Origin of the sequence: Rathayibacter sp. VKM Ac-2759, from assembly GCF_009834225.1 — a bacterium.
In the GTDB taxonomy this organism is placed as follows: Bacteria; Actinomycetota; Actinomycetes; order Actinomycetales; family Microbacteriaceae; genus Rathayibacter.
The window spans coordinates 339047-395983 of sequence record NZ_CP047176.1; the positions used below are offsets into that span (position 1 = coordinate 339047).

The window sequence follows — 56937 nt, forward strand, 5'->3', positions numbered from 1 at the left end:
GACGAGCTGCGGGAACAGGTGTTCGGGCGCTGATCCCGCTCGACGGTGTGCTCAGAACGGTGGCGGCGCCTCGGTGAATCTCGGTGACGGGGAGCTGCCGGGGAGCGCGGCCGGCCGCGTGGTGACGTGGCGTCCGGTGGGGGTGGTCCAGTCGGCGGTGCCGTCGGGGTGGAGGGCGTAGGTCCACCGGTCGCCGTGTCGGACGTGGTGGTGGGCGGTGCAGAGCGAGGCCAGGTTCTCGAGCGCGGTCTCACCACCGTTGCGCCATTCGATCGTGTGGTCGGCCTCGCTGGTGGACGCGGGCCGGGTGCAGCCGGGGAAGCGGCAGGTCTGGTCCCGCAGCTGCAGGTGCAGGCGCATCTGCGGCGGTGGGACACGCTGGGTGCGGCCGACCGAGGTGACGGTGCCGGTGTCGGGGTCGGTGAGCACTCGGGTGAAGGACGCTCCGGCGCCGGCCAGTGCGCGCGCGAGGTCGGCGGGGACGGGTCCGTAGCCGTCGAGGTCGGCGGAGGCGTCGTCGAGTCCGGCCGCGGTCGTCGCAGGGAGGGTCAGTCGCACCTCGGCGCGGATGCCGGGGACGAACGTCGGCGAAGGCGTCTCGCTGTCGGAGAGGGGAGTGGTGCCGCTGATGTCCCCGTCGCAGAGCAGGTCGGCGAAGGCGTCGGCGCGCAACTGCGAGAGGGAGCGGGGGTCGCCGTCGGAGCCTTCGCGGAGGGCGCGGGCGATCCGGTCGAGGCGGTGGTAGGCGCCGACCGTCACCTGCGCCGGAAGGTAGGCGCGCAGGGTCGCCATCCCGTCGATCTCGGGAGTGACCCACACCGCGCGGTCGTCTCGCGCGCGGGCGTGCCGGACGGTGAGGGGCTGGTCGTGCAGCTGCTCCCGCCACAGGGCCAGGGAGCGCCGCAGTTGCGTCGGGGTCATGGCGAGTGCTGCTTCGGCTGCGCGTTCATCGAGCGCGGCGCGCGACTCGGTGGGGAGGGTGGCGGCGGTCGCGCAGATCAGCTCGCCGGACTCCCAGAGGATCAGCGCGTCCGCGAGCGCTGCGCGGGTGCGGGGGAGGTCCTCGACGAGCAGTTGCGCGTGCTCGATCCGCCGTGCCACGGCCCGTTCGGAGGTGCCCATGGCGACAGCGAGCTCGGCACGGATCGAGCGCTCCGCGAGATCGTTCGCCTCGCTCCGCGACAGTCGCAGCCCGCGCGCGAACGACTCCGGCGACTCGAGCGCCCGACGGTGCCCCGCGTACAGCCGCTCGGCCGTGGCGAGGCGGCGCGGCGCGATCGAGCGGTCCTCGCCCGCGACCTCGTCGCCGCACTCGCGCACCTCCGCGAGCACCGCCTCCGCCGTTCCGATCGTCTCCATGCCCGAAGTCAACCAGCGGCTATCGACGTTCGCTCACGTCAGCGCACCCCTCGGGGGCGACCCGCCGGAGAACTCGCCCTGTGGAGGACGACCGGGCGGTTCTCGGCCGCGGCTCGCGGCGGCCGGGCAACGGCCGGCACCGCAGCCGCCGAACGCGCCCTCACACCCGCGGGAATCCCCGGTGCGAGCGCCGCAGCGTCAGCTGGGTCGGCAGCACGATCTGCTCGAGGCCGCCGTCGAGGGAGTCGATGCGGCGCAGCGCCAGCGTCGCCGCCATCCGGCCCATCTCCTGCGGGCTGTGCGAGACGACCGAGACGCCGAGGGGCTCGGCGAGCTCGAAGTCGTCGAAGCCGATCAGGGCGGTCGTGCCGCCCTCGCGCTGGATCGCGCGGAAGGCTCCGAAGGTGGCGCGGTTGTTGCCGGCGAGGATCGAGTCGGGCGGGGAGGCGAGGCGGAGGAGGGCGGTCGTGGCCGCGTCGGCCGCCTCGATCGTGGCGGCGTCGTCGCTGACGAGGGCCGCGTCCTGCTCGAGGCCGCGGATCACGAGGGCGTCGTGGTAGCCGAGGCGGCGCTCGCGGTGGGTGTACAGGTGGCTCGAGCTGCCGACGAAGCCGATGCGGGTGTAGCCGGCGTCCGCGAGGGCCAGGGTCGCCGAGCGGGCGCCTCCGCGGTTGTCGAAGACGACGGAGTCGCTGGCCGCGTTGGAGAGCGGGCGGTCGACCGCGACGATGGGCGTGCCGAGCTGGCGCTCGCCCTCGAGGTAGGAGTGGTCGTCGGCGATGGGGACGAGCAGCAGTGCCGAGACGCGGCGCTCGAGCATGCTGTCGACGGTGGGGCGCTCGCGGCTCTCCTCGTCTCCGGAGGCGGCCATCACCAGGGTGAAGCCGCGCTCGGCGGTCGCCGCGCTCACGCCCATCGCGACCTGCGAGTAGAAGGGGTTCGTCAGATCGCCCATCACGAAGGCGACGGCGGTGGCGGGGCGGCCCTGTCGCAGCTCGCGCGCCATCGCATTGGGGCGGAAGCGCAGGGCGCCGGAGGCCTGCAGCACGCGCGCGCGGGTGCTCGCCTTGACGTTCGGCGAGTTGTTGAGCGCGCGGGACGCGGTCTTGATGCTGACGCCGGCGAGGCGGGCGACATCGGCCACCGTGGCCCGGCCCGCAGCGCCGACCGGATCGGGGATGTCCACGTCAGTCATAGGGAGATCGTACGGCCGCGGGGTGCCCCTCCGCGGCCCGGAGTGACGCGCCGAGCGCGCCGCGTCCAATCTTGACAACGTGGGACATGAGCCCTTTACTGAGGGAGCCCGCGCAGCTTCGAGGACGTCCGTCCGGGGTCGACTCGTCTGCGCACGGGGCGTCCGAGAAGGGGAGAGCTGATGCTCGCTGGCATCGAGACCGGTGGCACGAAGGTCGTCTGCGGTGTCGTGGACGAGTCCGCGCCGACCGAGCTGGTCATGACCCGCCGCTTCCCGACGACGACTCCGAGCGAGACCATCGCGCGGATCGTCGAGTTCGTGCAGGACGCCGACCGCGAGCTCGGCGTCGACGCCGTGGGCATCGCCTCCTTCGGCCCGGTCAACGTCGACCCGGCGCGCCCGCGCTACGGCTGGATCACCGGCACCTCGAAGCCGGGCTGGGCCAACACGAAGCTGCTCGAGCGCCTCGCCGCGCACGTGAGCCAGCCGCTCGCCCTCGTCAGCGACGTCTCCGGGGCGGCGCTCGGCGAGCAGCGCTGGGGCGCGGGCCGCGATGTCGGCTCGCTCGCCTACGCCACCTTCGGCACCGGAGTCGGCATCGGCGTGGTCATCGACGGCCGCGTCCTGCACAGCAACGGCGCTCCGGAGGTGGGGCACCTCCTCGTCCGCCGCCACCCGGCCGACGACTTCCCGGGCAGCTGCCCGTTCCACGGCGACTGCCTCGAGGGGCTCGCGGCCGGCCCGTCGGTGCTCGCGCGCTGGGGCGCCGACTCGTCGCACCTGCCCTCGCGCGTCGAGCGGGAGGCGTTCGAGATCCTCGGCTACTACGTCGCGCAGGCGGTCGCCGCCATCTCGTACAGCACGGGCGTCGAGCGGGTCGCCGTCGGCGGCGGGGTCGTCAAGGCCCCGGGGCTGCTCGACGAGGCGCGCCGCCAGCTCACGGTCGTCACCGGCGGACCGCTGGCGGGGCACCCGATCGCGGCCGACCCGTGGGACTTCATGGTGCCTCCGGAGCTCGGCGACCGCTCGGGAGTGCTCGGCGCGGTCGCTGCCGCCCAGCTCCTCGCCGCCCCCACCGCGCTGGCCTGATGGATCCGGCGGAGGCGCTCCTCGCCCACCCCGCGCTCCGCGCCTTCGTCGAGAGCGTCGTCCCCGCCGACGAGCACCCGTCGGCCTGGGAGGTCGGGGCGCCGGAGTTCCTGCGGGCGATGCTCACGGGCGAGCGCCGGGATCTCGCGGAGCCGGCGCTCGCCGCACTCGAGGCCGGCTCGGACGACGAGGCCCTCGCCCAGCTCGCCGACCTCGTGATCCAGGGCTACTACGGCGACCCCGGCAACGGCGGCAACCGCGACGGCGCCTCGTGGTCGATGATCGGCTACCGCCCGCGGCCCGAGGGAACGCAGTGGCCCCGGCTGACCGAGTCGGCCGCGCCCGTGACGGCGTGGAGCGACGTGCGGCCGCACTACGACGCGGTGGTCGTCGGCGCGGGAGCGGGCGGCGGAGTCGCGGCCTGCGTCCTCGCCGAGGCGGGCCTGCGCGTGCTGCTGGTCGAGCGGGGGAGCTGGCTCGCCGCCTCCGCTCTGCCGGTCGACCACCTCCGCAGCCAGCGCCTCTCGCTCGGCTACGAGACCCGCGTCGACCCGCCGTCGGCGGGGCACCCGCGCGTGGTGCCGACGCCGGGAGGCGCCGCGACGACGCTGCTCGCGACCGACCCGCGCTGGGGCAACAACGCGCTGACCGTCGGCGGAGGCACGCGCGTCTACGGTGCGCAGGCCTGGCGCTTCTGCCCCGAGGACTTCGCCATGGCGTCGACCTACGGGGTGCCGGAGGGCAGCTCGCTGGCCGACTGGCCCCTCGCCTACGACGATCTCGAGGCCGACTACGACCGGGCCGAGTGGGAGCTCGGGGTGTCGGGCGACGCCGCCGGAGACGCGACAGCCGGCCCGCGGCGGCGCGGCTACCCGATGCCGCCGTTCCCGCACGCGCTCGACTCCGCGCGCCTGGCCGCGGGTGCCGCGGCGCTCGGGCTCGGCACCACGGACGTGCCGCTGCTGATCAACACGACCCCCTACAACGGGCGCGGGGCGTGCATCCGCTGCGCGAGCTGCGTCGGCTTCGCGTGCCCGGGTGAGTTCAAGACCGACACCCGCAACACGGTGATCCCGCGCGCCGTCGCGACCGGGCGGTGCGATGTGCTGACCGGCGCGCAGGTGGCGCGGGTGCTGACGGACGCCGACGGCCGGGTCGCCGGGGTGCGCATCGTGGGGGAGCGGACGCTCGAGGTGTCGGCCGACGACGTGGTGCTCGCGGCCGGTGCCGTCGAGACCGCGCGGCTGCTCCTGAACAGCGCGAGCGCCTCCGAGCCCGCGGGCCTGGGGAACCGGCACGACCAGGTCGGCCGGCATCTGCAGTCGCACGTGTACGCGGGCGCCTGGGGGCTCTTCGACGAGCCCGTGCGGGACAGCGTGGGCCCCGGCCCCGGCATCGCCACGACGGATCACCGCCACGCGAACCCCGGGATCATCGGCGGCGCGATGCTCGCGAACGACTTCGTGCCCACTCCTCTGTCTCTGTACTACTCGGCGGTCGGCCTCGGCCTGGTCCCCCGGCACGGCGCGGAGTCGAAGCGGGCGATGCGCGAGCTGTTCCCGCGGCTGCTGGTCGTGATGGGCCCGGTCCAGGAGGTGCCGTCGCCGGAGTCGCGGGTCACGGTCGACCCGTCGGTGCTCGACCGCTGGGGCCTTCCCGCCGCGCGCCTGTCGGGAGGCGTCCACCCCGAGGACCTGCGCACCGCGGACTTCGCGGCCGACCGCGCCGTCGACTGGCTGCGCGCGAGCGGCGCCGCGTCGACCTACCGCCTCCGCCACCTGCCCGACGCCGGCCCGAGCCGCGGCCAGCACCAGGCGGGCACCTGCCGGATGGGCCTCGATCCGGCGACCTCGGTCACCGACCGCTGGGGCCGCGTCTGGGGCCACGACAACCTCACGATCGCCGACGCCTCGCTGCACGTCACGAACGGTGGCGTGAATCCGGTGCTGACGGTGCTGGCGCTGGCCTACCGCGTGGCGGGGCGGCTGGCGGAGGAGCGGGGCGGGGTGCGCTGAGGCTCGCGCCTCTACGGACGCTGCTCGGTGGCGGCCCTGGCGGTCTGCGTGGCGAGCTTGCCTCCGCTCACCTCGAGCAGGGTGCCGGTGATGTAGCCCGCGAAGTCGCTGGCCACGAACCGCAGCAGATCGGCGATGTCCTGGGCCTCGCCCCAGCGGCGCACCGCCAGCATGTCCAGCTTCTCGGCCTGGCCCTCCTCCGACAGCTCGGCGAACCCGTTCATCGCGGTGGGGACCATGCCGGGGGCGTAGGAGTTGGCGGTGATGTTCCAGGGGCCCGCTTCGCCGGCGAGGGTCCGAGTGAACTGGACCACCGCCGCCTTGGAGGCGGCGTAGGCCGCGCCGCCGACGCTGGGGACGATCGCCGCGAAGGACGCGGCGTTGATGATCCGCCCCCGCCGCTGCCGCTTCATCACGGGGAGCACCGCCTTGCAGGTGGTGAAGGTGCCGCGCACGTTGACCTCGAAGCACCGGTCCCACGAGTCGACGTCGAGGTCCTCGATCAGGCCCACGACGTTCACCCCGGCGTTGTTGATCAGCGTGTCGATACGGCCGAAGCGGGAGACGACGTCGTCCATCACGCGCTCGACCGCGGCCGCGTCGCGCACGTCGCAGACGTACTGAGCGCTCGCGAGGCCGCGAGCGTCGAGGTGGGCGCCGACGTCCCGGAGGAGCGGCTCGGCGACGTCGAGCAGGACGACCGTCGCCCCGTCCTCGGCGAACGACTCGGCGATGACGCGGCCGATGCCCTGGCCCGCGCCCGTGACGACCACCACGTGGCCGGTGAAATCGATCAGCACTGGATCCTCTTCTCGTCGGGTTCAAAACATACTTGATGGCAGAATCGAGTCGACAAGTCATTCTCGTGAACGGAGCACCATGCCACTCCCCGACTCTCGTCCCGTTCTGTGGGTGACCGGCGCCGGCAGCGGAATGGGCCGTGCGATCGCCGTCTCGGCGGCGCGGCACGGACATCGCGTGGCGCTGAGCGGTCGCCGCCCCGAGATGCTCCGGGAGACCGCGGACGCCGTGGAGTCCGTCGGCGGCGAGTTCCTGATCGCGCCGATGGATGTGGCCGAGCCCTCCGAGCCCCGGGCGGTGCACCGGGACATCGTCCGGGCCTGGGGGCCCGTGACGAGGCTGGTCGCCTCCGCCGGCCTCAATCGTCCCGACCGCTACTGGCGCGACCAGTCGATGACGGAGTTCGCCTCCGTCGTCGAGACGAACCTGACCGGCTGCGCCCGCGTCGTCGACGCCGTCCTCCCGGGGATGCGCGAGGCCGGCGACGGCGTCATCGTCCTCGTCTCCTCGGTCGCCGGATGGCAGTTCTCCCCGGACGCCGGCGTCGCCTACAGCGCCAGCAAGACCGCGCTGTCGTCGCTGACGCGCACGCTGAACGCGCAGGAGAAGCGCCACGGCATCCGCGCGTGCTGCCTCTGCCCCGGCGACGTGGACACCGCGTTCCTCGCGCAGCGCCCGATCGTCCCCGATGACGAGGCTCGCGGATCGATGCTGACTCCCGACGACATCGCGGCCGCGGCTCAGTTCGTCCTCGACAGCCCTCCGCACGTCTGCATCGACGAGCTCGTGATCACGCCCGTGACATCGTGACGGCACGCACGCTCGGAGGGTCCGCGTGACGCGCCTGCTCGCACTCGCGCCCGTCGTCAAGGGTGGCAGCAGCTCCTCGCAGCTGAACGATCAGCTCGGCTCCGCCATCTGCGACGGACGGCTCCCCGAGGGCACGGTCATGACGGTGGACGAGATCGAGGTGGCGACGGCGACATCGCGCAGCGTGGTCCGCGAGGTCGCTCGAGGGCTCGCCTCGATGGGCCTGCTCGAGGCGCGCCGGCGGGTCGGCCTCCGGGTCCTCCCCGAGACGTCCTGGAACCTCTTCGACTCGCAGATCATCCGCTGGCGTCTGCGGTCGCCGCAGCGCGAGACCCACCTCCGGACCCTCGGCGAGATGCGCCTCGCCGTCGAGCCCGAGGCCGCTCGTCTCGCGGCCTCCCGGCGTACGCCGCACGAGGCGGCGGCCGTCGTGAGCGCCTCGGCCCGGCTGTGGAGCGCCGGATCGACGGCCGACGCCGATCCCGAGGCTCTCCTGCGCGAGGACGTGGCGCTGCACGGACTCATCCTCCGGGCGTCCGGCAACCCGATGTTCGCGCAGATCTCCTCCGTCATCCACGAGACGCTGCACGAGCGCACCCTGCACGGACTCGGCCTGCACGGGTTCGACGCCCAGGACCTCCAGCTGCACATGGACCTCGCGACTCACATCCAGAGGAGCGATGCGCGCGCGGCGAGCGACGCGATGCGCGCGATCATCGAGCGGACCCAGTAGCGACGCGCCTCACACCGGGAAGCGGCTGCCGACCAGGGCCTCCGAGACCTCCCAGAGGCGGCGGGCGTCGTCGGGGCGGCGCATCGGTGCCCAGAGCGGGCGGAGTGCCGCCGGGCCGGCGATCAGGCGGGTCGGTCCCGAGAAGCTCCCGCCCTCCGGGGTGATCGCGGCGAGGAGGGCGGGCTGCGCGGCGCTCTGGACCGTGCCGGTGATCCCGACCCGCGAGAGCAGCTCGATCAGGCCGCGGCCGCTCACCTGCTGCGGGCGGCCGAGTCCGGGCTGCGCCGCGAGGAGGTTCGTCGGCGAGATACCGGGGTGCGCGAGGGTGCTCGTGACGCCCCAGCCGGCCGCCCTGCTCCGGCTGTCGAGCTCGAGGGCGAAGAGGGCGACGGCGATCTTCGACTGCACGTACGACCTCATCACGTCGTAGCGGCGCTCGCCGTTCAGGTCGTCCCAGTCGATCGAGCCGCCGTGGGCGGCGATGCTCGTCTGGTGCACGACGCGGGCGTGCTCGAGGAGCGGCATCAGACCCAGCGTCAGTGCGAAGTGGCCGACGTGGTTGGTGCCGAACTGCAGCTCGAAGCCGTCCTCGGTGACCTGGCGCTGGGGCGGCTGCATCACTCCCGCGTTGTTGACGAGGAGATCGAGCGGGCGCCCCTCCTCTACGAGGCTCTCGGCGAGCGCGGTGACCGAGCGGAGGGAGGAGAGGTCGAGCGGGCGCGTGCTCACCGCGGCGCCGGGGATCGCACGGCGGATCGACTCCACCGCGGCCTCGCCCTTGGCGGCGGAGCGGACGGGCAGGACGATCTCGGCTCCTGCGGCGGCGAGGCGGGTGGCGATCACCCGGCCGATGCCGTCGCTGGCGCCGGTGACGACGGCGAGCCGTCCGGTGAGATCGGGGAGGGGGGTGCTGCGTGCCATGGGGGCTCCTCTGGTCGGTGTGCTCTCCATGCTCGGGCGGCGCGCGAGGCGGAGGCAGGGCCTCCCGATCCACGGCTGCGCGATCCACGGCTGCGCGATCCACGGCTGCGCGATCCGCGCCTCAGACCAGCGAGCCGACCACCGCGAGCAGCTCAAGCTTCTCGGCGCTCTCACTGCCGGGGACCGCCGTGTAGACGAGGAGCCGGTGCGACTGCTCCGGGTCGAGGAGGGTCTGGCACTCGAGCTCGAGCAGGCCGACGGACGGATGCACGAAGCGTTTGGTCGCCGGCGGCCGCAGCCCCGCCTCGTGCTCGGCCCACAGCGCGCGGAACTCGCCGCTTCGCGACGCGACGAGATCGACGAGACCCGCCGCACGGGAGCCCGGACCGCGGAGGGTCGCGATCTCGCGCAGTCCCGCGACGAACACCCGCGAGAGCTGCGGGCGGTCCTCCTCCGGATACGCCTCCCTCGCCGCCGGATCGGTGAACCAGCGGTAGCCGATGCTGCGCGACGGGCCGGTGCGCAGGGACGCGTCGCCCAGGAGCGTCGCGCCGAGCGGGCTCTGCCGCAGCGTCTCGCCGAGCTCGGTGATGATCTCGGCCGGAGTGTCGTGCAGGCGGTCGAGGATGCGGAGCAGTCCCGGCGCGATGTGGTCGCCGGCGACCCCGCGCGCGGGCGGGGTGTGGCCGGCGAGCCGGAAGACGTGGTCGCGCTCGCCGAGCGAGAGGTGCAGGCCCTGCGCGATGGACGCGATCATCTGCTCCGACGGCTGCGGCCCCGTGCCCCGTTCGAGCCGGGCGTAGTAGTCGGTCGACATGTGGGAGAGGGCGGCAGCCTCCTCGCGGCGCAGGCCCGCGGTGCGGCGGCGCGGGCCGCGGGTGAGCCCGACGTCCTCGGGCTGCAGCGCCTCCCGGCGGCGCCGGAGGAACGTCGCCAGTCCGTCGCGATCGATCACGGGGCCGCCTCTCGTCGGAGACTCCGTTCTACCGCTCCGGCGGCCCGGGTGCCACGGATCGACGATCCACCCCTCGCACCGCGCCGCCCTCGAGGTGCACCACGCGGTCGGCCGCGCCGAGCACCGCGGGGTCGTGCGAGACGCAGAGCACGGCGGCTCCGCGCTCGGCCTCGGCGCGCAGGACGGCGAGGATGCGCTCGCCGCTCGCGCTGTCGAGCCCGGTCGTCGGCTCGTCGAGGAGGAGGAGGTCGGCCCCGCGGGCCAGGCCCTGGGCGAGCAGGGCGCGCTGCCGCTGGCCGCCGGACAGGGCGCCGAAGGGCTCGGCCGCGAGGCCCGTGATCCCGAGCCGCTCCATCGCCTCGAGGACGGCGGTGCGGGCACGGCGGTCGAGAGGCCGGAGGCGGCCGACGCGCCCCCAGGAGCCGACCGTGACGACATCGCGGACGGTGACCGGCAGCCGGTCGGAGACGGCGGTGCGCTGCGGGACGAAGGCGAGCGACGCCGTGGCCGAGCGGGTGCCGGAGGAGGGTGCCCGGGTGCCCGCGACGACCTCGAGGAGCGTGGTCTTGCCGGCGCCGTTCGGCCCGGCGAGGGCGGTGACGCTCGACGGCGCGAGGTCGAGGTCGACTCCGTCGAGGGCGCGGCGGCCGGCGAAAGTGACGCGGATCCCGCGGAGGGAGGCGAGGGCGGAGGAAGGGGGCATGCCTCGATCCTAGCTATTTGATAATCATTCTCATTCTCGATACGGTCGGGCCCCATGTCCTTCCCCGCCTCCGGAGTCCTCGAGCCGTTCGCCCTCGACTTCCTGCAGCGCGCCCTCGTCGGCGGCAGCCTCGTGGCCGTCCTCTGCGGCGTGGTCGGCACCTGGGTGGTGATCCGCGGGATGGCGTTCCTGGGCGAGGCGCTGGCGCACGGGATGCTCCCCGGGGTCGCCCTCGCGACGGTGCTCGGGCTGCCGGTGCTGCTCGGGGGAGCGGCCAGCGCGGTCGTGATGAGCCTCGGCATCGCGGCCCTCCAGCGCCGCGGCCGGCTCTCGTACGACACGAGCATCGGCCTGCTCTTCGTCTCGACGCTCGCCGTCGGGGTCGTGATCATCTCGCACTCGGGGAGCTTCGCGACGGACGCGACGGCGATCCTGTTCGGCGACATCCTCGCGATCACCCCGGTCGACATCGTCCTCCTCGGCATCGCCGTGGTCGTGGGGCTGGGGGTGGCCGCGGCCTTCCACCGGCCGCTCGTCGCACTGGCCCTCGATGCGCGGATCGCGGCGGTCCTCGGCCTCGGCCCACGGTCGGCGCAGGCGGCGCTCGTCGGCCTGGTGACCTTGGCGGTCGTCGCGTCGTACCAGGCGGTCGGCTCGCTGCTGGTCGTCGGACTGCTGCTGGCGCCCGCCGTCGCGGCGGGGCAGTGGACGACTCGGATCCCGACGCGGATCGTGCTGGCGGCGGCCTTCGGCGTCGCCTCCGTGTTCGCCGGGCTGCTGGTCTCGTGGCACGCGGCGACCGCGGCCGGTGCCTCGGTGGCCGTGACCGCGGTCGCCCTGGCGGCGCTGTCGGGGGCGCTGCGGGCGCTGGGAGCCCGCCTCGCTCCTCCGGTGGCCGTCGCATGACCTCCTCCTCCCGCTCTCCTCGAAAGGCCCCCGTGCGTCTCCGTCTCGTGTCCCCGGCTCTGCTCAGCGCTCTCGCCCTCGGCCTGGTCGCCTGCTCGACCACTCCCGCCGATCCCGCTCCTCCCTCCGCGGGTGCGGGTGCGGGTGAGGGTGAGGGTGAGGGGCACGGCGCGGTCGCGGGCGCGGCCGAGCTCGCCGAACCGCCGCTCGCCCTCGTGACGATCGATCCCGCCGGGGGAGTCGCGCAGCTCGACCTGCTCGACGAGACGACCGCCGCTCTCGGCGCGATCGGAGCGCCCGCGGCGGTGACCACCGACGGCCGCTACCTCTTCGCCCGGACGAGCGAGGGCGTCGAGATCGTCGACAGCGGCCGGTGGACCTGGGACCACGTCGACCACTTCCACTACTACCGCGCCGAGCCGCGACTCCTCGGCACGGTCGAGGGCGACGGCGCGGCGACCGTCGCCACGACGAACCTCTCGACCTCGGGAGGGACGGGCCTCTACTTCGAGGGCTCCGAGGGCTCCGGCGAGGCCGTGCTCCTCGACACGGAGGCGCTCTCGCGCGGCGAGATCGTCGAGCGGTTCCGCCTCCCCGCGGCGGCCGGGCCGGGGCTCGTCGTCCCGGTCGGGTCCTCGGCCCTCGTGACCGAGGGCACCGGCGCGGGGACGACCGTCGCCGAGTACACCTCCGAGGGCGAGCGCACCGGACTCGTCGAGCCGTGCCCGGACGCGGCCGGCACGATCACGACGCGCGTCGGCGCGGTCATCGGCTGCAGCGACGGGGCGCTGCTCGCCTCCGCGGGCGACGACGGACTCGCCGTCGAGCGCCTCCCGTACCCCGAGGGCTCGACGGCGCCCGCCGCCACCGCGTTCGGCAACCGCGAGGGCCGCCCGACCGTCGCCGGGCTCGCCGGCCGCGAGGGCGTCTGGCTGCTGGACACCCGCGAGCGGTCGTGGACCCTGCTCCCCGCTCCCGCACCGCTGGTGCAGGTGACCGCGGTCGACGACGCCGACGGGCACGTGCTCGCCCTCGCCGAGGACGGCCGGATGCTCGTCCTCGACGGCGCCGACGGAGCGGTGCTGGCCGAGACCGCGCCGCTGGTCGCCGAGTCCCTCGCCACGGGCCGCGCGCCCGTCCTCGTCGCCGACCAGCAGCGCGCCTACCTCAGCGCGCCCGCCGAGCGGCGGCTGCACGAGATCGACTACGCCGACGGGGCCCGGGTCGCGCGGACCTTCGAGACTCCCGCCGAGCCGGCGTTCACCGCCGAGACGGGACGCTGACCGTGCGCGCGAGACGTCTCTCCGCCGCCGTCGCCATCACCGCCCTGCTGCTCGCGGGCTGCGCGACCCCCGAGGACGACCGGCCGCTCGTGATGGTCTCGACCACCATCCTCGGCGACGTCGTGGGCGAGCTCGTCGGCGACGAGGCGGAGGTCGTGACGCTGATGGAGCCGGACGCCGATCCGCACTCCTTCGAGATCTCGGCGCAGCAGGCGGCGCGCCTCCGCTCGGCCGACCTCGTCGTCTCGAACGGCCTCGGCCTCGAGGAGGGCGTGCAGCAGCACCTCGACGCCGCGGCGGAGGCGGGCGCCCCGGCGTTCGTCGCCGGAGACGTGATCGACGCCCTCGCCTACAGCGACGGTGACGCCGAGGGGCGGCCCGACCCGCACTTCTGGACCGACCCCGCGCGGATGATCGACGTCGTCGACGCGCTCGAGCCGGCCCTCGCGCGGATCGGCGGCGTGGATCCCGAGGCCCTCGCCGCGAGCACCGCCGTCTACCGCGACGAGCTCGAGCGGCTCGACGCCGAGATGACGGCCGCCTTCGCCGCCCTCCCCGAGCGCAGGCGCGCGCTCGTCACGAACCACCACGTCTTCGGCTACCTCGCCGAGCGGTTCGACTTCGAGGTCGTCGGCGCCGTCATCCCCGGCGGCACGACCCTCGCCGCTCCGTCCGCCTCCGACCTGGCCGACCTCGTCGACGCGGTCGAGCGCGCCGGAGTCCCCACGATCTTCGCGGAGTCCTCCTCGCCCGACCGGCTCGTCCAGGCGCTGGCGAGCGAGGCCGACGTCCGCGTGGAGGTGGTCGAGCTGTTCACCGAGTCCCTCACCGGACCGGAGGGCGGCGCTCCCGACTACCTCGCCATGATGCGCGCGAACACGCAGCGCATCGCCACCGGGCTCTCCCCCTGAGCGCCCTCCCGAAGGAAGAGGAACCACCATGCGAATCCCCCACCTCCGACGAGCCGGCGCCGCCCTGCTCGCCCTCGGCACCGCCGTGGGTCTCGCCGCCTGCTCGTCGAGTGCCACCGGCAGCGCGGCCACCGACACCGCGGCCACCGACACCTCGGCCGCCGACACCTCGGCCGCCGGCTCCCGGATCGCCGTCTCGTACGCCGGCGGGATCCTCGTCCTCGACGGGACGACCCTCGAGACCCTCGCGGACCTCGATGCGGAGGAGTTCACCCGCCTGAACCCCGCCGGCGACGGACGCCACGTGCTGGTCACGACGAGCGGCGGCTTCCAGGTGCTCGACACCGCCGGCGAGCCGGAGCTCACCGACCTCGTCTTCGCCGCTGACGCCCCCGGCCACGTCGTCCGTCACGCCGGGCGCACGATCCTCTACGCCGACGGCACGAGCGACACGACCGTCTTCGACACCGCCGACCTCGGCGACTCCGATGCTCTCCCCGAGGTCGAGACGATCCCCGGCGTCCAGGCGCACCACGGCGTCTCGGTCGTGCTCGAGGACGGCACCCTCCTCACCACGGTCGGCGACTCCGACGGCCGGACCGGCATCGAGGTCCGCGACCCCTCCGGCGCGGTCGTCGGCGGGAGCGACCAGTGCCCCGGCGTGCACGGCGAGGGCACGGCCGCCGACGAGGCCGTCGTCTTCGGCTGCGAGGACGGCGCTCTGCTCTACCGCGACGGCGCGATCACCAAGCTCACCGCTCCCGATCAGCCGTACGGCCGGATGGGCAACGCCTACGTCAGCGAGACGAGCCCGATCGTCGTCGGCGACTACAAGGACGACCCCGACGCCGAGGGCTACCTCCTCGGCGCGGTCACGCTGATCGACACGGTGGCCGGCACCCTCGACGTCGTCGACCTGCCGGACGGCGCGGAGTACACCTTCCGCGACATCGCCCGCGGCCCCGGCGACCTCGCCTACGTCCTCGGCGCCGACGGGTCGATCCACGTGCTCGACCCCGGGACGGGCGAGCTCGTCGGCGAGCTCCCCGTGATCGACGCCTGGAAGGGGCCGGTCCAGTGGCAGGATCCGCACCCCGCCCTCGCGATCGCCGGCGGCACCGCGTACGTCACCGAGCCGGCTGCGGACGCGATCCACGCCGTCGACCTGGCGACCGGCGAGATCGTCGCGACGGGGGAGCTCGGAGCGACGCCGAACGAGCTCGCCCTCGCGGCCGGCTGATCGGAGCGCGGGTGGGGGCGTTTGCGGCGGATTACTGCGCGCGACGGCGGAAATCGCAGGATCCCTGCGTGCCAGACTGGCTGCGAGCGTGCTCCACCCCGTGACGATCCTCCGCGGGGCCCGGAGCCACTGGACCCGGTCCGCTCATCCGCAGCCTTTCGCAGGAGGACTCGAATGACCGACACCGCCGTGCTCACCAGCGCACCCGCCCGCACCCCCGTCGCCAAGTCGATCCTGATGTGCCGCCCCGAGCACTTCACGGTCGTCTACCGGATCAATCCCTGGATGGACCCGGCCGTCCCGACCGACACCGATCTGGCGCTGCGCCAGTGGCAGACCCTCTACGACACCTACGTCGGCCTCGGCTTCGACGTGCAGTTGATCGAGCCCGAGGCGGGCCTGCCCGACATGGTCTACGCCGCGAACGGCGGCTTCGTGATCGACGGCATCGCCTACGGCGCCTCCTTCACCTACCCCGAGCGCCAGCCGGAGGGCCCCGCCTACATGGAGTGGTTCCGCGGCGCCGGCTTCGACGTGCGCGTCCCCGAGGAGGTCAACGAGGGCGAGGGCGACTTCCTCCTCGTCGGCGACCGCATCCTCGCGGGCACCGGATTCCGCTCGGCCTCGGACTCGCACGCCGAGGTCGCCCGCGTCTTCGGCCGCGAGGTGGTGACCCTCGAGCTCGTGAACCCGTCGTTCTACCACCTCGACACCGCGATCGCCGTGCTCGACGACACGAACATCGCCTACCTCCCGAGCGCGTTCAGCGACGAGGGCAACCGCGTGCTGCGCGAGCTCTACCCCGACGCGATCCTCGTCTCGGAGGAGGACGCCTCCGTCCTCGGGCTCAACTCGTTCTCGGACGGCCTCCACGTCGTCATCGCCTCGCGCGCGGTCGGCTTCGAGCGCCAGCTGCGCGAGCGCGGCTACCGCCCGATCGGCGTCGACCTCTCCGAGCTGCTGCTCGGCGGCGGCGGCGTCAAGTGCTGCACGCTCGAGCTGCGGCGCTGACCCCCCCCACTCCAGAGGAGGAACGACATGAGCATCACCGAGACCCGCCGATCCGCCGATCTGATCGCCGCGGAGGAGGCGCACGCCGCGCACAACTACCACCCGCTGCCCGTCGTCGCCGCGACCGGTGAGGGCGCGTGGATCACCGACGTCGAGGGGCGCCGCTACCTCGACTGCCTGGCCGCCTACTCCGCCGTCAACTTCGGGCACTCGCACCCGGTGCTCCTGGAGGCGGCGCGCGCGCAGCTCTCGCGCGTCACCCTCACCAGCCGCGCGTTCCACAACGACAGGCTCGGCCCGTTCGTCACGGCGCTCGCCGCGCTGGCCGGCAAGGACATGGTCCTGCCGATGAACACCGGAGCGGAGGCGGTCGAGTCGGGCATCAAGGTCGCCCGCGCCTGGGGCTACCGCGTGAAGGGCGTGACGCCGGGCCGCGCGAACATCATCGTCGCCGCGGGCAACTTCCACGGCCGCACGACCACGATCATTTCGTTCAGCGACGACGCGGAGGCGCGCGAGGGCTTCGCGCCGTTCACCCCCGGCTTCCGCACGGTGCCGTTCGGCGACGCGGCCGCCCTCGAGGCCGCGATCGACGAGGACACCGTCGCCGTGCTGATCGAGCCCATCCAGGGCGAGGCGGGCATCGTCGTGCCGCCGGCCGACTACCTGCCCGCGGTGCGCGAGATCACCTCCCGGCACAACGTGCTCTTCATTGCCGACGAGATCCAGTCGGGACTCGGCCGCACCGGCGCGACCTTCGCGTGCGACCTGGTGGGCGTCGTCCCCGACGTGTACCTGCTGGGCAAGGCGCTCGGCGGCGGGATCGTGCCCGTCTCGGCCGTCGTCGCGAACGCCGACGTGCTCGGCGTGCTGCAGCCCGGGCAGCACGGCTCGACGTTCGGAGGCAACCCGCTCGCCGCCGCCGTCGGCCTGGCAGTCGTCGAGATGCTCGCCACCGGCGAGTACCAGGCGATGGCCCGCGCGCGCGGCGAGCAGCTGCACGCGCGGCTGGTCAAGCTCATCGGGCGCGGAGTCGTCGCCGTCCGCGGCGCAGGGCTCTGGGCCGGCATCGACATCGACCCGGCGCTCGCCTCGGGTCGAGCGGTGTGCGAGGCGCTGATGACGCGCGGGGTGCTGGCGAAGGACACCCACGGCTCGACGATCCGTCTCGCGCCCCCGATCGTGGTGACCGCCGACGAGATCGACTTCGCCGTCGACGAGCTCGAGGCGGTCCTGGCCTCGCTGCGCTGACCCGCGGCGCCGCTTCGCCCGAGGTGGCCGTACAACATCAGCTGAGAGTGGGGTGCCTCCGCTGCTGGGCGATGCAACCCCGTCTCAGCTGATGTTGTGCGGCGCACTCCAGCCCGCTGGTCGAGTAGCTGCCGAAGGCGGCGTATCGAGACCCGCTGGCTTCAGCAGATCGGGAGTCCGGCACCTTCTTCTGACGCTGGTGGATCTCGATACACCCGCTGCGCGGGCTACTCGATCAGCAAGGTACAGCGCAACATCAGCTGAGAGTGGGGTGCCTCCGCTGCTGGGCGATGCACCCCCGTCTCAGCTGATGTTGTGCGGCGCACTCCAGCCCGCTGGTCGAGTAGCTGCCGAAGGCGGCGTATCGAGACCCACTGGCTTCAGCAGATCGGGAGTCCGGCACCTTCTTCTGACGCTGGTGGATCTCGATACGCCCGCTGCGCGGGCTACTCGATCAGCGAGGGCGACAAGCATGCCGCGGAGGTGACATCCCGCGGAGTCGGTCAGGCCAGGCTCGCGAGGACGGTCGGGCCGGAGCCGGACCAGCTGCCGACGAGGGTCTCGCCGTCGGCCGGCGCGTCGTCGAGCACCCGGCGCAGCGTCAGCTCGAACCCGTCGGCCTCGACGGTCGTCGAGCGCTCGTCGCTCCGGGTGCGGACCGCCGTGGGAACGGGGACCGGGTCGGAGGCGGAGCCGCTGCCGCGGACCGTCGCGGTCGGATCGCGCCGCACCATCACTCCGTCGATCTCGACCTCGAGCTCGGCCTGCACCCCGCCCGTGCGGATCGCCGTGGCGAAGACGGCGACCGCGACCGGATCGCCCGCCGCGTCGTACACCCAGCGCTCGCCGAGCACCGAGTGGGTCATCGTGCCGATCAGCCACGGCTCGCCGCCCTCGAGCGGCGCGCCCCGGTAGGTCACGGGCACCTGCAGTGCCGGCCCGTCCGGAGCCTGCACGATCAGCGCCTCGATGCCCACCTCGCCCGCGGGGTCGTCGAACCGGTACGCGCCGACCTGCTCGACGCCTCCGCCCGGGCACCACGGCTGGGTCGGAGCCCACGCCTCGACGATCTCGAGCTTGCTGGGCGTGATCGTCGCGCGGTGCAGGAGGGCCATGCCCGAATGCTAGGTCAGAGGCCAGGTCAGTGCCCCGCGCCGAGGTTGCCGGCGAGGCGGGTGTGCATGCGGGTCGAGGCGTCATTCATGCCCTCGATCACGACGTGCTTGCCGTGGCGCTCGTACTTGGTGGTGATCGCGTCGAGGGCGGCGACGGTCGAGGCGTCCCAGACGTGCGAGCCCGAGAGGTCGATCACGACGCGGGAGGGGTCCTCCGCGTACTCGAACTGGGTCGTCAGGTCGTTGCTGGAGGCGAAGAACAGCTCGCCGGTCACGCGGTAGTGGGCGGTCCCCTCCGACACCGTGCGCTCGACGGTCGCGAAGCGGGCGACGCGGCGGGCGAAGACGATCATCGCGGCGATGACGCCGATGATGACTCCGATGGCCAGGTTGTGCGTGACGACCACGACGGCGACGGTCGCGACCATCACCAGGGTCTCGCCGAGCGGCATGCGGCGCAGCGTCGAGGGGCGGATGCTGTGCCAGTCGAACGTTGCGACCGACACCATCACCATCACGGCGACCAGCGCCGCCATCGGGATGATCGCGACGACGTCGCCGAGCACGACCACGAGGATCAGCAGGAACACGCCCGCGAGGAACGTCGAGATGCGCGTGCGGGCGCCGGAGGCCTTCACGTTGATCATCGTCTGGCCGATCATCGCGCAGCCGCCCATGCCGCCGAACAGGCCGGACAGCACGTTGGCGGCGCCCTGCCCGAGGGACTCGCGCGTCTTCTGCGAGTGGGTGTCGGTGATGTCGTCGACGAGCTTCGCGGTCATCAGCGACTCGAGGAGGCCCACGAGCGCCATCGCGATCGCGTACGGCGCGATGATCGTGAAGGTCTCCCAGGTCAGCGGCACGTTCGGCACGAACAGCTCGGGGAGGCTGCGCGGCAGCTCGCCCTGGTCGCCGACGGTCGGCACGGCGATCGCCGTCACGACGACGGCCGCGGTGATCAGCACGATCGCGACGAGCGGAGCGGGCACCACCCGGGTCAGTCGCGGCATCACGACCATGATCACGATGCCGATCGCGACGAGCGGGTAGACGAGCCACGGCACGCCGATGAGGTTCGGGATCTGCGCGGTGAAGATCAGGATCGCGAGCGCGTTGACGAAGCCGACCATGACGCTGCGCGGGATGAACCTCATCAGCTTCGCGACTCCGAGCAGGCCCAGGACGATCTGGAAGACGCCGGCGAGGATCACCGTGGCGATGAAGTAGTCCAGCCCGTAGTCGCGGGCGACCGGCGCGATGACGAGCGCGACGGCTCCGGTCGCCGCGGTGATCATCGCGGGGCGGCCGCCGAGGAAGGCGATGGTGACCGCCATCACGAAGGACGAGAACAGGCCGACGCGGGGGTCCACTCCGGCGATGATCGAGAACGAGATCGCCTCGGGGATGAGCGCGAGCGCGACGACGAGGCCGGCGAGCACCTCGCGGCTGAGGAGGCGGGGCGAGCGCAGCGCCGTCATGACGGTGGGCTCGGCGCGGTAGCGGGGCGGGGTGGCGGTGGTCATGGAACTCCAGGAGTCGGGGCTCTCGTCACGAGAGTCGGGAGGCGCGAGACGCTGCTTCGCGCAGGGAAGAATGTGGGGGCGGGCGAACGCCCTGCGCCAACTCTACCCTCACGTGAGGGTTGATATCGGGAGGTCGGATGTCGGTCACGATGCACATCGGCGAGCTCGCCGAGAAGACCGGCCTGTCGCTGCGCACCCTGCGCCACTACGACGAGGTCGGCCTGGTGACCGCGTCGGGGCGCACCGAGGGCGGATTCCGCCTCTACACGCAGGACGACTACGACCGCCTCATCCTCATCCGCCGGATGAAGCCCCTCGGCTTCTCGCTGGACGAGATGGCGGCGCTGCTGCGCGTCATCGACCGCATCGAGGCGCACGGAGGCGACCCCGAGGACCGCGCCGAGCTCGACCGCTTCGTGGCGCAGGCCCGCGAGCGGCGCGACGCGCTGCAGGCGCAGCTCGCGATGGCCGACGAGTTCGTCGAGCTGCTGTCGAGCCGCTGAGCGGCCGCCTCCACAGGCGCGACATACCCGGGATCGGCGTCTCGTCGTCCTGTTCCAGGGATCGCTGGCAGACTAGAGGCAGCAGCCGCGGACGACAGATCGTTCCGCGCACCCACGATCGCCCTCGCGACCACCCGCACCGCCCCTTCCGCGCCAGTTCGCCGAGGGAGCACGCCGGATGCGAGACATCCCTACCGAGAACTCCGCAGCCCCGCGCCACCGCGCCGCCACCCGGACTCCTCCCTCACCGGAAAGCACTCATGAGAAACACCCGCACCGCCAAGCCCGCGCGCCATCACCTCGAGCTCCCCACGCCGAAGCCCCTCGAGAAGGGCGGGATGCGCATCACTCCGCTCGGCGGACTCGGCGAGATCGGTCGCAACATGACCGTCTTCGAGCACAAGGGCAAGCTGCTCATCGTCGACTGCGGCGTCCTCTTCCCCGAGGAGAACCAGCCCGGCATCGACGTGATCCTCCCCGACTTCGCCGCGATCCGCTCGCGCCTGAAGGACATCGAGGCGATCGTGCTCACCCACGGTCACGAGGACCACATCGGCGGCGTCCCCTACCTCCTCAAGGAGCGCGGCGACATCCCGATCATCGCCTCGACCTTCACGCTCGCGCTGATCAGCGCGAAGCTGCAGGAGCACCGCATCACCCCGCGCACCCGCCCGGTCAAGGAGGGCGACCGCGTCGACGCGGGCGTCTTCGACCTCGAGTTCCTCGCGGTGAACCACTCCATCCCCGACGGCCTCGCCGTCGCGATCCGCACCGAGGCCGGCCTCGTGCTGCACACCGGCGACTTCAAGATGGACCAGTTCCCGCTCGACGGGCGCACCACCGACCTCCCCGGCTTCGCGCGCCTCGGCGACGAGGGAGTCGACCTCTTCCTCGTCGACTCGACCAACGCCGACGTGCCCGGCTTCGCGATCTCGGAGGGCGACCTCGCCCCCGCGATCGACCAGGTGTTCCGCACCGCCCCGCGCCGCATCGTCGTCTCGAGCTTCGCGAGCCACGTCCACCGCATCCAGCAGGTGCTCGACGCCGCCCACAAGCACGGCCGCAAGGTCGCCTTCGTCGGCCGCTCGATGGTGCGCAACATGGGCATCGCCGCCGAGCTCGGCTACCTCAAGATCCCCGCGGGCCTCGTGGTCGACATGAAGGTGCTCGAGAAGCTCCCGGCGACCGAGATCGTGATGATCTGCACCGGGTCGCAGGGCGAGCCGATGGCCGCGCTGTCGCGCATGGCCAACAAGGACCACATCATCGACATCGGCCCGGGCGACACCGTGCTGCTGGCCAGCTCGCTCATCCCCGGCAACGAGAACGCGATCTACCGGATCATCAACGCGTTCACCCGCTGGGGCGCCACCGTCGTGCACAAGGGCAACGCCAAGGTGCACGTCTCGGGTCACGCCAGCGCGGGCGAGCTCGCCTACTGCTACAACATCCTCCGCCCGACCGCCGTGCTCCCCGTGCACGGCGAGTGGCGCCACCTCACCGCCAACGCGGCGATCGCGACCCGCACCGGGATCGACGAGAAGAACGTCTTCGTCATCGAGGACGGCGTCTCGATCGACCTCGTCAAGGGCCGCTCGCGCGTCAGCGGACGCATCCCGGCCGACCAGATCCTGGTCGACGGCACCACGATGGGCGTCGCCACCGAGGACGCGATGATCGACCGCCGCGTGCTCGCGGAGGAGGGCGCCATCACGGTGCTCGCCATCGTCGACCTCGACCGCGGCACGCTCGGCGAGCCGGTCGAGTTCTTCACCCGCGGCTTCGTCGAGGAGCCGGGCTGGAAGGACAACGCCAGCAAGGCGATCGACGACGCGGTGCTGCAGGCCGCCGGCAAGCCGACCGAGCGCGAGGCGATCGAGGCCCTGATCACCCGCACCCTCGGTCGCTGGCTGACCCGCCGCCACCGCCGCAACCCGGTGATCACCACCATCGTCGTCGAGGAGTAGCCCGAGTCGGGCGGTCGCGCCCCGACAGCTCCCTCACAACCAAGGCTGGAAGGCCGGAACCGCTGGATCCTCGGCGGAACCGGCCTTCCAGCCTTGGTTGTGCGGCCCGCGCGGCGCGGATCGGCGCTTGTCCGGGCGGGAGGGGTGCGGGAGGCTGTCCGCGTCGGCACGGTCGCCGGCGGTCACGGGAGGCACACCATGCGCACGCTCACCGCGGGGCTCTTCATGTCGGTCGACGGGGTCGTCGAGTGGCCGAACCTCTTCCAGTTCGACAGCTTCGACGCCGAGCTGGGCGCGATGATGGGGCGGATGATCGGCTCCGTCGACACCGCCGTCCTCGGGCGCGCGGGCTACGAGGAGTGGTCGCAGTACTGGCCGAGCGCGCCGGCCGACGACCCGTTCGGCTCCTTCATCAACCCGATCGAGAAGTACGTCGCCTCGACGACCCTCCGAGGCCCGCTCGAGTGGAACGCGACTCTCATCGAGGGCGATGTCGCCGAGTTCCTCACGCGCCTCAAGCAGACCGACGGAGGCGAGATCTCGCTCTTCTCGAGCATCTCGCTGACCCGCTCGCTGCTCTTCGCGGGCGTGCTCGACGAGCTGACCCTGATGATCCACCCCGTGATCGCCGGCGCCGGTCGCCGCCTGTTCGAGCCGGGCGACCCGGCGACGCGGCTGGAGCTGCGCGACTCCGTCACCACCAGCGCCGGCAACGCGGTGCTCACCTACGCTGTGCGCGCGACCTGACGCGCGACGATCCTCGCCCAACGAATTCGTTGGGTGATAGTCTTCGGAATCCGGCTTGCGCTGCCATTCACCGACCGAGGAGTTCCGTGACATCCGTCGAACGTCAGAATGCTCCCACTCGAGTGACGGTTTCCACCGGCCGCAGCGCGTCGGGCGCTGGCAGCGGCACCGCGAAGACATCGCACATCGCTCCTGAGGGGTCAGCGTTCCGGGGATCGAAGCGGCCGGTGTCTGTTACGACGCGCACTCGCGCGACGCGCAGAAGCGTTCCGAGCTCGGCGAGATCGATACCGCAGGCGAGGGAACGAGCGGCGTTCCTGATCGAGTCGCTGGGCAGCGGAGTGGAGGTCGCGAAGCTTCTCGACGTGAATCGCAGTCAGCCGTCCCAGTGGAGCAATGGGCAGGAGCATCCGGGCCCGCGAACCGCGCAGATGCTGCTCGACCTCGACTATGTCGTCGCGAAAGCACTCCAGGCGTGGTCTCCGAAGGCAGCGATCGACTGGCTCAGCGGGTCCAACTCGGTCCTCGACGGGGCACGCCCGATCGATGTGCTCAAGATGTCGGGGAGCGGTGAGGTCATCAAGGCCCTCGACATCGCCATGGCCTAGGAGGTGCTGGTCTACCGGGTCTTCGGACACGATCCTCACGCGCCCGCGGGAGAGCCCGGACACGAGGACTTCGTGTACCGACCGGCGCAAGGTGCTTCACGGCTGGACAACGCGTCGTCGTACGTGACCTGGTACTACGGCTTCACCCCTGAAGTGGCCGTCGGCGAGGCCTTCGGGGATCTGGCGCAGTGGTCGGACGACATGTTCGAGACCCCGTGGCTCCCCACCGGTCGCCGAGTGCTCGGGACGTTCGAGATCCCGGATGCCACACCACTCCTCGACCTCGACGACGCCGCCAACCTCGTCGAGCGTTCGCTGCGGCCGACTCAGGTCGTCACGCGAGTGCGATCGACGAGCCAGTCCTGGGCCCTGAACATATTCCGAGAGCAGCGAAACGGCGGTCGGCGATGGGATGGAGTCCGCTGGTGGTCCTACCATCGGCCGCAGTGGACCGTCTTCGGGATCTGGACGGTGGACCCCGATCCGCCGCTGCACCGCCTCGTGAAGGTGGAACGCCTTGCGAGGACTCACCCTGCGGTCGCTTCGGCGCAGGGCACGCTCGCCAAGCTCTGGCACTAGAACACTGCCGAGGGGGTCGGTTCTGCCGCTCAAGGCAACGGGACTCGTCTCGGAAGAGTGACCCGGGGCTCCTCCCCAGGAACTGCCCGTTAGGGATCCGTATGGATGCGCGGGATCCGGGCTCGCGCGCCCGATCGGGCGAGTAGAACAGACCAGTGACCTCCTCCCTCGTCCGCGGCGACGCCGACGCCCTCGAACCCTCGCCGCTGCGCACGGCGCGTCCCGGCGGCCTGCGGGCGTGGCTGCTCGAGGGCCTGCGCGAGAACGCGGGCACCCATCCCGGCCCGCACTCCACCACCGAGAAGACGCACTCGTGGTGGCGGGTGATGTGCCTGACCGGCGTCGACTACTTCTCGACCCTGGGCTACCAGCCCGCGATCGCGGCGCTGGCCGCAGGGCTCCTCTCGCCGCTCGCGACGATCGTGCTCGTGCTGCTGACGTTGTTCGGTGCGCTGCCGGTCTACCGCCGGGTCGCGAGGGAGAGCTTCCGCGGCGAGGGCTCGATCGCGATGCTCGAGCGGCTGCTGCCGTGGTGGGGCGGCAAGCTCTTCGTGCTGGTGCTGCTGGGCTTCGCGGCGACCGACTTCATGATCACGATCACGCTGAGCGCGGCCGACGCCACGGCCCACGCGGTCGAGAACCCGTTCGCCCCGGAGTGGTTCCACGGCGCCGAGGTGCCGCTCACCCTGGGCCTGATCACCCTGCTCGCGATCGTGTTCCTCCGCGGCTTCAGGGAGGCGATCACGATCGCGGTCGTGCTCGTCGCGGCGTTCCTCGTGCTCAACGCCGTCGTGATCGTCGTCGCGCTCGCGCACGTCGCCGAGAACCCGGTGGTCGTCAGCGACTGGTGGTCGGCCCTGAACACGCAGCACGGCAACCCGCTGATCATGGTGGGCATCGCGCTGATCGTGTTCCCCAAGCTCGCGCTCGGGCTCTCGGGGTTCGAGACCGGCGTGGCCGTGATGCCGCAGATCCGCGGTGAGGCGGGCGACACCGAGGCGGACCCGGCCGGCCGGATCCGCGGCGCCAAGCGGCTGCTGATCACGGCCGCGGTCACGATGTCGGCGTTCCTGATCACGTCGAGCTTCGTCACGACCCTGCTGATCCCGCAGGCCGAGTTCCGGTCGGGCGGGCAGGCGAACGGCCGCGCCCTGGCCTACCTCGCGCACGAGTACCTCGGTGAGGCGTTCGGCACCGTCTACGACATCAGCACGATCTGCATCCTCTGGTTCGCGGGCGCCTCGGCGATGGCGGGGCTGCTCAACATCGTGCCGCGCTACCTCCCGCGCTACGGGATGGCACCGCAATGGGCCGCCGCCGTCCGCCCGCTCGTGCTGGTGTTCACGGTCATCGCCTTCGTCATCACCATCCTCTTCAGGGCCGACGTCGACGCCCAGGGCGGGGCCTACGCCACCGGCGTGCTGGTGCTGATCACCTCCGCGTCCGTCGCCGTGTTCCTCTCGGCCAAGCGCAAGAAGCAGCGCAAGCGCTCGATCGGATTCGCGGTCATCGCGCTGGTCTTCGTCTACACGACGGTGGTCAACGTGGTCGAGCGGCCCGACGGCGTGCGGATCGCGGGCGTGTTCATCCTCGGCATCCTCACGGTGTCCCTGATCTCGCGGGTCCAGCGCTCGTTCCAGCTGCGGGCGACGTCGGTGACCTTCGACGCCGCCGCGCTCGACTTCGTCACCTCCGACGCCGACGAGTACGGCGTGATCCGCGTGCTCGCGAACGAGCCCGACGACGGCTCCGAGGCCGAGTACCGGCAGAAGCTGGCGGAGGAGCACCAGCACAGCAACCTGCCGCGGCGCTCGCCGGTGCTGTTCCTCGAGGTGCAGGCGACCGACTCGTCCGACTTCGAGGAGGACCTGCAGGTGCGCGGCGAGGTCCGGCACGGGTTCCGCGTGCTGACGGTCACCTCCGGCACCATCCCGAACACGATCGCGACGGTGCTGCTCGAGATCCGCGATCTGACCGGGGTGATCCCCGAGGTCTACTTCGAGTGGACCGAGGGCGACCCGCTGACCAACATGTTCCGCTTCCTGATCACCGGCACCGGCGAGGTGGCGCCGGTCACCCGCGAGGTGCTGCGCCGCTCCGAGCCGCGCCGCTCGCGGCGGCCGGGCGTGCACGTGGGCTGAGGCGTCAGTCGCGCACCGTCGACAGCGGCTCGGTGATGCTCTCGAGGCTGCGGCGCTCGGCGTCGACGCCGAAGACGAGCGCGACGACTCCGCCCACGATCATCACGGCCGCGCCGACGTAGTAGCCGACGGTGAGGGGGCCGCGGTCGCTGCCGTCGCCGATCAGCACGCCGTAGAGGGTGGGCGCCACGGCACCGGCGATCTGGCCGAGGGTGAAGAAGTACGAGATCGCCTGGCTGCGCAGCTCGAGCGGGAAGATCTCGCTCACCGTGAGGTACGCGCTCGAGGCGCCCGCCGAGGCGAAGAAGAACGACACGCACCAGAGGACCGTCTGCGTCGTCGCCGTCAGCACGTCCATGCTGAACAGCAGTGCCGAGAGCGCGAGCACGGCGCCCGAGATCCCGTAGGTGAGGAAGATCATCTTCCGCCGGCCCCACACGTCGAAGAGGTGGCCGAGTACCAGCGGGCCGACCAGGTTGCCGATCGCGAACGGGAAGAAGAAGTACGAGACCGCGCTCTGCTCCACTCCGTAGAAGTTCTCGAGCACCAGCGCGTAGGTGAAGAAGATCGCGTTGTAGAGGAAGGACTGCGTGATCATCATGGTCGCGCCGACCAGCGTCCGCTTCGGGTACTGCCTGATCAGCACGCGCGCGATGGTGCGGAACGGGATGCTCTCGGTCGCCTTGACCGTGATGGCCTTCGAGTCGTCGACCGGCTCGATCGTGCCTCCCTCGGCCGTGACCCGGCGCTCGATCTCGTCGACCGTGCGCTCCGCCTCCTCCTCGCGGCCGTGCGTCATCAGCCAGCGCGGGCTCTCGGGGATGTGCCGGCGGAGGTAGATGATCGCGAGCCCGAGGATCGGACCGAGGAAGAAGCCGAGGCGCCAGCCGACGTTCTCGGCGAAGATCTGGTCGTTGAGGAAGAACAGGTTCGCCGCGGAGCCGAGCGCCGCGCCTCCCCAGTACGTGCCGTTGATCGCGATGTCGACCCGGCCGCGGTACTTCGACGGGATGAGCTCGTCGATGGCCGAGTTGATCGCCGCGTACTCGCCGCCGATGCCCATGCCCGCGAAGAAGCGGAACACGGCGAGGAACAGGTAGTTCGGCGCGAGACCCGCCAGCCCGCTGGCGACGAGGTAGATCACCAGGGTGAGGATGAAGAGCTTGCGCCGCCCGAGCCGGTCGCTGAGCCGCCCGAAGATCAGCGCCCCGACGATCTGGCCGACCAGGTAGACCGTCCCGAGCACACCCACCTGCGCGGCCGAGAGGTCGAACTCCTTCGCGAACCCGGCGCTCGCGACGATCTGGATCTCGAGGCCGTCGAGCACCCACGAGAAGCCGAGTCCGACCACGATCGACCAGTGGAACCGCGTCCACGGGAGCCTGTCGATGCGGGCCGGGACGAGGCTGCGCACCGGACCCTTCGCGTCACGAGACTCGGTCGTATCCGTCGACATGAGAACGCCCTCCTGTCGCCCCGGCTGCGGGTGCGGCGAGACGACGATAGACCCGTGCATCGCCGGGCTATGCACCCCTTGTCAGGCGGCGGGCTCCGGGTGTATCCCGTCGCGGACCCGGCGCCCGCCGTCAACCGCCCCCCGGCCTCCCCCCGCCCGCGGCTACGGTGGGCGGATGATCGACGCGACGCCTGCGGGCACCCCTTCCTACGTCCTCAGCGAGGGCCCCGTCTGGGACGCCGGCACCGGCCGCGTCACCTGGGTCGACATCGAGTCGGGCGCCGTGCTCTCGGCGCCCCTCACCGCGGAGGGGATCGGAGCGATCTCGCGCACCGACGTGGGCGAGCAGGTCGGCTGCGCCCTGCCGCTGGGCGACGGGCGCGTGCTCGTCGCGCTGACCCGGCGCCTCGCGATCCTCGAGGTCGACGGCTCGCTCACCCGCGGCTCCGAGCTGCTGCCCGAGGGGCACCGCTTCAACGACGGATCGATCGACCCGCAGGGCCGGCTCGTGGTCGGCTCGCTGACCCTCGGCGAGTCCGTGGGCGACGATGTGCTCCTCCGCCTCGAGCACGACGGCTCGGTGACGGTGCTCGACCACGACCTGAGGCTCTCCAACGGCCTCGGCTGGTCGCCCGACGGGTCGCTGATGTACTCGGTCGACACCGAGTCCGGAGTCGTCTACCGCCGGGCGTACCCCGACGGCGCCCGCGAGACGTTCCTCGAGCCGGAGGAGGGCGTGTTCATCGACGGGATGACGGTCGACGCGGAGGGCCGGCTGTGGTGCGCGATCTGGGGCGGCAGCGGCGTACGGGTCTACGACTCCGAGGGGAAGCTGCTCGAGGGCGAGGGGATCTCGGTCGACGCGCCGCACGTCTCGAGCATCGCGTTCGCGGGCGACGGGCTCGATGTGGCGGTCGTCTCCTCCGCCTCGCGCGACCTGTCGGCCGACGAGCGGGCGGCGCACGCCGCGGCGGGCGGACTGTGGCTGGCGCGGCCCGGCGCCCGCGGCCTGCCGGCGACGCGGTGGGTCGAGACGCGGCTGCCCTAGGAAGCGGCCCCGGGCTCCTCCGCAGCAGGGGCGGCAGACGCGGGCTGCGGCACGAGGGTGATGCGCGAGATCCGGTAGCGGTCGGTCTCGGCGATGCGGAGCAGGTGGTCGCCGACCACGAGCGAGTCGCCGACCACCGCGACGCGGCCGATGCGGTCGAGGATGTACCCGCCGACGGTCTCGTAGGGCCCCTCCGGCAGCTCGACGTGGAGCAGATCCTCGAGGTCCTCGAGGATCATGCCGCCGTCGATCTCGAGGAGGTTCTCGGCGGCCTTCGCGTCGCCCTCCTGGCGGGCGCCGTCGTACTCGTCGTAGATCTCGCCGACGAGCTCCTCGAGCAGGTCCTCGAGCGTGATGATGCCGTCGGTCCCGCCGTACTCGTCGATGACGACGGCGATCTGGTGGCCGTCCTGGCGCATGGTGCGCAGCGCCGAGAGCACCTTCGTGGTGCCGGGCACGGCGAGCATCGGCCGGGTGATGTCGGCGACGGACCGGGGCGACTCCTCCGGGTACGCGGCCATCAGGTCGCGGACGTGCACGAAGCCGAGCACGTCGTCGAAGCTCTCGCCGACGACCGGGTAGCGCGAGTGCGGGGCCCCGAGGACGGCGCGGTACCCCTCCGCCACGGGCAGCTCGCCGCGGAGGAAGTCGACGTCGTGACGCGGGCGCATCACCTCGGCGACGCGGCGGTCGTCGGCGCGGAAGATGTCGGTGAGCAGGCGGCGGCTGTCCTCGTGGATCTCGGTGTTGCTCGAGATCATGTCGCGCACCTCGTCGGCCGAGACGCTCTCGCCCTTCTCGCGGGGGTCGGCCCCGAGGAGGCGCACCACGGCGTCGGTCGACACCGACAGCAGCCAGATGACCGGGCGCATGAGGCGCGCGAGCCCGTTGAGCGGCGGGGCGAGGATCTTGGTGAACGCCACCGACTTCTGCATCGCGAGGCGCTTGGGCACGAGCTCGCCGAGCACGAGCGACAGGTAGGCGATGACGAGCGTCATCGCGATGAGCGCGACGGTCGAGGCGGCGCCGGCCGAGAGGCCGAGCGACTGCAGCGGGGGCACGAGGTCGGGGGCGATCGTCGAGGCGCCGTACGCCGACGAGAAGAGGCCGGCGAGCGTCACGCCGATCTGCACCGCCGAGAGGAAGGTGTTGGGGTTGCGGACCAGCTCGGCGATGCGGCGCCCGCGCTCGCTGCCGGCCTCGATCGCGCGGACCTGGCTCTCGCGGAGGCTGACGATGGCCATCTCGGTGCCGGCGAAGACGCCTCCGATGAGCACGAACAGCACGACGAGGCCGATGTTGAGGAGGGTGTCTAAGTCCACCGAGCCAGAGTAGGGATGCCCGCCGTGAGAACGCCTCGTGCTTTCTCAGGGAGTGCCGCGGGAGTCCCGCCCTCTCGAGGCGGGCGCGTCAGACCAGGCGGCGGGAGGAGTCGGTCACGAGGCGGAACCAGCGGGCGCCGTAGGCGTCGAGGGGGAGGGTCACGGCGCCGTCCGGGCCGACGGGCAGCGACTCGCCGGCGAGGGAGTCGACGAGGCGGGCGCCGTCGGGCGCATCGGGGAGCCGGAGCGTCACCGTGCTCGGAGCCGATCCGAGGTTGTGCACGGCGACAGTGGTCCCCGTCGAGGCCGACAGCCGGTGCGCGAAGACGGCCGGGTCGTCGGCCGGCAGGTGGGTGTACTCGCCCCAGCCGATCTCGGGTGAGCGACGGTACAGCCAGGCCAGACCCTTCACGTGCGCGAGCAGCGAGTCGGGGTCGCGGAGCTGGTCGGCCGCGTTCACGTGCTCGGGCGAGAAGCCGCCCTCGGTGACCGCCGCGACCAGGTCGGAGGCGTCGGCGCGCGAGAAGCCGCCGTTCGCGGCCGCGCTCCACTGCATCGGGGTGCGCACGCCGCCGCGCCCCGGGAGGGAGGCGTTCTCGCCCATCCCGATCTCCTCGCCGTAGTAGAGGACGGGCGCACCCGGCAGCGAGAACAGCAGGCTGTAGATCATCCGGATGCGGCGCGGATCGCCGTCGACCATCGGCGGGAGGCGGCGGACGATGCCGCGCCCGTGGATCCGCTGGGACTGCTCCGGTGCGAACGCCGCGAAGACCTCGTCGCGCTCGTCGTCGGACAGCTGGTCGAGGGTGAGCTCGTCGTGGTTGCGGACGAAGTTGGCCCACTGGCTGCCGGTCGACGTGGCGGGACGACTCGCGAGAGCCTCGGCGAGCGGCGCCGCCTCGCCGCGGGCGAGGGCCAGGTAGAGGCGCTGGTTGCCGATGAAGTCGAACTGCATCGACAGCTCGTCCGCGTCCTCACCGCCGAAGAAGGCGAGCTGCTCGTCGCGGCCGATGTTGACCTCGCCGAGCATCACCGCCTCGCCCGAGCGGCGCGAGACGAAGCGGCGGAGCAGGCGCAGCCACTCGTGCTCGTCGGGAGCGCCGGGAGTGATCAGGTAGGGCACCGCGTCGACGCGGAAGCCGTCGACGCCGAGCTGCAGCCAGAAGCCGACCAGCTTGGCGATCTCGTCGCGCACCGCCGGGTTGTCGGTGTTGAGGTCGGGCTGGTGGCGGTAGAAGTTGTGCAGGTAGTACTGGCCGGCCTCCTCGTCGAGGAACCAGACGCCGTCCTCCGCATCCGGGAACACGTTGGCCGGCTGGTCGGCCGGCGGCGCGTCGCGCCAGACGTAGTAGTCGCGGTAGGGGCTGTCGGGGGAGGAGCGGGCTGCCTGGAACCAGGGGTGCTGGTCGCTGGTGTGGTTGACGACGAGGTCGACGATGACGCGCATCCCGCGGTCGTGGGCGGTGCGGACGACCTCGACGACGTCGCCGTGGTGGCCGTAGCGCGCGTCGACTCCGAAGAAGTCGCTGATGTCGTAGCCGTTGTCGCGCCCCGGCGACGTGTAGAACGGCGCGAGCCAGAGGCAGCTGACGCCGAGCTCGGCGAGGTAGTCGATGCGGTGGGCGAGGCCCTCGAGGTCGCCGACGCCGTCGTCGTTCCAGTCCATGAAGGTCTCGACGTCGAGGTTGTAGAAGACGGCGGTGCGCCACCACAGGTCGCTGGTGTCGGTGACTCTCATGCGGCGGGCTCGGTCTGCGGGGCGGGGCGAGGGGTCTGCTGGGTCACGGGGCGGCTCCGGGGTCGGGGGTGGTCGTCCTCCGGCGAGCGTAGGTGGGCGCCGGATCCGCGTCTGCTCGTTGACTTCTCAGGCTGCGGGCGTCGCACCTCCGGGTGGGGCCGTCGAGAACGCAGGAGTTGTCGTAGTCGAGTGCCGAGTACGACAACTCCTGGAGTCTCGAGGGGCGGAGTGGGCGACCCTACGCTGAGGGGATGCATCCGCTCGACGCTCAGGACCCGCTCGCGCCGTACCCCGAGCTCTTCGTCCGCACCCCCGAGGTGCGCTCCTACCTCGACGGCAACTCGCTCGGGCGACCGCTGCGGGCGAGCGTCGAGGGTCTCGCGCGCTTCGCGGAGGAGGAGTGGGGCGGGCGCCTCATCCGCGGCTGGGCGGAGTCGTGGCTCGACCGCCCGCTCGAGGTCGGCGACGCCCTCGGCGCGGCGGCGCTCGGTGCGGCCGCGGGGCAGACGGTGGTCGCCGACTCGACGACGGTGCTGCTCTACAAGCTGGCGCGCGCGGCCGTCGCGCGGCAGGCGGCGGAGGGTCGCGACGAGATCGTCGTCGACACCGACAACTTCCCCACCGACCGCTACGTGCTCGAGGGCATCGCGGCCGAGACCGGGAGCACCCTCCGCTGGATCACCTCGGACCCGGAGCGCGGAGTCTCGACGGAGGATCTCGCCCCGGTGCTCGGCGACCGCACCGCGCTCGTGCTGCTGAGCCACGTCGCCTACCGCTCGGGGTTCCTCGCGGACGCCGCCGCGATCACCGCGCAGGCGCACGCGGCGGGCGCGCTCGTGCTGTGGGACGCCTCCCACTCGGTCGGCTCGGTGCCGATGCACCTCGACGCGTGGGAGGCGGACCTCGCGGTCGGCTGCTCGTACAAGTACCTCAACGGCGGCCCGGGGGCGCCCGCGTGGGCGTACGTCGCCTCGCGGCACCAGGACTCGCTCGCGCAGCCGATCCAGGGCTGGATGGGCGTCGCCGACATGTTCGAGATGGGGCCGGGCTACACGCCCGCTGCCGGGATGCGCCGGTTCCTCAGCGGGACGCCGCCGATCACGGCGATGGTCGCGATGCAGGACATGATCGCGCTGATCGGCTCGGTGGGCATGCCCGCGGTCCGCGCGAAGTCGGAGGCGATGACGGCGTACGCGCTCGAGCTGGCCGACGAGTGGCTGGTGCCGCTCGGGGTGCGGGTGGCGACTCCGCGGGCGCCCCGGGAGCGCGGCTCGCACGTGACGATCGCGCACGACTCGTTCGCGGCGCTCGTGCCGCGGCTGCAGGCGGAGGGGATCATCCCCGACTTCCGCCGGCCGGACGGCATCCGGATCGGGCTGTCGCCGCTGTCGACGACGTTCGCCGAGCTGGAGCTCGGGATGGCGGCGATCCGGAGCTCGCTGATCGAGTAGCCCGCGCAGCGGGCGTATCGAGATCCACATCCGTCAGAAGCGGAGGTCGGCCACGGGTCAGTCGGCGGCCTTGCGGGTGCGCTTCGTGTTCTCGCGCTGGAGGGCGTCGACGAGCTCGGGCTTGGTCATGCGCGAGCGGCCGCGGATGTCGAGGCGCTTCGCGAGGTCGAGGAGGTGCGCCTTGGTGGCGTTCGCGTCGACTCCGCCCGCGGTCTCACCGTCGCCGCCGGGTCCGCGCTGGGCGGCGCGGTCGTCGGACGGGCCCTTCTCGGCCTTGCGCTCCCAGTGGTCGCCGACCTTCTCGTACTCGTGCTTCAGCGCGGCGAACGCGGTGCGGTGGGCGCGCTCGCCGTCTCCGTAGCTCTCCACGGCGGAGTCGTGCGCGGCCGACCACAGGGCCTGCGCGTGCTGGTCGGAGCGCTCGATCGTGGACGGGATCTGCTCGTCACGGGGCATGGTGCGCCTCCCTCTCGTCCCCTCGACGCTACGACGCGCGCCCAGGCTCCGAACCCCCGTTGACACCCTTCGAGCGCGGGCGTCAGCCCAGGAGGCGCTCCTGCACGAAGTCGCTCGCGAACGTCCCGGCCGGGTCCCACTCCGAGCGCAGCGCGCGCCAGTCGGCGAGGTGCGGGTACAGCGGCGCGATCTCGGACGCGCCGGCGAGGAAGTGCTTCCCCCAGTGCGGGCGGGCGCCGAGCGGCAGCAGCGCGCCCTCGACGGCGGGCAGCACCGCGTCGACTCCCGCGCGGTCCTTCGCGAAGGTGAAGTGGATGCCGACGCTGTCGCGACCGGATGCGGGGGAGAGCCACTGGTCGTCGCCCGCCATGGTGCGCAGCTCGGTGATCAGCAGCACCTCGTCGATCCGCTCGCCGATCGCGCGGAGCGCCACGAGCGCCTCCCGGATGTTCTCGCGCGGCACCATGTACTCGCTCTGGATCTCGTCGCCGGCGCTCGGCCCGCGGTCGAGGCGGAAGTGCGGGAGGCGCTCCGACCACGGTCCGACGGAGCCGCCGAACGGGTTGAGGTTCGAGTCGACGCCCTCCGACACGGCGAAGAGGCTGGCCGAGGCGGCGATCGCGCCGAGGTGCGTCGCGTCGACGTCCGCCACGGAGCCGTTCTCGACCTTGGTCTTCAGCCAGAGCTGCTCGACGGTCGGGCTCGACCAGTGCGTCATGAGGCTGACGCTGTAGGCCGAGGAGGTGATCGCGTCGAAGTCGTCGAGCACGCGGTCCCAGGGGAGGTCGACGAAGGCGTCCTGGCGGACGTCGAAGGTCGGCTGGATGTCGAGGGTGACGCGGGTGACGATGCCGAAGGCGCCGAGTCCGACGACGACGCCCTCGAAGCCGGGCTCGCCGCGCCGGATCGTGCGCAGCGACCCGTCGGCGGTGACGAGCTCGAGCGCCGAGACGGCGGAGGAGAGGTTGGCGTTGCGGTCGCCGGAGCCGTGGGTGCCGGTCGAGATCGCGCCCGCGACCGAGATGTGGGGGAGGGACCCCATGTTGTGCAGGGCGTAGCCGTTGCTGTGCAGGTGCGAGGCCACGATGCCGTAGCGGGTGGCGCCTCCGACCGTGATCGTGTTCGCGTCGGCGTCGATCACCGGGTCGGAGGCGAGGCGGCCGAGATGCAGCAGGGCGCCCGGGGTGTCGGGGAGCGGGTTGAAGGAGTGGCGGGTGCCGAGCGCGCGGACGCGGTCGTTCTCGCGGACAAGGCGCTGCACCTCCTCGATCGACTCGGGCTCGATGATGTCGGCGGCGCGGTACTCGTAGGTGCCGGCCCAGTTGCTCCGTTGCGTCATGCCCTCATTGTGCCGCCTCCGCCGCCCTTTTGTTGCCCCTTGCAACGAATGCCGGGCTGTCCGGGGTGCCCTCGCGGCCCTCAGTACTCGATGCGGCCGTGGCGGGAGTGGAACTCGCCGGTCGGGCCGTCGGGGCCGACGAGCGCGAGCGCGACCGTCGCGTCGGTGCCCTCCGTCACGGTCTGGTGACCGCCGTGCCCGTTGAAGTCGGTCGCGGTGTAGCCCGGGTCGGTCACGTTGATGCGGAACTCAGGCAGGTTCTTGGCGTACTGCACCGTGAGGGCGATGACCGCGGCCTTCGACGCGGCGTACGGAACGGCCTGCACGGGGAATTCGTCGGCACTCGGGGTGGAGAGTGCCCGCGGCCAGCCGACACCGGAGGCGACGTTCACGATCACGGGCGCGGCCGAGCGCCGGAGCAGCGGCAGTGCGGCCTGGGTCACGCGGACGATCCCGGTGACATTGGTGTCGAGGACGCTCGCCATCGCCTCCGCCGACAGGTCGTCGACGCCGAACGAGGTGCCGAGGACGCCGGCGTTGTTGACGAGCACGTCGAGGGCGGGGAGGGAGGCGATCGCGGCGTCGACGCTCGCCGCATCGAGGACGTCGAGCTGCACGGCGTGCGCTCCGAGGGCGCGGACGGCGTCCCCGTCGGCGGTGTCGCGCATTCCGGCGTACACGGTGTGGCCGGCCTCGAGGAGGCGGCGGGCGGTCTCGAGTCCGAGGCTGCGGTTGGCTCCGGTGATCAGTGTCGTTGTCATGTCCCCATGCTGTGCCCGTGCCGCCCGCCGCCCCAGGTACCGCCTGACGCCAGGACCGCCGATACCAGGACTGCCGATACCAGGACCGCCGATACCAGGACCGCGCGGCCGCGAGGGAGGAGCATGGGGGCATGAGCGAGTTCGCGAGCGTGCTGAGGTCGTGGCGCGAGCGCGTGCGCCCGGCGGAGGTCGGACTGCCCGCGGGAGCCGGCCGGCGCACCTCCGGGCTCCGCCGCGAGGAGCTCGCCGCCCTCGCCGGCGTGAGCGTCGACTACATCGTGCGGCTCGAGCAGGGGCGGGCCGTGAACCCCTCGGGGCAGCTGCTGGGCGCCCTGGCCGTCGCCCTCCGGCTGACGGAGGACGAGCGCGACCACCTGTTCCGGGTCGCGGGAGTCGCGCCGCCGACCCGCGCGCAGGTGCCGCAGCACATCACGGCAGGGGTGCAGCGCATCGTCGACCGCCTGGGCGACGTGCCGCTCGCCGTGTTCACCGCGGCCCACGACATCCTGCTCTGGAACCCGCTCTGGGCCGCGATCAACGGCGACCCCTCGCGCTTCACCGGGCTCGACCGCAATCTCGTCTGGCGGCACTTCACGCAGGGGCACGGGGGCACCGACTTCGACGAGCGGCACGAGGAGGAGTTCGCGGCCGACCTCGTCGCCGACCTGCGCGCCGCCGTGGGCCGCTACCCCGACGACGCCGCGCTCGCCCACCTCGTCGTGCGGTTGCGGGCGGCCTCGGCCGACTTCGCCGCGCGCTGGTCGCAGGCGCACGTCGCCGAGCACCGCGCGAGTCGCAAGACGGTCACGAGCACGCCCGTCGGACCGATCACCGTCGACTGCGACGTGCTCTCGGTGACCGGCGGCGACCTGCGGATCGTGGTCTACACGGTCGTGCCGGGCTCGGACGACGAGGCGCGGCTCGACCTGCTGCGGGTGACGGGGCTGCAGGAGCTGTCTCCGACGATCTGACTCGCGGGATCCATGGCTCTTGCGGAGTCGCCCTCTCGGTCGTAATGTGCAATCACATGGTTGTATATGAACTCTCCGACGCCGACGTCAACCGGATGTTCCGGGCGCTGGCCGACGCGACCCGGCGCGACATCGTCCGGCGGACCCTCCGGGAAGAGGTGTCCGTCTCGCAGCTCGCCGACCGCTACGACATGTCGTTCGCGGCGGTGCAGAAGCACGTCGCCGTGCTCGAGGAGGCGATGCTCGTGACCAAGCGGCCGCTCGGCCGCGAGCGCCTGGTGCGCGGCAATCCCGAGCGCCTCCGCCAGGCCCAGCGCCTGCTCGACGGGTTCGAGGAGATCTGGCGCGGACGCGTGGATCGGCTCGACGCCCTGCTCGCCGCCGACACCGATCCGACCGCCCAGGACGACGAAGGCCGTCCGACCGACCGACTCCACTGAAAGGCCCGCCATGCCCATCACCTCCGTCGAGAAGGATCTCGACCGGCTGACGCTCACGATCGTCGCCGACTTCACCGCCTCCGTCCAGCGCGTCTGGGACGCCTACGTCGACCCGCGGCAGATCGAGCGCTTCTGGGGGCCGCCGACCTACCCGGCCACCTTCCTCCGCCACGACGCCGAGGTCGGCGGCAGCAGTGTCTACCGGATGACCGGGCCCGACGGCGACGAGCACTACGGCCGCTGGGACTGGACGGCCGTGGACCGACCGCACTCGTTCGAGGTGATCGACCGGTTCGCCGACGAGACGGGCGCAGCCGACTCCGGACTCCCCGCCATGCGGGCCGTCTTCGCCTTCGACGAGACCGAGAGCGGCACCCGGCTGACCACCACGTCGTTCTTCGACTCGCTCGACCAGCTCGAGCAGCTCGTCGCGATGGGCATGGAGGAGGGCACTCGCGAGGCGATGGCCCAGATCGACGCGGTCCTCGCCGACCTCGCCTCCTTCGCCGCCGACCGCGCCGTCGAGTCGCAGATCCTGAGCGACACGCAGGTGCGGGTGTCGCGGGTGGTCCGCGGCGGCATCGAGCAGGTCTGGCGGGCGCACAACGACCCCGACCTGATGAGGCGGTGGATGCTCGGTCCCGACGGCTGGTCGATGCCCGTCTGCGAGATCGCGACCGAGGTCGGCGAGAGCTACCGCTACGAGTGGCAGCGCGACGGCGGCGACGAGCGGTTCGGCTTCACGGGCGAGCTCCTCGAGTCGGAGGCGCCTGTCAGGGCGGTCACCACCGAGGCGATGATCGGGATGGACGCCCCGGCGACCCTCAACGAGCTGACCCTCACTCCGACGCGCGGCGGCACGCTGCTGACCGTGGTCATCACCTACGCCGACGCCGCCCAGCGCGATGCGATCCTCGCGACCGGCATGACCGGCGGCATGGAGACGAGCTACGCCCGGCTCGAGGGGCTGCTGGACGCGACCCCCGTCGCGGCCGGCTGAGCCGCCTCCGCCGAGGTCCCTCGCGGGCACGGATCCGCCTTCCGCGGATCGTGCAGCGGGTGCGGGCTCCGAGAGCAGGAGTCTCCACGGACGGTGGAGGGGAAACGCGGGATGTCAGGCTGGAAACCTGACCGCAACACGGTTTGTCCGGGCATCGGGGAGGACGCGGCGCTCCGCCGCACACATCCTCCGTGCGACGAGGCGCCGGAGCGCCGCGGTCTGGTCGACTGGTGGAGCCTCCCCCGGCCCGCCCCGCTCCTCCTCCCTCCACCGCATCGGAGTCCGCATGCCCACGACCACCCCCGCCCGCCGCCGCGCGCTGCTCGGCGCCCTCGCCGTCGCCCTCGCGACCACCACCGCGCTCACCGCCTGCTCGAGCGGGACCGACGCGGCCGCCTCCGGCGACGGCGACACCTCGTTCGGCGAGGCCACGATGCAGCTCTCCTGGGTCCCCCACGTCGAGTTCGCGGGCGAGTACCTCGCCGACGCCAACGGCTACTTCACCGACGCGGGCTTCGACTCCGTCACCCTCACGCCGGGCGGCACCGGCGCGACCGGCGCCGAGACCGCCATCGCGAGCGGATCGGCCTTCGCCGGCGTCTCCTCGCCCCTGATCACCGGCCCCGCGATCTCGGAGGGCGCCGAGATGAAGATCGTCGGCGCGACCTACCAGAAGAACCCGTTCGCGATCGTCTCGCTGACCGATGCTCCGATCGAGACCCCGCAGGACATGGTCGGCAAGACCATCGGAGTGAGCGACAGCAACGACCTCGTCTGGCGCGCGTTCCTCGCCGCGAACGACATCGACGAGTCCGAGGTCGACCGAGTGCCGCTCACCGACTCGACGCTGCTCACCACCGGCCAGGTCGACGGCTACATCGGCTACGCGACCGCCGGCGCCAACACGCTCAACCAGCGCGGCTTCTCGGCCCAGCAGTTCCTGCTCGCCGACACCGGCCTGCCGATGGTCGGCGAGACCATCGTCGTGGCGCAGGAGAGCATCGACGACGAGCGCGAGAAGGTCAAGGCGCTGCTCTACGCGGTCGCCCGCGGCTGGAAGGACGCCGTCGCCGACCCCGAGGCGACCGCCGAGACCGTCGTCGCCGACTACGCGGCCGACCAGAACTACAAGGTCGAGGAGCAGGCGCAGGTCATGACGACCCAGACCGGGCTCATCGCGACCGCCGACACCGACGAGAACGGCCTGCTGACGATCACTCCCGAGCTGCAGGAGCAGTCGGTCGAGTCGCTCGCGCTGACCGGGATCGAGCTCGACGCCGACCAGCTCTTCGACACCACGCTGATCGACGAGGTCTACGAGGAGCACCCCGAGCTGCTCGAGGACTAGCCCTCGCAGCACCCGATCACGAACCGCGCGGAGAGGACGAGACGTTGACCACCATCGAGACCGAGGGCATCCGCCTGCAGGGGCTCAGCAAGCGCTTCGACCTGGGATCCCGGTCGGTGCAGGCGCTCGCCGAGGTCGACCTCGTCACTCCGCGCGGCTCGTTCCTCTCGCTGCTGGGCCCGTCGGGCTGCGGCAAGTCGACGATCCTGCGGATGCTCGCGGGGCTCGAGAAGCCGACCACCGGCTCCGTCTCGATCCACGGGACACCCGTGGTCGGCACGAAGCGCTCGGCCGAGCTGGGCATCGCGTTCCAGGACTCGGCCCTGCTGCCGTGGCGCTCGGTGCGCTCGAACGTGCGACTGCCGCTCGAGCTCACCCGCCAGGCGTCCAAGCGCGAGAGCATCCCGGATCTGCTCGACCTGGTCGGGCTGAGCGGCTTCGAGGACGCGTACCCGTCGCAGCTCTCGGGAGGCATGCGCCAGCGCGCCTCCATCGCCCGCGCTCTCGTGGTCGAGCCCGACCTGCTGCTGCTCGACGAGCCGTTCGGCGCGCTCGATGACATGACGCGGCAGCGGCTGAACCTCGAGCTGCAGCGGATCTGGACGGCGCGGCCCGCGACCACGCTGATGGTGACGCACGGGATCGCCGAGGCGATCCTCCTCTCGGACACGGTCGCCGTGATGTCGCCCCGCCCCGGGCGCATCGTCGAGGTGATCGACATCGACCTGCCGCGCCCGCGCACCGTCGAGATGCTGCGCAGCCCCGAGTTCCACGCGATCGAGGACCGCATCACCGACCTGCTGTTCTCGCGGCAACACGGGGTCGCGATGGAGGACGACGCGTGAGTGCCCTGCGCACCCACTGGCGCGTGATCGCCGGGCTCGCGGTGTTCGTCGCGATCTGGTGGATCCTCGCCGACACCGTCTACCGCGAGAGCCGCGCCGTGCCCAGCCCGGGGGCGATCGTCGCGGCGTTCGTGCGCGACGGGCCCGTCTTCTACCTCCGCAACGTCGGCGACACCGTGCTCGCCGCGGGCCAGGGCTACCTCTGGGGCAACCTGGCGGCGCTCGCGCTGGCCACCGTCGCCCTGCTGCTGCCGTGGACCCACCGCGTGATCGAGCAGATCGGCGTGATCAGCCACTGCCTGCCGCTGACCGCCGTCGGACCGGTGATCCTCGTGATCTTCGGCGGCCGGACGACCTCGATCTTCCTCGCGGCCCTCCTCGTCTTCTTCACCACCCTCATCGGCGCGCTGCTCGGCGTGCGCTCGGCGCCCCGCACGGCGCTCGACCTGGTCGCGGCCTACCGCGGCGGGCGCTGGGCGCAGATCGTCAAGGTGCAGGCCATCGCGGCCGTGCCGGCGACGATCACGGCGCTGCAGGTCGGCGTCCCCGCGGCGATCCTCGGCGCGGTGCTCGGCGAGTACCTCGGAGGCGTGACCACCGGTCTCGGAGTCGCGCTCGCGGTCGCGCAGCGCCAGATGGACGTCGAGCGCGCCTGGGCCTTCGCGGTGACCAGCGGAGTCGTCACGATCCTCGGCTACGCGCTGATCGCGGCACTCGGCCGCTGGGTCATGCCGCGCGTGACGGGCACTCCTCGCGCCACCCGCCGCTCGATCCTGCGCAGAACCGGAGGCGTCGTATGAGCACCCCGACCCGCCCGGCACCCCGTGCCGCGCGCCGCCCCCGCGACCTCACCGGCCGCCTCGCCCTGCGCATCGTCCGGGCCGAGCTCGTGCCGCTGGCCGTCGCCGTCGTGCTCTCGCTCGCGTTCTGGTACGCCTTCCTCGCGATCGCCGACGTGTCTCCGCTGCTCGGCAAGACCCCGACCGATGTCGCCGTCTACCTCTTCACCGAGGCCGACGCCGCCGAGAACCGCGCGATCGTGTTCGGCAACCTCGGCGTCACCGCCCTCGACGCGCTCGTCGGCTACGCGGCCGGCATGCTCGTCGCGCTCGCGATCGCGGTGCTGTTCGTGCTGATCCGCTCGCTCGAGGCCACGATGATGCCGATCGCGATGCTGCTGAAGTCGATGCCGCTCATCGTCGTCACTCCGCTGATCACCCTCGCCATCGGCAACGGGATCGCGGCGGTCGCCGTGGTGGGAGCCGTCGCGGTGTTCTTCCCCGCGCTGGTCACCGTGGTGTTCGGTCTGCGCTCGCTCTCGCGCGAGTCGTTCGAGCTGGTCACGGTCTACGGCGGATCGCCGCTGGACGTGCTGCTCAAGGTGGCGCTGCCGACCGCGGTGCCCGCGATCTTCGCCGCGGCCAAGGTGGCGGTCCCCTCCGCCCTGAGCGGCGCGATGCTGGCCGAGTGGCTGGCGACGGGCAAGGGACTCGGCGGCGCGGTGCAGCGCGCGTCGGCCGGGTTCCGCTATGACGAGCTGTGGGCCTCGCTCGCGGTGATCACGGCGCTGGGAGTCGTGGCCTACGCGGTCGTGGCGATCGGCGAGAGACTGGCGGCCGTCCGCTTCGGCGGACAGAACTGAGGATGAGCATGAGCGACAGCATCACCGGCACCGTGTGGGACGGCACCCGCGCCCTCGGCACCGCGACCCTGGCCTGGAGCGGCGACCGGATCGACTCCGTCACGTCGTCGTCGGGGGACTCGGACCTCTCGATCATCCCCGGGCTCGTGGACACGCACGTGCACCTCGGCGCCTACTCGGGCGAGGGCTCGGCCGACTTCACCTCGTGGGGGCTGATCACTCCGCGCGAGGAGCGCGTGTTCCACATCGCGAACAACGCCCGCAAGGCCGCCCGCGCGGGAGTCACGACGCTCCGCGACCTCGGGGCCGATGAGCTGCAGATGACCGTGGCGCGGATGTTCGAGCAGGGCATCGCCGATGGACCGCGGCTCGTGAACCACGGCGCGGTCGGGATGACCGCGGGCCACGGCGACCTCTTCGTGCCGCCGCACTACCCGCACCGCGACCGCGTGGCCGACAGCCCCGACGAGTGCCGTCGCCTGGTGCGCACCTGGGCCCGCGCGGGCGCGGACGGCATCAAGATCTACACGAGCGGAGGCGTCCTCTCGATGGGCGACCGGGTCGGCTGGCGCAACCAGACCGACGCCGAGATCGCGGCGACGATCGACGAGGCGCACGCGCTCGGCATGCCCGTCGCCGCGCACACCCACTCCGCCGACGGGCTCGACCGGGCGCTCGCGCTCGGCGTCGACTCGATCGAGCACGGCACGGCCATCGGCCCACAGCACTGGGCGACGCTCGTCGAGCGGAACCTCCCCGTGGCGCCGACCCTGTTCATCAACGACGTGATCGCCGCCGGCCGCGCGCCGTCGTCTCCGGAGGCGTCGCTCAAGGCGCAGGACGTGGTCGCCACCCGCGACGCCGGCTTCCTCGCCGCCGGTGAGGCCGGGGTGCGCTTCGTGCTCGGCACCGACGCGAACGGCGTCTACGTCGACTGGGGCGAGCAGCTCGACGAGGTGCGGCGGATGCGCGACGCGTTCGGCTGGACCTCGGAGCGCACGCTCGTGTCGGCGACCTCGGACGCGGCGGCGGTCGTCGGCCTCGGCTCGCGCGTCGGCCGCCTCGTCGAGGGCTTCGGCGCCGACTTCGTCGTGCTGCGCGGGCGGCCGTGGGAGAGCATCGACGACCTGCGCGCCGAGAACATCGTCGCCGTGGTGTCGCGCGGGCGCGTGGTGTCGGGCGAGCTGCCCCGATGACCTCGACCTCGATGCGCCGCTTCGTCACGGCGGAGGCGCTCGGCGCTCCCCGGGGCGCCTACAGTCACGCCGTCGAGGCCCACGGCGTCGTCTACGGCTCGGCGATCGGACCGTTCTCGCCGCTGGACGGCTCGGTGCCCGAGGGCATCGCGGCCCAGACCGCCTCGGCCCTCGACAACATCGAGCGGCTGCTCGCCTCCGAGTTCCTGCTGCGGCTCGGCGACGTGGTGCGGGTGACGCTGATCCTCAGCGACTTCGAGCGCGACTTCGCCGCCGCCTCCGCGGTGTACGCCGAGTACTTCCCCGTCGACCCGCCCGCCCGCACCGTGATCGGCGCGGTGCTGCCGGGCCCCCTCGTCGCGATGGACTTCATCGCGACCGGCCGCTGACCCTCCTCTCGAAAGGCGCCCCCGTGTCCTCCTTCCTCGTCGGACTGCCCAAGGTCGAACTGCACGTGCACCTCGAGGGGACCCTCGAGCCCGAGCTGCGCGCCGAGCTGGCCGAGCGCAACGGCCTCCCGGTGCCGGAGGCGCTCGCCTACGACTTCGACTCGCTCGCCTCGTTCCTCGCCGTGTACTACCCGGCGATGGACGTGCTGCGCGAGGAGGCCGACTTCTACGACCTCGCGTCCGCGTACTTCCGGCGCGCGGCGGCCGACGGGGTCGTGCGGGCGGAGGCGTTCTTCGACCCGCAGGCGCACACCTCGCGCGGAGTGCCGTTCGAGTCGGTGATCAGCGGGTACCACCGCGCGGCGGTCGACGCGGCGGCGCTCGGTGTCGATGCCGCGCTGATCCTCTGCTTCCTCCGCGACATGTCGGCCGAGAGCGCCCGCGAGACGCTCGAGGCCGCGCTGCCCTACGCCGACCGCCTGATCGGCGTGGGCCTCGACTCCGACGAGCGGGGCAACCCGCCCGCGAAGTTCGCGCAGGTCTTCGCGCGGGCACGGGAGGCGGGGCTGCGGCTGACGATGCACTGCGACGTCGACCAGCCCAACGGCGTGGAGCACATCCGCCAGGTGCTGGAGGAGATCGGCGTGGACCGCATCGACCACGGCACGAACATCGTCGAGGCGCCCGAGCTGATCGACGTGCTGGTCGACCGCGGGCTCGCGCTGACCTGCTGCCCGCTCTCGAACTCGTTCGTCTCGAGCGACATGAAGGCGGGCGAGATGCGCGCACTGCTCGAGCGCGGGGTGCGGGTGACGGTCAACTCCGACGACCCGGCCTACTTCGGCGGCTACATCGCCGACAACTACGCGGCACTGCAGGCGGCGGGCTTCACTCGCGAGGAGCTGGTGCAGCTGGCGCGCAACTCCGTGCTCGGCTCATGGGCCGACGCCGCTGCCCAGGAGGCGCTGCTCGCCCGGATCGACGAGTACGCGGCGTCCGCGGCCTGAGCGGGTCCTCCCTCGCTGCGGCCTGACTCGTTCCGCCCTCCTCGCTGATCGAGTAGCCCGCGGAGCGGGCGTATCGAGATCCCCCGCGCCGGAACGCGAGGTCGCCGGCTCGCCCTGCTGGGCACCGCCGCACTCCGCTCGACGTGCTTTCGGGACGCCGCTCTCGAAGGAGCGCGGCGAGGATCCTCCGGTCGCGCAGAGTGCTCCGTCGTCGTCGGCGGACCTCAGAAGGGCGGCGGGCCGTCGTCGAAGCGCGGTCGCGGAGGCGGGTCGGGGGGTCGCCCGGGAAGAGCCGGTGCTCGGGTGCTGACCCGGCGCCCGGTGGGGGTGGTCCAGTCGGCACTGCCATCGGGGTGGAGGACGTAGCTCCACCGATCGCCGTGGCGGACGTGATGATGGCCGGTGCAGAGCGAAGCGAGGTTCTGGAGGGACGTCTCGCCTCCGTTCCGCCACTCGATCGTGTGATCGGCCTCGCTGGTGGAGGCGGGGCGGGTGCAGCCGGGGAACCGGCACGTCTGATCCCGCAGCTGCAGGTGGAGTCGCATCTGCGCCTGGGGGACGCGATGGGTGCGACCGACGGACACGACCGCGCCGGTGTCCGGGTCGGTGAGGATGCGCGTGAACGACGCCCCGACTCCGACCAGCTCACGGGCCACGTCGGCGGGGATGAGGCCGTAGCCGTCGAGGTCGGCGGGGGCGTCGTCTGCTCCGGAGGCGGTGCTCGCGGCGAGCGTCAGCCGCACCTCGGCGCGTACTCCGGGGACGAACGCGGGCGCCGTCGCATCCGGATCGCTCACGGGTGTCGTCCCCGCGATGTCGCCGTCGGTGAGCAGTTCGGCGAAGGCGTCGGCGCGCAATTGCGCGAGCGTGCGCTCATCTGCGGTGCCGTCTGCGGTGCCGTCTGCGGTGCCGTCGCCGGGAGCAGCGTCCCGGAGACTCCTGGCGATGCGGTCGATGCGGTGGTACGCCCCCCTCGCGATCGGCGCCGGGAGCAGCGCACCGAGTGTCGCCATGCCGTCGATCTCGGGACTGATCCATACGCTCCGGTCGGCGCGAGCGCGCACGTGACGCACAGCGAGCGGCTCGTCGTGCAGTTCGTCGCGCATCCGTGCGACAGCCCTCCGCAACTGGGTCGGAGTCGCGGTGAGCGCGACCTCTGCCGCCCGCTCGTCGAACGCCGCCCGTGACCCGGCGGGAAGGGTGGCCGCGGCATCGCAGATCACCTCGCTCGCCTCCCAGAGGATCGCGCCGTCCGCGAGCGCGCCGCGGGTCCGCGGCAGCTCCTCGACCAGCAGCTGGGCATGCTCGAGGGTGCGGGCCATCCTCCGTTCAGAGGTCCGCATCGCGACCGCGAACTCGGCCCGGATCGACCTCTCGAACAGAGCCTGGGACTCGCTGCGGGAGAGGTCGCCACCCCGAGCGAACGCCTCCGGAACGAGTCGCGCCGCCCGGTACGCCGCGTACAGCGCCGTGGCCCGGGCGAGCGTCGCCAGCGAGGAGGTGACGCCCGCGCCCGCGGCGATGTCGGTGAGCACCCTGACCGTGTCAGGCGTCACCACCGCTGCCGTCTCGCCTCTTTCGTCCATGCGCGTAGTGCATCAGCGACCCCCGACATCGAACAGGTCCGAGGCCCCGAACGCGACATCTCGTCGCCGGACCGCGCCGGCGGAGGAGGCGCGCCGCCTCATCGGCGGCCTGCTCCGACCCCCGTCCTCCCCAGGGCTCGCTCGGCCCGAAGCGTCGGAAGGCGCCCGTCAGAGGTAGCGCAGCGCCAGGTGCAGGTCGACGCGGTCGGCCATCGAGGCGAGGTCGCGGCCGGTGAGCGCCTCGATGCGCTGCACTCGGTAGCGGAGGGTGCTCGCGTGCAGGTGCAGGAGGTCGGCGGCCTGCCGCCACGAGCCGTTGCCCTCGAGGAACACCCGCAGCGTCTCGACGAGGTCGGTGCGGTGCTCGTCGTCGTAGCGGACCAGCTCGCCGAGCACCTCGCGCGCGAACGCCGCCCGGGTCCGCGGGGCGACGAGCTCGAGCAGCGCGTCGCTCGAGACGGGGACGGTGTGCTCGAGCACCGAGACGCCCTCCCCGGTCGCCGCCGCCATCCGCTCGCGGGCCCCGAGCAGCGAGCGCCCGAGCTGCGCCGCACGGCGCGACGCGTCCCCGACTCCGATCGACACGCGCCGCCCGCGGAGCAGCCACGGCTCGGCCTCGACGGCCGACCGCAGTGCCGCGCCGGGCGACCGCGACTCGTCGGCGGGGCCGCCGAGCACGAGGACCGCGCCGCCGTCCCGCACGGCGCCGAGCGCCAGACCGTGCTCGGGCTCGGCGGCCTCGCGCAGCAGCCGCGCCAGCGCCTCCGGAGGCAGCACCGGGTCGTCGGAGCGCGCCGTCACCACGCGCAGCGCGGTCCCCAGGTCGGCGCCGAGCATCCGCAGCCGCACCGCGATCTCGGCGTCGGGCAGCTCGTCGTGCTCCACGGAGCGCAGCAGCTCGAGCAGCGGACCGGCGGCCACCGCCTCCTGCCGCCGTGCGAGGTCGAGGCGCCCGCCGATCGCGCTCGCGAGCAGCTCCACGGCGTCGGCCGTCTCCTCCGACCAGCCGCGCTGGTCGCCCGTCACGACGAGCACGCCGAGCCGCCCGCCTCCGGGGGAGAACAGCGCGCGGCGCGAGAGCGCGCGGCCCTGCTCCGTGACCTCCCAGCGACCGTCGTGGGAGGCGAGCGACGCCTCCCACGCGGAGCCGTAGTCGGCGGCGGTGGGCATCCCGCCGGCCGAGGCGACCAGCGTCGCCGCGTGGTCGACGACCCAGCTGCCGTGGGCGAACTCCTCGAAGAAGGCGCGGAGTGCGACGTGCACGCCCTCGCCCGATGCCAGATCCTCGAGCAGCCGCCGCGCGAAGCGGGCCTCGCGGCCGAGAGTCGGCAGGTCGGCCTGGGCGACGACTCCGGCGACCGTCTGCGCGATCGTCTTGAACGACACGTCGGGCGCCACCGTCATCAGCGCGACGCCGTGCCGGCGGCAGACCTCGGTCATGCCGACGGGCAGGGAGCCGACCGCGATGAGGCCGACGACGATCGCCACGACTCCGCGATCGGCGACTCCGCCGACGAAGCGCTCGACGCTCTCGCGACCCGAGGTCCAGAGCGCGCTGGTCAGCACGACGTCACCCGGAGAGAGGAAGCGCCCCGGGTCGGGGAGGTCGATCGTGTAGGTGCCAGAGACCGCGCGGGCGAGCTGCACGTCGTCGCCGCTGACGAGGGTGAGCTGCAGCTCGGGGTGGGTGAGGAGCTCGCGGACGTTCAGGCGGGCCTCCAGGATCGGGAGCTTCCAGGATAGGTCGCGCCGCGCCGCCCTCCGCCGAGGGAACCCCCGACCGTCGAGGTCGCCTCCTGGAGCGGGACGTCTCGACGGTCCGGGGTTCCCTCGGGGAGGGCGGAGCAGGGCGTCAGCGGATGCCGCTGCGGGCGAAGCCCTGCACGAAGTAGCGCTGGAAGGCCAGGAACAGCAGGACCATCGGCAGCACCGAGACCAGCGCGAGCGCCATGCTCGCGGAGTAGTCGGGGGTCGACTGGCCCTTGAGGTACAGCAGCCCGATCGGCAGCGTGAACAGCTCGTTGTCCTTCAGCGCGATCAGCGGCCAGGCGAAGTCGTTCCAGCTGCCGAGCAGCGTCAGCAGGATCAGCACGGCGATCAGCGGCCGGCTCAGCGGCAGCACGATCTGCACGAAGACGCGCAGGTGCCCGGCCCCGTCGATGCGCGCGGCCTCGATGAGCTCCTCCGGGATCGAGAGGAAGAACTGCCGGGCGAGGAAGACGCCGAACGCGGCCGCCGCCCCCGGCAGGATCACCGACCAGTAGGTGCCGTAGATCTCGAGCACAGTGACGAGCTTGAACTGGGCGACCATGATCGCCTGCACCGGGATCATCATCGTCGCGAGCGCCAGGAGGAACAGCACGTTGCGCCCCGGGAAGCGCAGCCGCGCGAAGCCCCAGCCCGCGAGCAGGTTGAGCACGACGGTGAAGGCCGTCACGAACAGCCCGATGACGACGGAGTTCACGAACCACTCCTCGACGGGGAAGCGGGCGAAGACCGTCGCGAAGTTCTCGAGCGAGATCTCGCTCGGCCAGAAGCGCGGGGGACCGGGCGAGAAGACCTCGCCGCGGGGCGAGAACGCGATGACGAGCATCCAGTAGAGCGGGAAGAAGACGATCGCGGAGGCGACCACGGCGACGACGAGGCGCACGGCGAGCCCGGCGCGCGAGCCGTCGCGGCGGCTGCGGCGTCGGCGAGGGGTCGCCTCCACGACCGCGGCGGCGATCGCGGGGGAGGGGAGTGTCGAGGTCATGTCTGCTGACCGCTCCGCCGGGATCGCCCGCGTCCGGTGCCACTCCGGAGGTGCTTCCGGAGGCGCGGCTCCCGAGCGGGACGACGAACGGCCCGGAGGACCTGGGTCCTCCGGGCCGTCACTGCGTCAGCAGATCAGCGCGCGGTGCGTCGACGGCGGGTCAGGCCGAGCGCGAGCGCTCCGCCGGCCATCAGGGTCAGCGCCGCGGCGGTGACCCAGCCCGTCTCGACTCCCGTGCTGGCGAGTCCCGAGCCGGGGCTCGAGGGCGTCGTGCCGGCAGCGGGAGCCGCGGTCGCGGTCGGGTGGGCACTCGGCGCGGTCGTCGGTGCGGCGGTGGGCTCCGCGGTCGGCGCGACCGTCGGCTCAGCAGTCGGCCCGGCGGTCGGCGCGACCGTGGGCACGGCGGTCGGCACGGCCGTCGCCGTCGGAGTCGGCACCGGCGCGGCGCCGAACACCTCCGTCGCGCTGCCGAGCGACGCGAGCACCGTCTCGCCGTTCGCGTCGTCCACCGCGTCGTTGTCCGTCACCACGAACACCTCGCCCGAGCCGGTGATCCCGAGCCCCTCGAGCTTCTCCTGCGTCCAGCCGTTGCCGGCCTCGAGCGCGGGCAGCACGTCGGCGGCGAGCGTCTTCTCGAGAACGGGGAGCTCCTCGCCGACGGCGGCACCCGCTCCGCCGGGCAGCGGGACCGTGTAGACGGCCTTGAGCGCCGCCTCCGGCCCATTGCGCTTGTCGCGCTCGATCACGGCGAGCGTGCCCGCCGGGGTCAGCGTGATCTCGGAGAGACCGTTCCAGTCGCCCTCGGCACCGGAGGCGGCCTCGAGCGGGTAGCCGAAGAAGCTCCAGCTCGCGGCGGCGACGTCGTAGCGCCCGATCCGGACGATGCCGTCGGCGTCGATCGAGGCCTCGCGCTGCAGCGCGGTCCAGACGATCTCGCCGTCGGTGCCCTGCTCGACGGTCACGCCCTCGAAGCCCTGCGAGCCGAGCGCGTCGGCGACCTCGGTCGGCAGCGCGATGCGCGACGTCACCGCGCCGGAGCCGTCGAGCTCGAGCAGTGCGTTCTCGGGACCGGTTGCGCCCTCGGTGACGGCCCAGAAGCCTCCGTCGGCGCGTGCCGCGATGCCCTCGAGGTCGAGGGCCGCCGGCTCGCCGCCCTCGGTGACCGTCAGCGACGAGTCGATGAGGGCCGGGGTGACGGAGGTGTCGATCGAGTAGACCTCGCTCGGCGCGTAGGCGCTGTCGCTCACGGCGTAGAGGCGGTCGGCGTCCACCGGATCGCCCGACAGGCCCGAGAGCGCGCCCCAGGGCAGCGGCGAGCCGTCGGCATCGGCGGAGACGATCGCGGGGAACGCGGGCGAGGAGGCGCCGAGCGCGTAGAGCTGCACGCTCGCGCGGACCGCCGCCTCGGCGTCGTCGGTCTCGCTCGACACGACGAGCAGGTCGCGCTCGGGCAGGGCGAGCAGCCCCTCCGGCCCGGGCGTCGACGGCAGAGCCTGCACGAAGCGCGGAGCCGTCGGGTCGCTCACGTCGTAGACCGCAACGAAGTTGGCGCGCTCGGCGCCGACGAAGACGTAGGGCACGCCGTCGAAGGTCGCCGAGAGCAGCCCCTCGGGCTCGGAGCCCTTGGCGTCGGAGCGCTTGTCCGGGTACAGGCCCAGGCTCACGGCCAGGTGGTCGAAGCTGCTGCCGGCGTCCCAGGTGACGGCTCCGGTGGCCGCGTCGAGGATCGACCAGCCGCGGGTGCCGCCCTTCCAGTCGCCCTCGTTCGCGATGGCGACGTGGTCCTCGCCGACCCAGCCGATCGCGTCGGGCTCGCGGGGCACGTCGGTGATCGAGCCGGTCAGCTCGATGTGGTCGTCGTCGAGGGTGTCGATCCCGGTCACGGAGGCGGTGCCCGCGGAGTAGGAGGCGGTCACGGTGCGCGTGGCCAGGTCGACGATCGCGACGGCGTTGTTCTCCTGCAGCGTCACCGCGACGGCGGTGTCGGCCGGGTTGATCGAGACGTACTCGGGCTCGGGGTCGCTCGGGGTGTCGAGGCCCGCGAGACCGGTCATGTCGATGTGCTCGGCGACCCACGTGGTGGGGTCTCCCGCGAGGTCCATCACCACGAGCTCGCCGGCGGGCGCCTGCGGGAGGTCGCCCTCCTCGCCGCCCTCGGGCGTGAACTCCTCGTCGCGCTGGTTCTCGATCGCGATGACGGCGGTGTCGCCCGCGGTGGTCACGTCGATGGAGTCGGGCTGGCCGCCGAGCTCGATGGTCGCGACGGGCGCGAGGTCGTCGGCGTGGAGCACGCTGACGTGGCCGGAGGGGTTCGCGAAGTCGCCGTCGCTCGTGTCGACGACCGCGAGCACGTACTCGCCGGTCGCGTAGACCGAGGTGGGCTCGCCTCCGACACCCACGCCACCGAGGGGCTCCGGAGCATCGGGGTCGCTGATGTCGAGGACGTTGATGCGCTGCCCGGCCGAGTCGGTCGAGTAGACCAGGCGGCCGTCGGGCGAGGCGCTCGAGATCTCGGCGACGGCGGAGTCGGCGGCCGGGTCGGCGGCGTTGAGGTACGCGGGCACGGTCGCGATGCGCGTGAAGAAGGAGTCACCCGCAGCGGCGGCGGGCAGAGCGGCACCGAGTGTGCAGCTCGCGAGGGTGAGGGCGATCGCGACGCCGACGGTGCGGCGGGGGGCGGGGTGACGGGGCACGGGTCTCCTGAGCGGTTTCGAAGGGGAACCCGCCCACGCTCGCGCTCCCGGGTGAACACCCGGCCGTCCCGAGGTGTCCGCCCGGCGAACGCCCGGTATCGCCGCACGACATCAGCCGAGGAGGGGGTCCCTCGCTCGACAGAGGAGGGACCGCCGTCTCAGCTGATGTCGTGCGCGCTCAGCCCGCGAGGCCCGCCGCTGCCGAGCCCCAGGCCGCGAGCGCCGCCCGCACGCGCTCGTCGCGCGCCTGCTCGAGCGCCTGGGCGTACCCCTCCTCGAGCACGTCGTCGATGCGCACGCGCGCCGCGGTCTCGGAGGAGCGCACCGCCGCCTCCACCATCGCGAGGCTCCGCACGTTCGAGTGGACCTCGCCCGACGGGGTGGCCCCCGTCTTCAACGCCGAGACGAACTCGGCGAGCGAGCCCGCGATCTCCTGCGGCACCGGATCCAGCGCCGCCACCTGCACTGTGTCCGACTCGCGCGCCTGCCACTCCGGAGCGCCGTCGCCGTCCCAGTGCGCCGTGCCGCCCGCGCCGTTGACGCGCCAGTCGCCGTTCCACGAGGTCTCGAGGCCGTCGGCGCACCAGCTGCCGGTGTAGCTGAAGCGCACTCCGCCGGCGAACTCGAACACGGCGCTCGCCGCCGCTCCGTCGGCGTACCAGCTCCAGCCCGGGTTGTACTCCTCGCAGTAGACGGCGACGGGGTCGCTGTCGAGCAGGTAGCGCGCCGCGTCGAACGCGTGGATCGCCATGTCGACGAGCAGCACGTGCGCCATCTCGTCGCGGAAGCCTCCGAAGCGCGGTGCCTTGGCGAACGACACGGAGGCGGTGCCCAGCTGCCCGAGCCCCGCGATCTGCTCGCGGAACGCGGCGATCGACGCGTAGTAGCGCCGCGACTGGCTGGTCATCAGCAGCCGCCCCGACACCTCGGCGGTGGCCGCGAGGATCAGCGACTCGGCGATCGTCGGCGCGATCGGCTTCTCCGAGAGCACCGGCAGCCCGGCGAAGAGCGCCTCCGAGCTCACGGGCAGGTGGGCGCGGGGCACGGTCACGTTGACGACCGCGTCGGCGCCGGCGCGCGCGGCGACCTCGGCCACGCTCCCGCCGACCGCGATCCCGCCGACCCCCTCCTCCGCTGCGGCGCGCGTCGCGAGGTCGACGTCGAGGTCGACGAGGCCGACGAGCTCGGCATCGGGGGAGTCGCGGATCGTGCGGATCCAGGCACGGCCCATCGCGCCGGCGCCCACCTGGACGAGTCGCGCGGTCATCGGACGAGCGCTCCCTGGTAGTCCTGGCCGTTGTAGAAGTCCTCGGTCTCGTAGCGCTGCAGCACGGGGAGGCGTCGCTCGGGCCGCTCGGTCCGCGCCCACTCCACGCCGTTCGCGATCACGCGGCGCACGTGCTCGTGGTGGTACACGGGGTAGTCCTGGTCGCCGGGCGAGAAGAAGAAGATGCGGCCGTGACCGCGCTTGTAGGTCATCCCCGAGCGGAACACCTCGCCGCCCGAGAACGTCGAGAGGAACACGAGCTCGTCGGGGGCGGGCACGTCGAAGAACTCGCCGTACATCTCCTGCTGCGGGATGACGAAGGGGTGCGGCACGCCCTGCGCGATGGGGTGGGTGGGGTCGACGGTCCAGACCAGCTCGCGGTCCTCCTCCGAGCGCCAGCGCAGCGTGCAGGTGGTGCCCATCAGCTTGCCGAAGATCTTCGACCAGTGGCCGGAGTGCAGAACGAGCAGGCCCATGCCGGCGAGGACGTGGCGGTGCACGCGCTCGACGATGGCGTCGTCGACGTCGCCGTGGGCCATGTGGCCCCACCAGACGAGGACGTCGGTGGCGTCGAGCACCTCCTCGGTGAGCCCGTGCTCGGGCTCGTCGAGCGTGGTCGTGCTCACGACGGCGCCGTCGCCGAGGTTCTCGCAGATGCCCTCCGCGATGGTCGAGTGCATGCCGTCGGGGTAGATCGCGCGGACCTTCTCCTCGACCTGCTCGTGGCGGTTCTCGCCCCAGACGAGGACGCGGACGGGGGTGGCGGGTGTGGTCACAGGGGTTCCTTCTTCGTCGATGGAGGGTCGCGTTCTGCGGCACCGGACGGGGAGCGGTTAAGCGCTTCACCGGCCCGTGCTCCTAGACTGCGGGAGCACCCCGCCCCGCGTCAACCTCGCGCCGGCGCATCGATCGCGAGGAGGCGCCGTGGCCACCATGCGCGATGTCGCACGCCTCGCCGGCGTCTCGATGACGACCGTGTCCTTCGTCGTCAACGACTCCAAGCCGGTGACGCCCGAGACCCGCGCGCGCGTGCAGGAGGCGATGCGCGAGCTCGACTACCGCCCGAACGCCCTCGCCAGGGCCCTCGCCCGGCGCCGCTCGCACATCGTCGCGATCGTCTACCCGCTGGTCTCGAGCCGCCCGCTCAACACGGCCACCTCGTTCCTCACCGGCGCCGCCGAGGCCGCCGCCGAGAACGGCTACTCCATCGTGCTCTGGCCGACCGTCGGCGGATCGGAGCGGCTGGCCGACCTGCGCTCCGACGGCCTGCTCGATGGCGTCGTGCTGATGCAGGTGACCTCGGAGGACGAGCGGGTCGCGATCCTCCGCGACTCCGGCACCCCGTTCACCCTGATCGGCCGGACCCGCGACCCCTCCGCGCTCGACTGGGTCGACATCGACTTCGAGGGGATGGTCGAGGAGGCGATCGAGCGCCTGGCCGCGCTCGGCCACTCCCGCATCGGGCTGGTGCTCGGCGGCGAGGGCTCCGACTTCGGCCCGTACGCGCGCACCGAGGAGGCGTTCGGGCGCGCGTGCGCCGAGCGCGGGCTCACCGGGTCGCTCCTGCGCTGCGACGAGTCGCCGGCGGGCGGTCGCGCGCTGGCCCGCTCGCTCGACGCCGGCGCGCTCACGGCGGTCGTGGTCATCAACGGAGGCGCCGCCGTCGGCTTCGCGCACGAGCTGCGGCACCGCGGGGTGCGGGTGCCCGACGACCTCTCGATCGTGCTGCTCGCCTCCGACCCAGACGTCGCCGACCTCGCCGACCCGACCCTCGACCTGCTCGTCGGCCCCGGCCACGCCCTCGGCCGCCGCGGCGTGGAGGCGCTGCTCGCGCGCCTCGCCGACCCCGCCGCGCCCCTGCTGCAGGAGCGCATCGGCGGCCCGTGGCGCGAGGGCGGGTCGGTCGCGGCGCCTCGGGCGTGACGCCCACCATCCGCTCGCGAGGGAACCCGCTGGTTCCCTCGCCGGCACGCTGGTGCAGCGGCGTCGCCAGCCTGCTGGTCGAGTAGCCCCGCAGGGGCGTATCGAGACCCACCGGCTTCAGCGGATCCGCTCGACGCTCTCCGTTCTGACAGAGGTGGATCTCGATACTCGCGCTGCGCGCGCTACTCGATCAGCAGGCAGGGGGGGGCCGTGGGTCAGAGCTGAGGTTGCGCCGCCTGGGCGTGGGTGTCTACCCAGCCGATCAGCCCCTCGACGGCCGTCCAAGCGTCCCGGATCGCGGCCGGCGGCGCGGTGACGGGCAGGCGCGTGAGCGCGGCGTAGTGCGTGAGGCGGAGCAGCTCGATCCGCGGGTGGTCGCGGTCGTACCCGCGAGGGGCCGTCTTCAGCGACGGCCCGGCCATCTCGAAGCCCGCGCTCGTGAGCGCGTCGATGATCTCGGCGAGGCGGGCTCCGGCGGTGGGGACCGCGTCGATGGCGGCCCGAGCGCGCGCCAGCTGGTCGCGGCTGGGCTCGTACAGTCCTCCGCCGACGTCGAGGTGCGCGGCGTCGACGCTGAGGTACACCCCTCCGACGCTGCCGGCCCACATGCTGGCGCTGGTCTTGTACGGCGACTTGTCGCGGCTGAAACGGACGTCGCGGTTCGGTCGCATGACCCGGCCGGGGCCGTACTCGGGCTCGGCTTCCCCGAGGAGGTCCTCGAGGGGCTGGCGGAGGGCGTCGACGTACTCCTGGCGGTGCTCGTCGAAGAACTGCCGCGAGTTGTTCTCGGTCAGTGCAGCCAGGAACGCGCTCGCGTCCGACCCGAACCCGGTGAAAGCCATGTCACCACTCTGCCCGCGATACCGTCCGGACGTGCTCGACACGGCGTCCACTCGCGGCCGTCGCCCCGTCCGACGGACGAGGTCTACGGGGCGATCGGCACGGGGTCCGCGACCCGCGGACCGGCGCGGCCACGTCACTCCGTCCCCTCCGGCCCTAGGGGACGATCGAGTCGATGTAGCCGCCGTCGACCCGCACGGCCGCGCCCGTGGTCGCCGACGCGAGCGGGGACGCGAGGTAGACGACCATGTTCGCGATCTCCTCCGGCTCGATCAGGCGCTTCAGCAGCGACTGCGGGCGGTGCAGGCGCATGAACTCGCGCTGCGCCTCCTCCCAGGGCAGGTCGTCGCCGACCAGCGAGTGCACGAAGTCCTCGACGCCTCCCGTGTGCGTCGGCCCGGCGAGCACGCTGTTGACGGTGACCCCGGTGCCGGCCGCGGCCTTCGCGAAGCCGCGCGACACTCCCAGCAGCGCCGTCTTCGACACTCCGTAGTGGATCATCTCGGCGGGAGTGACGACGGCGGAGTCGCTGCCGATGTACATCACGCGCCCCCAGCCCCGCTCGGTCATCCCCGGCAGGTACGCGCGGGTGAGCCGCACGCCCGTGAGTACGTTGACCTCGAAGTAGCGGCGCCACTCGTCGTCGGTGATGTCGAGCGGGTCGGCGCTGCCGAAGATCCCGAGGTTGTTGACGAGCACGTCGAGCGTCGGCACGGCCGCGAGCAGGGTGTCGGTGCCGTCATCGCTCGACACGTCGGCCGCGACCCCCGTGACCGAGGCGCCGGGCACGGCCGCGGTCACCTCGCCGATCGCGCGGTCCACCGACTCCTGCGAGCGCGCGTTGACCACGACCGCGGCGCCGGCGCGCGCCAGCCCGATCGCGATGGCGAGGCCGATGCCCTGCCCCGATCCGGTCACGAGGGCGGTGCGCCCCGTCAGGTCCAAGCCGATCATCCGACGCTCCGCTCCTGCGCGCCGCCCGCGGGCACGCTCCCCGTCGAGCGTGCCACACGCGCCACATCCGGCGCCCGGCGCGTTCGATCCGTCACGAACGGCTCCCTCCCGCGACTCCAGGGGGCCGTTCGTGACGGATCGGATCGC

The 56937-nt window shown here is 72.5% G+C and carries 51 protein-coding genes; 29 read left to right on the forward strand and 22 right to left on the reverse strand.

All coding sequences use genetic code 11. The features are described from left to right. Positions 1-51 precede the first annotated feature (51 nt). Entirely contained in the window at positions 52-1359 is a 1308-nt protein-coding gene (locus tag GSU68_RS01560) for an HNH endonuclease signature motif containing protein (protein WP_159905376.1), read from the reverse strand. Positions 1360-1519: 160 nt separating this feature from the next. After that, positions 1520-2554 carry a LacI family DNA-binding transcriptional regulator gene (locus GSU68_RS01565; protein WP_159905377.1) on the reverse strand — a complete coding sequence of 345 codons (1035 nt, stop codon included), beginning with the start codon at positions 2552-2554 and terminating at the stop codon, positions 1520-1522. A 180-nt stretch (positions 2555-2734) separates the two neighbouring features. On the opposite strand from GSU68_RS01565, the gene GSU68_RS01570 reads away from it, so the two are divergent. Next, positions 2735-3643, forward strand: coding sequence for an ROK family protein (locus GSU68_RS01570; protein ID WP_159905378.1), 909 nt, complete (start codon positions 2735-2737; stop codon positions 3641-3643). Continuing rightward, positions 3643-5658 carry a GMC oxidoreductase gene (locus GSU68_RS01575; protein ID WP_159905379.1) on the forward strand — a complete coding sequence of 672 codons (2016 nt, stop codon included), beginning with the start codon at positions 3643-3645 and terminating at the stop codon, positions 5656-5658. The genes GSU68_RS01570 and GSU68_RS01575 overlap by 1 nt, the downstream gene beginning before the upstream one ends. 11 nt (positions 5659-5669) lie before the next feature. Here the strand turns inward: GSU68_RS01575 and GSU68_RS01580 are convergent, their stop codons facing one another. Further along, positions 5670-6458 carry an SDR family NAD(P)-dependent oxidoreductase gene (locus tag GSU68_RS01580; RefSeq protein WP_159905380.1) on the reverse strand — a complete coding sequence of 263 codons (789 nt, stop codon included), beginning with the start codon at positions 6456-6458 and terminating at the stop codon, positions 5670-5672. Positions 6459-6537: 79 nt separating this feature from the next. Here GSU68_RS01580 and GSU68_RS01585 point away from each other — a divergent pair, with 79 nt between their 5' ends. Both GSU68_RS01585 and GSU68_RS01590 read left to right on the forward strand, forming a co-directional pair. Further along, positions 6538-7269, forward strand: a complete 732-nt coding sequence (locus GSU68_RS01585) for an SDR family oxidoreductase (RefSeq protein WP_159905381.1) — start codon at positions 6538-6540, stop codon at positions 7267-7269. A 25-nt stretch (positions 7270-7294) separates the two neighbouring features. Then, complete coding sequence (locus GSU68_RS01590; protein ID WP_159905382.1) at positions 7295-8002, forward strand: FCD domain-containing protein; 708 nt, start codon at positions 7295-7297, stop codon at positions 8000-8002. A gap of 9 nt (positions 8003-8011) precedes the next feature. Here the strand turns inward: GSU68_RS01590 and GSU68_RS01595 are convergent, their stop codons facing one another. From GSU68_RS01595 to aztA, 3 genes are all read right to left on the reverse strand, one after another. Next, positions 8012-8923, reverse strand: a complete 912-nt coding sequence (locus tag GSU68_RS01595; RefSeq protein WP_159905383.1) for an SDR family oxidoreductase — start codon at positions 8921-8923, stop codon at positions 8012-8014. Positions 8924-9044: 121 nt separating this feature from the next. Then, the gene (locus tag GSU68_RS01600) at positions 9045-9878 is read right to left on the reverse strand and encodes a helix-turn-helix transcriptional regulator (RefSeq protein WP_159905384.1); all 834 of its coding nucleotides are present in this window, start codon (positions 9876-9878) and stop codon (positions 9045-9047) included. Between the two features lie 28 nt (positions 9879-9906). Then, a complete protein-coding gene (aztA, locus tag GSU68_RS01605; protein ID WP_159905385.1) occupies positions 9907-10581 on the reverse strand; it encodes a zinc ABC transporter ATP-binding protein AztA in 675 nt (224 codons plus the stop codon). Positions 10582-10635: 54 nt separating this feature from the next. On the opposite strand from aztA, the gene aztB reads away from it, so the two are divergent. From aztB to rocD, 6 genes are all read left to right on the forward strand, one after another. Continuing rightward, on the forward strand, positions 10636-11487 hold the full coding sequence (gene aztB, locus GSU68_RS01610; RefSeq protein WP_159905386.1) for a zinc ABC transporter permease AztB: 852 nt from the start codon (positions 10636-10638) through the stop codon (positions 11485-11487). 32 nt (positions 11488-11519) lie between these two features. Beyond that, entirely contained in the window at positions 11520-12770 is a 1251-nt protein-coding gene (locus GSU68_RS01615; RefSeq protein ID WP_208544626.1) for an ABC transporter, read from the forward strand. Between the two features lie 2 nt (positions 12771-12772). Beyond that, positions 12773-13681, forward strand: coding sequence for a zinc ABC transporter substrate-binding protein AztC (gene aztC, locus GSU68_RS01620; protein ID WP_244259358.1), 909 nt, complete (start codon positions 12773-12775; stop codon positions 13679-13681). Between the two features lie 28 nt (positions 13682-13709). Beyond that, positions 13710-14921, forward strand: a complete 1212-nt coding sequence (gene aztD, locus GSU68_RS01625) for a zinc metallochaperone AztD (protein ID WP_159905388.1) — start codon at positions 13710-13712, stop codon at positions 14919-14921. Between the two features lie 174 nt (positions 14922-15095). Beyond that, a complete protein-coding gene (gene ddaH / locus GSU68_RS01630) occupies positions 15096-15932 on the forward strand; it encodes a dimethylargininase (RefSeq protein ID WP_159905389.1) in 837 nt (278 codons plus the stop codon). Positions 15933-15959: 27 nt separating this feature from the next. Further along, a complete protein-coding gene (rocD, locus tag GSU68_RS01635) occupies positions 15960-17183 on the forward strand; it encodes an ornithine--oxo-acid transaminase (protein ID WP_159905390.1) in 1224 nt (407 codons plus the stop codon). 503 nt (positions 17184-17686) lie between these two features. Here the strand turns inward: rocD and GSU68_RS01640 are convergent. Beyond that, the gene (locus tag GSU68_RS01640; protein ID WP_159905391.1) at positions 17687-18298 is read right to left on the reverse strand and encodes a hypothetical protein; all 612 of its coding nucleotides are present in this window, start codon (positions 18296-18298) and stop codon (positions 17687-17689) included. Between the two features lie 26 nt (positions 18299-18324). Beyond that, on the reverse strand, positions 18325-19821 hold the full coding sequence (locus tag GSU68_RS01645; RefSeq protein WP_159905392.1) for a SulP family inorganic anion transporter: 1497 nt from the start codon (positions 19819-19821) through the stop codon (positions 18325-18327). Positions 19822-19958: 137 nt separating this feature from the next. On the opposite strand from GSU68_RS01645, the gene GSU68_RS01650 reads away from it, so the two are divergent. The 6 genes from GSU68_RS01650 (at position 19959) to GSU68_RS01675 (ending at position 26366) form a co-directional block, all read left to right on the forward strand. After that, positions 19959-20324, forward strand: a complete 366-nt coding sequence (locus GSU68_RS01650; protein WP_159905393.1) for a MerR family transcriptional regulator — start codon at positions 19959-19961, stop codon at positions 20322-20324. Positions 20325-20662: 338 nt separating this feature from the next. Next, positions 20663-22291: a ribonuclease J gene (locus GSU68_RS01655; protein ID WP_208544680.1), complete on the forward strand. Its 1629-nt coding sequence runs from the start codon at positions 20663-20665 to the stop codon at positions 22289-22291. A 198-nt stretch (positions 22292-22489) separates the two neighbouring features. Then, the gene (locus GSU68_RS01660) at positions 22490-23038 is read left to right on the forward strand and encodes a dihydrofolate reductase family protein (protein WP_159905395.1); all 549 of its coding nucleotides are present in this window, start codon (positions 22490-22492) and stop codon (positions 23036-23038) included. Between the two features lie 86 nt (positions 23039-23124). Then, a complete protein-coding gene (locus GSU68_RS01665) occupies positions 23125-23646 on the forward strand; it encodes a hypothetical protein (protein WP_159905396.1) in 522 nt (173 codons plus the stop codon). A 3-nt stretch (positions 23647-23649) separates the two neighbouring features. Next, positions 23650-24225 (forward strand): RES domain-containing protein, encoded by a 576-nt coding sequence (locus GSU68_RS01670; RefSeq protein ID WP_159905397.1) that lies wholly within the window; start codon positions 23650-23652, stop codon positions 24223-24225. A 206-nt stretch (positions 24226-24431) separates the two neighbouring features. Then, entirely contained in the window at positions 24432-26366 is a 1935-nt protein-coding gene (locus GSU68_RS01675) for an amino acid permease (RefSeq protein WP_159910076.1), read from the forward strand. Between the two features lie 4 nt (positions 26367-26370). Here GSU68_RS01675 and GSU68_RS01680 read toward each other — a convergent pair whose 3' ends face one another. Further along, the gene (locus GSU68_RS01680) at positions 26371-27822 is read right to left on the reverse strand and encodes an MFS transporter (protein WP_159905398.1); all 1452 of its coding nucleotides are present in this window, start codon (positions 27820-27822) and stop codon (positions 26371-26373) included. Positions 27823-27997: 175 nt separating this feature from the next. Here GSU68_RS01680 and GSU68_RS01685 point away from each other — a divergent pair, with 175 nt between their 5' ends. Further along, positions 27998-28870 (forward strand): SMP-30/gluconolactonase/LRE family protein, encoded by an 873-nt coding sequence (locus GSU68_RS01685; protein ID WP_159905399.1) that lies wholly within the window; start codon positions 27998-28000, stop codon positions 28868-28870. On the opposite strand, the gene GSU68_RS01690 is transcribed toward GSU68_RS01685, so the two are convergent. Both GSU68_RS01690 and GSU68_RS01695 read right to left on the reverse strand, forming a co-directional pair. Continuing rightward, positions 28867-30192, reverse strand: coding sequence for a hemolysin family protein (locus tag GSU68_RS01690; protein ID WP_159905400.1), 1326 nt, complete (start codon positions 30190-30192; stop codon positions 28867-28869). The two genes, GSU68_RS01685 and GSU68_RS01690, sit on opposite strands and share 4 nt — an antisense overlap. 88 nt (positions 30193-30280) lie before the next feature. Beyond that, entirely contained in the window at positions 30281-31930 is a 1650-nt protein-coding gene (locus GSU68_RS01695; RefSeq protein WP_159905401.1) for an alpha-amylase family protein, read from the reverse strand. 251 nt (positions 31931-32181) lie between these two features. Here GSU68_RS01695 and GSU68_RS01700 point away from each other — a divergent pair, with 251 nt between their 5' ends. Continuing rightward, positions 32182-33381: an aminotransferase class V-fold PLP-dependent enzyme gene (locus GSU68_RS01700; RefSeq protein ID WP_159905402.1), complete on the forward strand. Its 1200-nt coding sequence runs from the start codon at positions 32182-32184 to the stop codon at positions 33379-33381. A 57-nt stretch (positions 33382-33438) separates the two neighbouring features. Here GSU68_RS01700 and GSU68_RS01705 read toward each other — a convergent pair whose 3' ends face one another. The 3 genes from GSU68_RS01705 to GSU68_RS01715 form a co-directional block, all read right to left on the reverse strand. Next, a complete protein-coding gene (locus GSU68_RS01705; protein ID WP_159905403.1) occupies positions 33439-33837 on the reverse strand; it encodes a ChaB family protein in 399 nt (132 codons plus the stop codon). 82 nt (positions 33838-33919) lie between these two features. Further along, positions 33920-35176 (reverse strand): D-arabinono-1,4-lactone oxidase, encoded by a 1257-nt coding sequence (locus GSU68_RS01710; RefSeq protein ID WP_159905404.1) that lies wholly within the window; start codon positions 35174-35176, stop codon positions 33920-33922. A gap of 80 nt (positions 35177-35256) precedes the next feature. Beyond that, the gene (locus GSU68_RS01715) at positions 35257-35937 is read right to left on the reverse strand and encodes an SDR family NAD(P)-dependent oxidoreductase (RefSeq protein ID WP_159905405.1); all 681 of its coding nucleotides are present in this window, start codon (positions 35935-35937) and stop codon (positions 35257-35259) included. Positions 35938-36068: 131 nt separating this feature from the next. Between GSU68_RS01715 and GSU68_RS01720 the strand changes: the two genes are divergently transcribed. The 10 genes from GSU68_RS01720 to add all read left to right on the forward strand — a co-directional run bounded on the left by GSU68_RS01720 (position 36069) and on the right by add (position 44775). After that, entirely contained in the window at positions 36069-36908 is an 840-nt protein-coding gene (locus GSU68_RS01720; protein WP_159905406.1) for a helix-turn-helix transcriptional regulator, read from the forward strand. Between the two features lie 56 nt (positions 36909-36964). Further along, a complete protein-coding gene (locus tag GSU68_RS01725) occupies positions 36965-37348 on the forward strand; it encodes a metalloregulator ArsR/SmtB family transcription factor (protein ID WP_159905407.1) in 384 nt (127 codons plus the stop codon). A 10-nt stretch (positions 37349-37358) separates the two neighbouring features. Beyond that, positions 37359-38348: an SRPBCC family protein gene (locus GSU68_RS01730; RefSeq protein ID WP_159905408.1), complete on the forward strand. Its 990-nt coding sequence runs from the start codon at positions 37359-37361 to the stop codon at positions 38346-38348. Between the two features lie 286 nt (positions 38349-38634). Further along, a complete protein-coding gene (locus GSU68_RS01735) occupies positions 38635-39696 on the forward strand; it encodes an ABC transporter substrate-binding protein (RefSeq protein ID WP_159905409.1) in 1062 nt (353 codons plus the stop codon). 44 nt (positions 39697-39740) lie between these two features. Continuing rightward, positions 39741-40541: an ABC transporter ATP-binding protein gene (locus GSU68_RS01740; RefSeq protein WP_159905410.1), complete on the forward strand. Its 801-nt coding sequence runs from the start codon at positions 39741-39743 to the stop codon at positions 40539-40541. Further along, positions 40538-41341 (forward strand): ABC transporter permease subunit, encoded by an 804-nt coding sequence (locus GSU68_RS01745; protein ID WP_208544627.1) that lies wholly within the window; start codon positions 40538-40540, stop codon positions 41339-41341. Before GSU68_RS01740 ends, GSU68_RS01745 begins: the two co-directional genes overlap by 4 nt. Next, a complete protein-coding gene (locus GSU68_RS01750; RefSeq protein ID WP_159905411.1) occupies positions 41338-42183 on the forward strand; it encodes an ABC transporter permease subunit in 846 nt (281 codons plus the stop codon). Before GSU68_RS01745 ends, GSU68_RS01750 begins: the two co-directional genes overlap by 4 nt. 8 nt (positions 42184-42191) lie before the next feature. Next, positions 42192-43379 carry an amidohydrolase family protein gene (locus GSU68_RS01755; protein WP_159905412.1) on the forward strand — a complete coding sequence of 396 codons (1188 nt, stop codon included), beginning with the start codon at positions 42192-42194 and terminating at the stop codon, positions 43377-43379. After that, positions 43376-43768 carry a RidA family protein gene (locus GSU68_RS01760; RefSeq protein ID WP_159905413.1) on the forward strand — a complete coding sequence of 131 codons (393 nt, stop codon included), beginning with the start codon at positions 43376-43378 and terminating at the stop codon, positions 43766-43768. Before GSU68_RS01755 ends, GSU68_RS01760 begins: the two co-directional genes overlap by 4 nt. 23 nt (positions 43769-43791) lie before the next feature. Next, positions 43792-44775, forward strand: a complete 984-nt coding sequence (gene add / locus GSU68_RS01765) for an adenosine deaminase (protein ID WP_159905414.1) — start codon at positions 43792-43794, stop codon at positions 44773-44775. Between the two features lie 224 nt (positions 44776-44999). Here add and GSU68_RS01770 read toward each other — a convergent pair whose 3' ends face one another. The 6 genes from GSU68_RS01770 to GSU68_RS01795 all read right to left on the reverse strand — a co-directional run bounded on the left by GSU68_RS01770 (position 45000) and on the right by GSU68_RS01795 (position 53849). Beyond that, on the reverse strand, positions 45000-46334 hold the full coding sequence (locus GSU68_RS01770; RefSeq protein WP_159905415.1) for an HNH endonuclease signature motif containing protein: 1335 nt from the start codon (positions 46332-46334) through the stop codon (positions 45000-45002). Between the two features lie 195 nt (positions 46335-46529). Further along, a complete protein-coding gene (locus GSU68_RS01775; protein ID WP_348272519.1) occupies positions 46530-48209 on the reverse strand; it encodes a helix-turn-helix domain-containing protein in 1680 nt (559 codons plus the stop codon). A gap of 4 nt (positions 48210-48213) precedes the next feature. Next, positions 48214-49113 (reverse strand): carbohydrate ABC transporter permease, encoded by a 900-nt coding sequence (locus GSU68_RS01780; RefSeq protein WP_159905417.1) that lies wholly within the window; start codon positions 49111-49113, stop codon positions 48214-48216. Between the two features lie 134 nt (positions 49114-49247). Continuing rightward, a complete protein-coding gene (locus tag GSU68_RS01785) occupies positions 49248-51806 on the reverse strand; it encodes an esterase-like activity of phytase family protein (RefSeq protein WP_208544628.1) in 2559 nt (852 codons plus the stop codon). A 178-nt stretch (positions 51807-51984) separates the two neighbouring features. Continuing rightward, positions 51985-53073 (reverse strand): Gfo/Idh/MocA family oxidoreductase, encoded by a 1089-nt coding sequence (locus GSU68_RS01790; protein WP_159905418.1) that lies wholly within the window; start codon positions 53071-53073, stop codon positions 51985-51987. After that, the gene (locus tag GSU68_RS01795) at positions 53070-53849 is read right to left on the reverse strand and encodes a ThuA domain-containing protein (RefSeq protein ID WP_159905419.1); all 780 of its coding nucleotides are present in this window, start codon (positions 53847-53849) and stop codon (positions 53070-53072) included. Before GSU68_RS01795 ends, GSU68_RS01790 begins: the two co-directional genes overlap by 4 nt. A gap of 157 nt (positions 53850-54006) precedes the next feature. Between GSU68_RS01795 and GSU68_RS01800 the strand changes: the two genes are divergently transcribed. Then, entirely contained in the window at positions 54007-54996 is a 990-nt protein-coding gene (locus GSU68_RS01800) for a LacI family DNA-binding transcriptional regulator (protein ID WP_244259442.1), read from the forward strand. 215 nt (positions 54997-55211) lie between these two features. Here GSU68_RS01800 and GSU68_RS01805 read toward each other — a convergent pair whose 3' ends face one another. Together GSU68_RS01805 and GSU68_RS01810 are read right to left on the reverse strand one after the other, a co-directional pair. Beyond that, complete coding sequence (locus GSU68_RS01805; RefSeq protein WP_159905421.1) at positions 55212-55838, reverse strand: DUF2461 domain-containing protein; 627 nt, start codon at positions 55836-55838, stop codon at positions 55212-55214. 154 nt (positions 55839-55992) lie between these two features. Further along, the gene (locus GSU68_RS01810) at positions 55993-56787 is read right to left on the reverse strand and encodes an SDR family oxidoreductase (protein WP_159910077.1); all 795 of its coding nucleotides are present in this window, start codon (positions 56785-56787) and stop codon (positions 55993-55995) included. Between the last annotated feature and the right edge of the window lie 150 nt (positions 56788-56937).

Bases quoted from the DNA above. Each gene is read 5' to 3' on its own strand.
- GSU68_RS01730 (WP_159905408.1), top strand. From the start codon at position 37,359: ATGCCCATCACCTCCGTCGAGAAGGATCTCGACCGGCTGACGCTCACG.
- GSU68_RS01685 (WP_159905399.1), top strand. From the start codon at position 27,998: ATGATCGACGCGACGCCTGCGGGCACCCCTTCCTACGTCCTCAGCGAG.
- GSU68_RS01725 (WP_159905407.1), top strand. From the start codon at position 36,965: ATGGTTGTATATGAACTCTCCGACGCCGACGTCAACCGGATGTTCCGG.
- GSU68_RS01585 (WP_159905381.1), top strand. From the start codon at position 6,538: ATGCCACTCCCCGACTCTCGTCCCGTTCTGTGGGTGACCGGCGCCGGC.
- aztB (WP_159905386.1), top strand. From the start codon at position 10,636: ATGTCCTTCCCCGCCTCCGGAGTCCTCGAGCCGTTCGCCCTCGACTTC.
- GSU68_RS01680 (WP_159905398.1), bottom strand. From the start codon at position 27,822: ATGTCGACGGATACGACCGAGTCTCGTGACGCGAAGGGTCCGGTGCGC.
- GSU68_RS01800 (WP_244259442.1), top strand. From the start codon at position 54,007: ATGCGCGATGTCGCACGCCTCGCCGGCGTCTCGATGACGACCGTGTCC.
- GSU68_RS01660 (WP_159905395.1), top strand. From the start codon at position 22,490: ATGCGCACGCTCACCGCGGGGCTCTTCATGTCGGTCGACGGGGTCGTC.
- GSU68_RS01650 (WP_159905393.1), top strand. From the start codon at position 19,959: ATGTCGGTCACGATGCACATCGGCGAGCTCGCCGAGAAGACCGGCCTG.
- GSU68_RS01805 (WP_159905421.1), bottom strand. From the start codon at position 55,838: ATGGCTTTCACCGGGTTCGGGTCGGACGCGAGCGCGTTCCTGGCTGCA.
- GSU68_RS01735 (WP_159905409.1), top strand. From the start codon at position 38,635: ATGCCCACGACCACCCCCGCCCGCCGCCGCGCGCTGCTCGGCGCCCTC.
- GSU68_RS01710 (WP_159905404.1), bottom strand. From the start codon at position 35,176: ATGACGCAACGGAGCAACTGGGCCGGCACCTACGAGTACCGCGCCGCC.
- GSU68_RS01705 (WP_159905403.1), bottom strand. From the start codon at position 33,837: ATGCCCCGTGACGAGCAGATCCCGTCCACGATCGAGCGCTCCGACCAG.
- GSU68_RS01760 (WP_159905413.1), top strand. From the start codon at position 43,376: ATGACCTCGACCTCGATGCGCCGCTTCGTCACGGCGGAGGCGCTCGGC.
- rocD (WP_159905390.1), top strand. From the start codon at position 15,960: ATGAGCATCACCGAGACCCGCCGATCCGCCGATCTGATCGCCGCGGAG.
- GSU68_RS01560 (WP_159905376.1), bottom strand. From the start codon at position 1,359: ATGGAGACGATCGGAACGGCGGAGGCGGTGCTCGCGGAGGTGCGCGAG.
- GSU68_RS01790 (WP_159905418.1), bottom strand. From the start codon at position 53,073: ATGACCGCGCGACTCGTCCAGGTGGGCGCCGGCGCGATGGGCCGTGCC.
- GSU68_RS01755 (WP_159905412.1), top strand. From the start codon at position 42,192: ATGAGCGACAGCATCACCGGCACCGTGTGGGACGGCACCCGCGCCCTC.
- GSU68_RS01640 (WP_159905391.1), bottom strand. From the start codon at position 18,298: ATGGCCCTCCTGCACCGCGCGACGATCACGCCCAGCAAGCTCGAGATC.
- GSU68_RS01565 (WP_159905377.1), bottom strand. From the start codon at position 2,554: ATGACTGACGTGGACATCCCCGATCCGGTCGGCGCTGCGGGCCGGGCC.
- GSU68_RS01720 (WP_159905406.1), top strand. From the start codon at position 36,069: ATGAGCGAGTTCGCGAGCGTGCTGAGGTCGTGGCGCGAGCGCGTGCGC.
- GSU68_RS01655 (WP_208544680.1), top strand. From the start codon at position 20,663: ATGCGCATCACTCCGCTCGGCGGACTCGGCGAGATCGGTCGCAACATG.
- GSU68_RS01595 (WP_159905383.1), bottom strand. From the start codon at position 8,923: ATGGCACGCAGCACCCCCCTCCCCGATCTCACCGGACGGCTCGCCGTC.
- GSU68_RS01645 (WP_159905392.1), bottom strand. From the start codon at position 19,821: ATGACCACCGCCACCCCGCCCCGCTACCGCGCCGAGCCCACCGTCATG.
- GSU68_RS01715 (WP_159905405.1), bottom strand. From the start codon at position 35,937: ATGACAACGACACTGATCACCGGAGCCAACCGCAGCCTCGGACTCGAG.
- GSU68_RS01575 (WP_159905379.1), top strand. From the start codon at position 3,643: ATGGATCCGGCGGAGGCGCTCCTCGCCCACCCCGCGCTCCGCGCCTTC.
- ddaH (WP_159905389.1), top strand. From the start codon at position 15,096: ATGACCGACACCGCCGTGCTCACCAGCGCACCCGCCCGCACCCCCGTC.
- GSU68_RS01750 (WP_159905411.1), top strand. From the start codon at position 41,338: ATGAGCACCCCGACCCGCCCGGCACCCCGTGCCGCGCGCCGCCCCCGC.
- GSU68_RS01780 (WP_159905417.1), bottom strand. From the start codon at position 49,113: ATGACCTCGACACTCCCCTCCCCCGCGATCGCCGCCGCGGTCGTGGAG.
- aztD (WP_159905388.1), top strand. From the start codon at position 13,710: ATGCGAATCCCCCACCTCCGACGAGCCGGCGCCGCCCTGCTCGCCCTC.
- GSU68_RS01570 (WP_159905378.1), top strand. From the start codon at position 2,735: ATGCTCGCTGGCATCGAGACCGGTGGCACGAAGGTCGTCTGCGGTGTC.
- GSU68_RS01700 (WP_159905402.1), top strand. From the start codon at position 32,182: ATGCATCCGCTCGACGCTCAGGACCCGCTCGCGCCGTACCCCGAGCTC.
- aztA (WP_159905385.1), bottom strand. From the start codon at position 10,581: ATGCCCCCTTCCTCCGCCCTCGCCTCCCTCCGCGGGATCCGCGTCACT.
- GSU68_RS01695 (WP_159905401.1), bottom strand. From the start codon at position 31,930: ATGAGAGTCACCGACACCAGCGACCTGTGGTGGCGCACCGCCGTCTTC.